This window comes from Paenibacillus rhizophilus (assembly GCF_003854965.1).
Classification (GTDB): domain Bacteria; phylum Bacillota; class Bacilli; order Paenibacillales; family Paenibacillaceae; genus Paenibacillus_AQ; species Paenibacillus_AQ rhizophilus.
Window position 1 is genome coordinate 345,786 of sequence record NZ_RQPI01000002.1, and the last position, 57,671, is coordinate 403,456.

At 54.1% G+C, this 57,671-nt stretch carries 48 protein-coding genes (2 of these 48 cut by a window edge); 14 read left to right on the forward strand and 34 right to left on the reverse strand.

The genetic code is table 11. The features are described 5' to 3' along the window. Window positions 1-301, forward strand: partial view of a sulfatase family protein gene (locus EH198_RS06885; RefSeq protein WP_124694805.1) — the 3' portion only. It extends 1,160 nt beyond the left edge of the window; 301 of the gene's 1,461 nt are visible here — the last part of the coding sequence; its start codon lies beyond the left edge, outside the window; its stop codon occupies window positions 299-301. A 270-nt stretch (window positions 302-571) separates the two neighbouring features. Here EH198_RS06885 and EH198_RS06890 read toward each other — a convergent pair whose 3' ends face one another. The 8 genes from EH198_RS06890 to EH198_RS06925 form a co-directional block, all read right to left on the reverse strand. Next, window positions 572-1,750, reverse strand: coding sequence for a trans-sulfuration enzyme family protein (locus tag EH198_RS06890; RefSeq protein ID WP_124694806.1), 1,179 nt, complete (start codon window positions 1,748-1,750; stop codon window positions 572-574). Window positions 1,751-1,786: 36 nt separating this feature from the next. After that, complete coding sequence (locus tag EH198_RS06895; RefSeq protein WP_124694807.1) at window positions 1,787-2,626, reverse strand: carbohydrate ABC transporter permease; 840 nt, start codon at window positions 2,624-2,626, stop codon at window positions 1,787-1,789. After that, window positions 2,627-3,538 (reverse strand): carbohydrate ABC transporter permease, encoded by a 912-nt coding sequence (locus EH198_RS06900; protein WP_124694808.1) that lies wholly within the window; start codon window positions 3,536-3,538, stop codon window positions 2,627-2,629. A gap of 70 nt (window positions 3,539-3,608) precedes the next feature. After that, window positions 3,609-4,931, reverse strand: coding sequence for an ABC transporter substrate-binding protein (locus EH198_RS06905; protein ID WP_246014128.1), 1,323 nt, complete (start codon window positions 4,929-4,931; stop codon window positions 3,609-3,611). A gap of 374 nt (window positions 4,932-5,305) precedes the next feature. After that, on the reverse strand, window positions 5,306-5,980 hold the full coding sequence (locus tag EH198_RS06910) for a FadR/GntR family transcriptional regulator (RefSeq protein ID WP_124694809.1): 675 nt from the start codon (window positions 5,978-5,980) through the stop codon (window positions 5,306-5,308). A 206-nt stretch (window positions 5,981-6,186) separates the two neighbouring features. After that, window positions 6,187-7,200 carry a Gfo/Idh/MocA family protein gene (locus tag EH198_RS06915; protein WP_124694810.1) on the reverse strand — a complete coding sequence of 338 codons (1,014 nt, stop codon included), beginning with the start codon at window positions 7,198-7,200 and terminating at the stop codon, window positions 6,187-6,189. A 30-nt stretch (window positions 7,201-7,230) separates the two neighbouring features. Further along, on the reverse strand, window positions 7,231-8,244 hold the full coding sequence (locus EH198_RS06920) for a Gfo/Idh/MocA family protein (protein ID WP_124694811.1): 1,014 nt from the start codon (window positions 8,242-8,244) through the stop codon (window positions 7,231-7,233). A gap of 21 nt (window positions 8,245-8,265) precedes the next feature. Beyond that, the gene (locus tag EH198_RS06925; RefSeq protein ID WP_124694812.1) at window positions 8,266-9,114 is read right to left on the reverse strand and encodes a sugar phosphate isomerase/epimerase family protein; all 849 of its coding nucleotides are present in this window, start codon (window positions 9,112-9,114) and stop codon (window positions 8,266-8,268) included. A gap of 187 nt (window positions 9,115-9,301) precedes the next feature. Here EH198_RS06925 and EH198_RS06930 point away from each other — a divergent pair, with 187 nt between their 5' ends. Beyond that, entirely contained in the window at window positions 9,302-10,198 is an 897-nt protein-coding gene (locus EH198_RS06930; RefSeq protein WP_124694813.1) for a helix-turn-helix transcriptional regulator, read from the forward strand. 74 nt (window positions 10,199-10,272) lie between these two features. After that, on the forward strand, window positions 10,273-10,905 hold the full coding sequence (locus EH198_RS06935) for a carbohydrate-binding family 9-like protein (RefSeq protein ID WP_185702782.1): 633 nt from the start codon (window positions 10,273-10,275) through the stop codon (window positions 10,903-10,905). Window positions 10,906-11,087: 182 nt separating this feature from the next. On the opposite strand, the gene EH198_RS06940 is transcribed toward EH198_RS06935, so the two are convergent. The 10 genes from EH198_RS06940 to EH198_RS06985 all read right to left on the reverse strand — a co-directional run bounded on the left by EH198_RS06940 (window position 11,088) and on the right by EH198_RS06985 (window position 23,230). Continuing rightward, entirely contained in the window at window positions 11,088-12,347 is a 1,260-nt protein-coding gene (locus tag EH198_RS06940; RefSeq protein WP_124694815.1) for an anaerobic sulfatase maturase, read from the reverse strand. 423 nt (window positions 12,348-12,770) lie between these two features. Next, entirely contained in the window at window positions 12,771-13,958 is a 1,188-nt protein-coding gene (locus EH198_RS06945) for an anhydro-N-acetylmuramic acid kinase (RefSeq protein WP_124694816.1), read from the reverse strand. Then, entirely contained in the window at window positions 13,955-15,787 is a 1,833-nt protein-coding gene (gene nagZ, locus EH198_RS06950) for a beta-N-acetylhexosaminidase (protein ID WP_342772026.1), read from the reverse strand. Before nagZ ends, EH198_RS06945 begins: the two co-directional genes overlap by 4 nt. Window positions 15,788-15,833: 46 nt before the next feature. Next, the gene (locus EH198_RS06955; protein WP_246014129.1) at window positions 15,834-17,141 is read right to left on the reverse strand and encodes a DUF1343 domain-containing protein; all 1,308 of its coding nucleotides are present in this window, start codon (window positions 17,139-17,141) and stop codon (window positions 15,834-15,836) included. Continuing rightward, window positions 17,138-17,842 carry a hypothetical protein gene (locus EH198_RS06960; protein ID WP_124694817.1) on the reverse strand — a complete coding sequence of 235 codons (705 nt, stop codon included), beginning with the start codon at window positions 17,840-17,842 and terminating at the stop codon, window positions 17,138-17,140. Before EH198_RS06960 ends, EH198_RS06955 begins: the two co-directional genes overlap by 4 nt. A 44-nt stretch (window positions 17,843-17,886) precedes the next feature. Next, on the reverse strand, window positions 17,887-18,996 hold the full coding sequence (locus EH198_RS06965) for an ABC transporter ATP-binding protein (protein ID WP_124694818.1): 1,110 nt from the start codon (window positions 18,994-18,996) through the stop codon (window positions 17,887-17,889). A gap of 124 nt (window positions 18,997-19,120) precedes the next feature. Continuing rightward, window positions 19,121-19,951 (reverse strand): carbohydrate ABC transporter permease, encoded by an 831-nt coding sequence (locus EH198_RS06970; protein ID WP_124694819.1) that lies wholly within the window; start codon window positions 19,949-19,951, stop codon window positions 19,121-19,123. 21 nt (window positions 19,952-19,972) lie between these two features. Further along, window positions 19,973-20,884: a carbohydrate ABC transporter permease gene (locus EH198_RS06975; protein WP_124694820.1), complete on the reverse strand. Its 912-nt coding sequence runs from the start codon at window positions 20,882-20,884 to the stop codon at window positions 19,973-19,975. A gap of 64 nt (window positions 20,885-20,948) precedes the next feature. Beyond that, window positions 20,949-22,304, reverse strand: coding sequence for an ABC transporter substrate-binding protein (locus EH198_RS06980; protein ID WP_124694821.1), 1,356 nt, complete (start codon window positions 22,302-22,304; stop codon window positions 20,949-20,951). 83 nt (window positions 22,305-22,387) lie between these two features. Continuing rightward, window positions 22,388-23,230 carry a MurR/RpiR family transcriptional regulator gene (locus tag EH198_RS06985; RefSeq protein ID WP_124694885.1) on the reverse strand — a complete coding sequence of 281 codons (843 nt, stop codon included), beginning with the start codon at window positions 23,228-23,230 and terminating at the stop codon, window positions 22,388-22,390. Between the two features lie 235 nt (window positions 23,231-23,465). Here EH198_RS06985 and EH198_RS06990 point away from each other — a divergent pair, with 235 nt between their 5' ends. Both EH198_RS06990 and murQ read left to right on the forward strand, forming a co-directional pair. Further along, window positions 23,466-24,437, forward strand: coding sequence for an N-acetylglucosamine kinase (locus tag EH198_RS06990; protein WP_124694822.1), 972 nt, complete (start codon window positions 23,466-23,468; stop codon window positions 24,435-24,437). A gap of 5 nt (window positions 24,438-24,442) precedes the next feature. Continuing rightward, window positions 24,443-25,354 (forward strand): N-acetylmuramic acid 6-phosphate etherase, encoded by a 912-nt coding sequence (gene murQ / locus EH198_RS06995; protein WP_124694823.1) that lies wholly within the window; start codon window positions 24,443-24,445, stop codon window positions 25,352-25,354. Window positions 25,355-25,452: 98 nt separating this feature from the next. Here murQ and EH198_RS07000 read toward each other — a convergent pair whose 3' ends face one another. The 10 genes from EH198_RS07000 to EH198_RS07040 all read right to left on the reverse strand — a co-directional run bounded on the left by EH198_RS07000 (window position 25,453) and on the right by EH198_RS07040 (window position 41,400). Then, window positions 25,453-26,445, reverse strand: coding sequence for an MBL fold metallo-hydrolase (locus EH198_RS07000; RefSeq protein WP_124694824.1), 993 nt, complete (start codon window positions 26,443-26,445; stop codon window positions 25,453-25,455). A 210-nt stretch (window positions 26,446-26,655) separates the two neighbouring features. Beyond that, window positions 26,656-30,957, reverse strand: coding sequence for a bifunctional 2',3'-cyclic-nucleotide 2'-phosphodiesterase/3'-nucleotidase (locus EH198_RS07005; protein WP_124694825.1), 4,302 nt, complete (start codon window positions 30,955-30,957; stop codon window positions 26,656-26,658). A 173-nt stretch (window positions 30,958-31,130) separates the two neighbouring features. After that, window positions 31,131-31,472: a hypothetical protein gene (locus EH198_RS24870; RefSeq protein WP_148091488.1), complete on the reverse strand. Its 342-nt coding sequence runs from the start codon at window positions 31,470-31,472 to the stop codon at window positions 31,131-31,133. Between the two features lie 395 nt (window positions 31,473-31,867). Next, window positions 31,868-34,204, reverse strand: coding sequence for an alpha-galactosidase (locus EH198_RS07010; protein ID WP_124694826.1), 2,337 nt, complete (start codon window positions 34,202-34,204; stop codon window positions 31,868-31,870). 240 nt (window positions 34,205-34,444) lie between these two features. Beyond that, on the reverse strand, window positions 34,445-35,260 hold the full coding sequence (locus EH198_RS07015) for a carbohydrate ABC transporter permease (protein WP_124694827.1): 816 nt from the start codon (window positions 35,258-35,260) through the stop codon (window positions 34,445-34,447). Then, a complete protein-coding gene (locus tag EH198_RS07020; RefSeq protein WP_124694886.1) occupies window positions 35,257-36,135 on the reverse strand; it encodes a carbohydrate ABC transporter permease in 879 nt (292 codons plus the stop codon). The genes EH198_RS07015 and EH198_RS07020 overlap by 4 nt, the downstream gene beginning before the upstream one ends. Window positions 36,136-36,331: 196 nt before the next feature. Further along, window positions 36,332-37,618 carry an ABC transporter substrate-binding protein gene (locus EH198_RS07025; RefSeq protein ID WP_124694828.1) on the reverse strand — a complete coding sequence of 429 codons (1,287 nt, stop codon included), beginning with the start codon at window positions 37,616-37,618 and terminating at the stop codon, window positions 36,332-36,334. Window positions 37,619-37,886: 268 nt separating this feature from the next. Then, window positions 37,887-38,930, reverse strand: a complete 1,044-nt coding sequence (locus tag EH198_RS07030) for a LacI family DNA-binding transcriptional regulator (protein WP_124694829.1) — start codon at window positions 38,928-38,930, stop codon at window positions 37,887-37,889. 378 nt (window positions 38,931-39,308) lie between these two features. Then, entirely contained in the window at window positions 39,309-40,685 is a 1,377-nt protein-coding gene (gene fumC / locus EH198_RS07035; protein WP_124694830.1) for a class II fumarate hydratase, read from the reverse strand. A 109-nt stretch (window positions 40,686-40,794) separates the two neighbouring features. Next, window positions 40,795-41,400: a TetR/AcrR family transcriptional regulator gene (locus EH198_RS07040; RefSeq protein WP_246014130.1), complete on the reverse strand. Its 606-nt coding sequence runs from the start codon at window positions 41,398-41,400 to the stop codon at window positions 40,795-40,797. A 167-nt stretch (window positions 41,401-41,567) separates the two neighbouring features. Here EH198_RS07040 and EH198_RS07045 point away from each other — a divergent pair, with 167 nt between their 5' ends. Then, window positions 41,568-42,455, forward strand: a complete 888-nt coding sequence (locus EH198_RS07045) for an ABC transporter ATP-binding protein (protein ID WP_124694831.1) — start codon at window positions 41,568-41,570, stop codon at window positions 42,453-42,455. After that, window positions 42,452-43,264 (forward strand): ABC transporter permease subunit, encoded by an 813-nt coding sequence (locus tag EH198_RS07050; RefSeq protein ID WP_124694832.1) that lies wholly within the window; start codon window positions 42,452-42,454, stop codon window positions 43,262-43,264. The genes EH198_RS07045 and EH198_RS07050 overlap by 4 nt, the downstream gene beginning before the upstream one ends. A gap of 872 nt (window positions 43,265-44,136) precedes the next feature. Here the strand turns inward: EH198_RS07050 and EH198_RS07055 are convergent. The 3 genes from EH198_RS07055 to EH198_RS07065 all read right to left on the reverse strand — a co-directional run bounded on the left by EH198_RS07055 (window position 44,137) and on the right by EH198_RS07065 (window position 47,506). After that, window positions 44,137-45,360 carry an aminotransferase class I/II-fold pyridoxal phosphate-dependent enzyme gene (locus tag EH198_RS07055; protein WP_185702783.1) on the reverse strand — a complete coding sequence of 408 codons (1,224 nt, stop codon included), beginning with the start codon at window positions 45,358-45,360 and terminating at the stop codon, window positions 44,137-44,139. A gap of 356 nt (window positions 45,361-45,716) precedes the next feature. Continuing rightward, the gene (locus tag EH198_RS07060) at window positions 45,717-46,448 is read right to left on the reverse strand and encodes a ThuA domain-containing protein (RefSeq protein WP_124694834.1); all 732 of its coding nucleotides are present in this window, start codon (window positions 46,446-46,448) and stop codon (window positions 45,717-45,719) included. Between the two features lie 167 nt (window positions 46,449-46,615). Beyond that, a complete protein-coding gene (locus EH198_RS07065) occupies window positions 46,616-47,506 on the reverse strand; it encodes an AraC family transcriptional regulator (RefSeq protein WP_124694835.1) in 891 nt (296 codons plus the stop codon). A 482-nt stretch (window positions 47,507-47,988) separates the two neighbouring features. On the opposite strand from EH198_RS07065, the gene EH198_RS07070 reads away from it, so the two are divergent. The 7 genes from EH198_RS07070 to EH198_RS07100 all read left to right on the forward strand — a co-directional run bounded on the left by EH198_RS07070 (window position 47,989) and on the right by EH198_RS07100 (window position 55,595). After that, a complete protein-coding gene (locus EH198_RS07070) occupies window positions 47,989-48,513 on the forward strand; it encodes a hypothetical protein (protein WP_124694836.1) in 525 nt (174 codons plus the stop codon). Window positions 48,514-48,704: 191 nt separating this feature from the next. Next, window positions 48,705-49,700 carry a sugar-binding protein gene (locus EH198_RS07075; RefSeq protein ID WP_124694837.1) on the forward strand — a complete coding sequence of 332 codons (996 nt, stop codon included), beginning with the start codon at window positions 48,705-48,707 and terminating at the stop codon, window positions 49,698-49,700. Continuing rightward, entirely contained in the window at window positions 49,697-51,187 is a 1,491-nt protein-coding gene (locus tag EH198_RS07080; RefSeq protein ID WP_124694838.1) for a sensor histidine kinase, read from the forward strand. The genes EH198_RS07075 and EH198_RS07080 overlap by 4 nt, the downstream gene beginning before the upstream one ends. Next, window positions 51,162-52,493, forward strand: coding sequence for an AraC family transcriptional regulator (locus EH198_RS07085; protein ID WP_185702784.1), 1,332 nt, complete (start codon window positions 51,162-51,164; stop codon window positions 52,491-52,493). Before EH198_RS07080 ends, EH198_RS07085 begins: the two co-directional genes overlap by 26 nt. A gap of 302 nt (window positions 52,494-52,795) precedes the next feature. Continuing rightward, window positions 52,796-54,232, forward strand: coding sequence for a sugar porter family MFS transporter (locus EH198_RS07090; protein WP_124694839.1), 1,437 nt, complete (start codon window positions 52,796-52,798; stop codon window positions 54,230-54,232). Between the two features lie 163 nt (window positions 54,233-54,395). After that, on the forward strand, window positions 54,396-55,352 hold the full coding sequence (locus EH198_RS07095) for an ArsR/SmtB family transcription factor (RefSeq protein ID WP_124694840.1): 957 nt from the start codon (window positions 54,396-54,398) through the stop codon (window positions 55,350-55,352). Between the two features lie 84 nt (window positions 55,353-55,436). Beyond that, complete coding sequence (locus EH198_RS07100; RefSeq protein ID WP_124694841.1) at window positions 55,437-55,595, forward strand: asparagine synthase; 159 nt, start codon at window positions 55,437-55,439, stop codon at window positions 55,593-55,595. 200 nt (window positions 55,596-55,795) lie between these two features. Here the strand turns inward: EH198_RS07100 and EH198_RS07105 are convergent, their stop codons facing one another. The 3 genes in view from EH198_RS07105 to rsfS are tightly spaced (at most 28 nt apart) and all read right to left on the reverse strand, a layout consistent with a single transcriptional unit that may run on beyond the window. Further along, complete coding sequence (locus EH198_RS07105) at window positions 55,796-56,566, reverse strand: class I SAM-dependent DNA methyltransferase (protein WP_124694842.1); 771 nt, start codon at window positions 56,564-56,566, stop codon at window positions 55,796-55,798. Between the two features lie 28 nt (window positions 56,567-56,594). Further along, window positions 56,595-57,533 (reverse strand): CvfB family protein, encoded by a 939-nt coding sequence (locus EH198_RS07110; RefSeq protein WP_124694843.1) that lies wholly within the window; start codon window positions 57,531-57,533, stop codon window positions 56,595-56,597. Then, window positions 57,530-57,671: the 3' portion of a ribosome silencing factor gene (rsfS, locus tag EH198_RS07115; RefSeq protein WP_124694844.1), read on the reverse strand. Its footprint extends 206 nt past the window's final position; only the last 142 of its 348 coding nucleotides appear in the window; the start codon falls outside the window, past its right edge; it ends in the stop codon at window positions 57,530-57,532. The genes EH198_RS07110 and rsfS overlap by 4 nt, the downstream gene beginning before the upstream one ends.

The following is a 57,671-nucleotide window of genomic DNA, read 5'->3' on the forward strand; positions in this document are numbered from 1 at the left end:
CTATCATTTGTTCGACCGCGAAATGTTGTTCAATCTCGATCAAGATCCGCATGAGCTCCGCAATCTGGCCGGGGCCCGTCCCGACCTCTGCCGGGAGGGAACATATCTATTGCATGATTGGCACGAGAACATGATGCGGTCCATGCCGTTCGACACCGATCCTCTCTGGACGGTGATGAAAGAAGGCGGCCCGTATCATGCAAAAGGACATCTGAAGAGCTATGCCGAGCGGCTGGTGCAAACCGGACGGGGACATGCCGTTGCGGAGCTGCGCAACCGGCATCCGCAGGAGTTCAGGTAAGCCGCTGAATGTAGCTTGTTAATGTTCAAACATCTGCTCCGCGGACTCAAAGGAAGGACGGCTGATGGCAGGAGAAAGATTGTTTCCGAGCAGGTCGGGGAGCCGACGCTGCCTCGAGGAGTATAAAAGGACCGAACTGCCAATTTCGGCCGATACAATCCGTGCATATATTTGAAGGCACCTCGCCCGTAATGCGAGGTGCCTTTCTTTATTCGGATTAATTATCGTTGCGGCGAAGGACGTGGGATTCTCTGCTGAAGGCTATGTAGATCAATTCACCTTCTCAAAAGCCTGCTTAATATCCTCGATCAGCAGCTCGGGATCTTCCAAACCGACATATAACCGGACAACCGGTCCGGATACCGATTCATAGCCTTCCGGCAGGGTTGGAACGGTCACCAGACTTTCGTATCCGCCCCAGCTTACGCCGATCCGGAAGTATTCAAGGTGGTCCGCCCATCTCTTGATCATATCGACCGACAGGTCCGTCTCAAAGGCGAACAGGCTGCTGTACCCGCACATCTGCTCCTTACCCAGCTCATATTGCGGATGCGAGGGCAGTCCCGGATGATGGACCTTGAGAACATGCGGTAGCTGTTCCATAGCTTCGGCGACGAGCAGACCGTTCTTCTCGAACCGTTCCATGCGAAGCGGCAGCGTACGCAGTCCGCGCATGGTCAGTGAAGCGGTATGGGGAGTCATGACTCCGCCGAGCAGCAAATACTCGCTCTCGTTGATCCGCCCTATCAGCTCCGCTGAGCCGATGGCGACCCCGCCGATTGCATCGCTATGCCCTCCGATAAACTTGCTTGTGGAATGAAGGACAAGATCGATGCCCAGCGAGAACGGATTTTGAAAACAAGGCGTCGCCCATGTATTGTCGATGTAGGTCAACGCGCCGATGCTTTTCGCCAGCTCCGCACAAGCCTTCAAGTCCTGAAGCTGAAACAGCAGGCTGGTCGGGCTTTCCAGGTAAAACAATTTGGTGTTTCCGCGCACGGCCGACCAAAGAGCTTCCCGGGAAGCTCCGTCTACGAAAGTGAATTCCACTCCGAATTTGGTCAGAAAATTCTCCAGCAGCTTGCGGGTCGGACCGTAAACCTGGCTGACGCATACGATATGATCCCCCGTGCGAACAGCAGCCAAGATGGCTGTCGAAATGGCCGCCATGCCTGAGGCGAAGCAGCGGGCTTTCTCGCCGCCTTGAAGCTGCGCGAGCCGCTGCTCCAGCTGTTGAACGGTCGGATTATTGCCCCTCGAATACATCGGCCGGTCCGGCTCCTCCGCCGCCGCATGGTCAAATTCCGCATGAGTGGCAAAGCTGAACAGACTGGTCTGGTATTGCGGTACCGTTACGGAACCTTGATGGCGCTCGTCATGTTTGTCATGAACGACAAGGGTTTGCGGATCGTGTTTCGGGCTGGCAGTTATTTTTTCTATTTCCGTCATCACTCGTCATATCCTTTCTCATGTAGTGTCCTATTCCTAACCTTTCACAGCGCCGTCCGTCAGGCCTTGCACAATTAAACGCTGGCAAAGGGCAAACAGGATCATGGTAGGAATGACGGACAGAACGGTCGCCGCCGACATGGCTCCCCAATCGATATCAAACTTGGTGATAAAGGAATTCATCGCAACGGGGATCGTCTTCGCCTCTTCCCTGTCGATGAACATAATGGCCAGGAACAGCTCGTTCCAGTTCTGAACGAAGGCAAAAATAAACGTCGCCGATATCCCCGGCTTCATCACCGGAAGGATAATGCGGATCAATCCGCCCAGACGGGAGCATCCGTCAATCATCGCCGCTTCCTCCAGGCTGGAGGGAATCCGCTGAAAGAACCCTTTTAGCATGAGGGTACAGAACGGGATGAGAAGCACGGAATACATCAGGACAAGCGAGCCCTGCTTGTTAAGCAGGTTCAACTGGGACATGATGCTATAGAGAGGACCAAATCCGATGAACATCGGAATCATTTGCGTAAGGAAGAAACCGCTCATAATCTGCCGGCTGCCCCGGAACGTAAAACGCGCCAGCACATAGCTGCTCAATATGGAAATAATAATGACGATAAACGCCGACAATAGCGAAACCAGCAGGCTGTTGCCGATATACACATGAAACTTAGAAATCGCGAAGATGTTGGCGTAGTTCTCAAACGAAATCCTCTCCGGCAAGTACTCCAGCGGAAACTTGAAAATATCGTTCTTGGGCTTCAGCGAAGTAAGAATCATCCAATATAAAGGAAAGACCATAAATAACAGCCAGATCCCGAGAATGATCACTTTGGAACTTAATTTAACTCTGCTTATAACCTTCCGTTTCATTTAAAAATCACCCGCCTTACTCGCTTTCGTAGCAAAAAGATAGAATAGGGTGTACAGCAGCAGCAGTACGATCGAGATAACCCCGATGGCGCCGGCCAGGCCGTAATCCCCGCCGAATACGATTTTATCCAGCATGAACGTGGACAGAATATGCGTCGAATTGGCCGGTCCGCCGTTCGTCATCGCATAGATAATATCCGGGAAATTGAATATCCAGATGACCCGCAAAGCCGTGGTCGTAATGATCGTCGGCAGGATGTAGGGAATAATGACATGCAGCATCTTTTGAAGTCCGTTCGCGCCGTCCATATCGGCAGCCTCAAACAGCTCTTCGGGAATGGACTGCATGGCGGCTGTAAGCATGATGGCGAAAAAAGCAACCCCGTACCAAATATTCGCTACAATAACTGAGAACATGGCCCATTTCGGGTCGGACAAAAATCCGATGCGCTCCGAGATCAGCCCCATTTTGAGCAGGAGATCATTGATGACGCCGATTTGGCCGTTGAACATCCAGCGCCAGATAATCCCGATCAGAAATCCGGACATCGCCCACGAATAATAAATCAGACCTTGATAAACGCCTCTGCCCGGGAATTTCTGATACAGCAGGAGCGACAGAACGAATCCGATGGCGAACTGCAGGATCAGGGATATAAACACCCACAGCACCGTATTTTGCATAATGGTCGGCAGGTTCGGGTCCTGCAAAACCGTTTTGAAATTGTCAAAGCCGATAAACCGGATGTCGTTCAAATTAAAAAGCGAGTAATTTTGAAACGCCATAATGATGCCCTTGAAAATCGGAAAATACGTAAGCACAACCACCGGAATAAGCGCGGGCAGCAGACAGAACAGGATAAAGGCGGCGGTGCGGCTTAGGCGAGGTTTACGGACGCCAGTGTTGTTCATCAGGACAGGAACCTCCTCTGAAAACAAACATATGGGCGGCAGCACCGTACCCATATGTTTGAATTAATATTTACTTGCCTTGTTTCTTCTGGTCGATCCAGTATGCGTCCCATTTCTTCAGCGCGTCGTCCACGGACAGTTTGCCGAAAATGATCGCCTGCGTATCCTGCTGGATGATCGAGCGCCATTCTCCGAAGCCTTTATAATCCGTTTCAGGCTTGACCGGAATATAATGGGCGGTATCTGCGTTCATGTCCATGTACGGCTTGTAATAGCCGGTCTTGTAAAATTCGTTCTCAGAGGCGGTTGTATGGACCGGAATCAGACCGATCTTTTGGGTGAAGAACTCATTCTCTTCCGGGCTGGACAGGAACTCGATCAATTTCCAAGCTTCGTCCTTATGCTCGGAATGGGCTGCCATTCCCCATCCGGCTGCGCCGACTTTAAAGTGGGTAACGCCGGCTGGGCCTGCTGGAATCGCCGCCGTGCTCCAGGTGCCTTCGCCCATTTTTTGCTTGACGACGTCGATGACATCCGGGTCTTGAATCAGCATGCCGGTAATCCCGGCTTCAAAGCCTTCAACCATTTCCGCGAATCCCCAGTTCACCGAATCTTTCGGGGAGCCGTCTTTATAAATATTCAGGTGGTTCTCCAGAGCCTGCTTGGCTTCCGGCGTACTGAATATCGTGTTGCCATTCTTCAGGAACATGGCGTCTTCGGGATTGGTGTTCGTTCCGTTGTAGTCGCGGACCATATCGACTATGTAGCTGTCGGCGCCTTTTCCGCCCCGGAAGGAGTAGCCATAACGGTTCTTGGACGGATCGGTGATCGCTTTAGCCGCCTGGTACAAATCTTCCCATGTCTTGGGCGCTTCCAGTCCTTTTTCCTTGAACCAGTCGGTTCGGTAGAACAATATTTTTTCATACAGGCCATAAGGAATGTAATAAGGCTTGTTCTCTATATAATTGGCGGACATCTGTGCGCTGGTGTTCAGCGTGCCGTAACCGGACCACTTGGACGTGTAGGCCGACAAGTCGGCAATCCAGTTGTTCGTTACGAATTGCTTGACGGTGGAATCTCTGACTTCCAGTACATCGACATCCGCTTTGGAAGACAGCATTTGCGCAATTTTCGTATCGGCGCTGTCCAGCGGCGGCGAAATCAGCTCGACATCAATCCCCGGATTGGCCTCTTCAAACTTGGTCAGCATTTGATTGAGGACTTCCGTCCGGGCCGGGCTGGTCAAGCTTTCGATCATTCTGATTTTCACCTGTTCCGATGAGCCGCTTCCGGCAGAGCCTTCGCTGCTTGTCCCGCTCCCACAAGCTGTTAACGAGCTGAGTGCCGTTACGATCAATAAAGCTGATGCGAACAATTTTTTACCGGTTCTCACAAAAATCCCCCTCATAAAAAAATAATTATTATTATAAAAGGTCCAGGGTCCCTTCATAATTTCGTTGATGCCACACACAAGCAACCATACTATCATGCTGTCATACAGGTTGAGGCATAGGCTCCTGTTACCATTCTCCTTAGAGACTAAGCGGAGGAAATATCTAGCTGCCAGTAATGCTGTGAACCTGTCTGACAGGTAAGATCCTAAAAAACCTAATTCTGCTTTCCAAGACCTTCCCGTCATGTAAAGTTACGTGCCATCAACATTCAATCCATTACTGATTTTGCATCGAAAGAACAATAATTTAGTTAAATTCTTAATGAATCTTAACATCCCTCATCCGCCCATGTCAATCCTTATGTCAGGTAAGTTTACTCAACTTCCGTGATTGCTCTCACCATGACATCCATCATTTTATTGAATTCTTCTCTCGCCTTCTGCGCATCCTTCTCCTCGATCGCTTCAACGACGGATTTGTGAAAAGGATAGCTGTCATAGAAAAAGTCCTTGTTGCCAAACGGCGCCCGCCAAAACTCGACAAACGTATTCCAGATCGATCCGATGATTTCCTGCAAAATCACGTTGCCCGAAGCCCGGTAAATCGCCTGGTGGAACTTCATATCCGCGATAGAGCTTTCCGCTCCGGTCGTCTTGCCGATCAGCTCGTAATAATACCACATTTCGTCCACATGCTCCTGAGTAGCCCGTACCGCTGCCAGCTCCACCGCAATACCCTCGAGGCCTCTGCGGACATCGCACAGCTGAAGAAGCGCGGATTTCTCATCCTCTACCGTAAATTTGGTCGATAATTGATACAAGGACGGCTCTTTGACGAAAATCCCTTTGCCGTTAAGGACTTCAATGATATCCAAAGCCTCCAAATAGCGGATCGCCTCGCGGATGGAAGAACGGCCGACGCCAAGATTCTCCATAATTTGCTCTACGGAAGGCAGCTTATCTCCTTTCTTCAAATTGTTTTGCTGAATATAATCTTTAATTTCTTTCGAAACCATTTCGTGTGTCTGAACTTTTTTAATCTTCTTCATATGGCCTTCCCCTTCAAACCAATATTTGCACTTATTCTACCTGAAAATGATAGCATGATGAATAATAAGTTACAAACATAGGTTTAATGGAAAGAACCTGTAAGCAATTTCTCTCTGCGCCGTTTTGCAAAAAAACCGAGCTTTGCGCACAGCAAGACTCGGTTCTTCTTGTACAATAGCGGTAATCGGCCCAGCCCTCGTCTTACTTAGGCGAGCTTCACCCATTCTCCTTGGGCATCCGCCGATTTGATCTCCGCTTCCACGAGCTCAAGGGATTCCGCCGCGCTTTCGGGAGTACACACGGCAACGGGCCTGTCATGGATGACCGCATCCAGGAAATAGTCAAGTTCCCGGTAATAACCGGCTTCCGGGGAAATCTCCGGGGTAAAGCCCGGTCCGTTATTCGGATTCACCTTGACCTGGCTTCCGTCAAACACCACACTGCCCCCTTCGAAATTGACCCGATAACCCATATAAAAACCGAAATCGCCCTCCAGCGTCCAGTCCACCTGGGCGTTGATGACTTTCCCGTCTTTATAATAATAATGGGTGGAGGCGATATCGTATCCGCTTCCCGGGAGCACATTGCGCCCAAGAGTCGATACTTTCTCCGGCTTGCCGAACAAATAGTTGATCATATCCGTATCGTGAATATGCATGTCCATAATACAGCCGCCGCTGAGCTTCTCATCGAGGAACCAGTCCTTCGGAGCCCCTGAGCCGCGATAGAAATAGCCTTCCGTCGCCTGGCCAAACCTGCCGCTGTCCACAACTTCCTTCAAATATTCATAGCCCGGCCAGAACCGGAGGCACTGCCCGATCATGAGCTTCTTACCTCTGCGCGCAGCCGTCTCCACCATCTTCCGAGCCTCTGACGAAGTTCTGGCCATCGGTTTCTCGCAGAATACATGGTGGCCGCGTTCCAGCAGCGAGCAGGCCATTTCGGCATGCAGATACGTAGGAGCCGCAATATCGATGACATCCAATTGCTCGCGCGCCAGCATTTCCTCAAGATCGGTGTAGAGATTGTACGCGGACAAATCGTAAACTTCACGGGCCGTGCTCATATTTCCGCCCGATTTTCCGTCTTTCAGCTCTTCGATCCGCGGATCGCAAATCGCGGTGAGCGTAACAGGGCAGCCTTCCTCCATTAACCGGACATAATTGTCAAAGTGCATCCGGCCCATAAATCCGAAACCGACCAATCCTATTTTCAACATGCCAGAAACCGCCTCCTTTAATTGATGACGTTAAAACAGTGTAACCCATGCCCCTTCATGCCTGGCGGATTCCATTTCAGCCTCAATGATTTCAATGGACTGAGCCGTGCTTTCGGGCGCGCAAACGCTGACGGGCTTATCCTGAAGAACCGCATCCAAAAAATAAACCAGCTCCCGGTAATAGCCCGTATGCGGAGAGAGATATGCCCTAAAGCCGGGCTGACTGTTCGGATTCACTCTGACCGTACTGCCGTCAAATACTATATTGCCCCGTTCGAAATTGACCCTGTAGCCCATATAAAAGCCAAAATCCCCTTCCAGCGTCCAATCCGCCTGCGCGTTGATTACCTTTCCATCCTTGTAGTGATAATGAGAGGAAACGATATCGTACCCGCTCCCCGGCAGGACATTCCTCCCGAGCGCCGAAACCTTGTCCGGCTTCCCGAACAGATGTTGAATCATATCGGTGTCGTGGACATGCATATCCATCATGCAGCCGCCGCTCAGCTCATCATTCACCAGCCAGCCCTTCGGCGCGCCGGAGCCCCGGTAGAAATAGCCCGCTGTAACTTGGCCGAATTCTCCGCTCTCTATCTTTTCCTTCAAATATTCGTAAGCCGGCCAGAACCGGAGACAATGGCCCACCATCAGCTTCTTCCCGGTCCGCACCGCCGTTTCCGCCATCTTCAGCGCCTCCGCAGAATGCCGGGCCATCGGCTTCTCACAGAATACATGATAGCCCCGTTCCATCAGCGAACAAGCCATTTCGGCATGCAGATACGTAGGGACCGCCAGACTGACGGCATCCAGTTCCTCGTTTGCCAGCATGTCTTCCAAATCTCGATATAGATGATAGGCGGACAAATCATATACTTCACGGGCCGTGGTCATATTTCCGTTTGCCTTTTGGCCCTTCAATTCTTCAATCCGCGGGTCGCAGACCGCCGTCAGAGTGATCGGATAGCCGTCTTCATTCAGCTTGACGTAATGATCAAAGTTCATCCGGCCCATGAAACCGAATCCTACCAGTCCTACTTTAAGCATTTCTCACACTCCCGCTTAGATTTAATAATTCGAACGCCCCAAAATAGCATCCATGGACGCGGAAGTATTGAAGATAATTTGCTCCGTATAATGCTTGTAAGAAGGAATCATCTCGCCTGTGACATAATCGTCGTATCCGATCTCCCGAAGGGCGTTCACGACAGCGGGATAATCCACATCCCCGGCGAGCAGGTCCACAAACCCGTGCAGGCCTCCCGCTTCCCGGCGGTAATCTTTGAAATGCACCTTCTTGATCCGATCGCCCAGAATCCGCACCCACTGCTCCGGATAGCCGGAATGAACGATATTCCCCACATCCAGGTACGAGCCTACGAAGCGGGAGCCGACGGCGTCAATAAAACCGCGCATTTCAAGCGGGGACAGCAGGAATTTATTCCACACATTCTCGATGCCGATGGAAACGCCCAATTGCTCGGCTTCCGGCGCCAGCTTGCCGATCGCCTCCAGCGCTCTGTCGTAAGCTTTGTCATAGTCGACAACCTCGCAGCCCGGGATGAAATCCACGCCGACCGCACCCGGAATGACCAGGATCGTATCGGCTCCAAGAATGGCCGCGAGTTCCAGCTGCTTCTTGCACACATCCATCGCCTTGGTCCGGTTGGATTCCGATTCACTGGTCATCGCGTAGGACCAATACAGTCCCGTTGCCAATCCCGCAATTTCCAGACCCGCCTCGCCGATCGACTCCCGAAGTGCGCGCGCTTCCTTCTCGCTCGTTTGCAGCCCCATTTCACCGGATTCGTTCAGAGACAGCTCAATTCCGTCAAATCCCGCCGCTTTAGCCAAACGAACACATTCCGCGATAGGCGTTCCTTCACGGAACGACCAAATGTTAATCCCTTTTTTCACTATGATCACCCTCAGCTTTTTTTGTTATTTTCCGTTTTATAGAAACCAGACTTTTTTCAGCTTTTTCCCTTATCTGATTTATAGTATATTAGATTTAAAATTTAATTTATTTAGGGGAAAAAGATACTTTTTGCATTATTCCGGTCTAAATATTTTGTTTTCCCCATTTGCTTTGGGAGGTCTAACAATGCATGGAAGAGAGCATTTCCTGAAAAGAGAAACGCCATACCGTGAGTGGTCGCCCGGCATCCATTATGCTCAGTTTCAAAACCTCCAGCCTTGCAGCTTTCCCGAAAGAAGGCTATATGATTTCGAACTGCTGTATGTCCGCCAAGGGGAACTGACGACAAGGATGAATGGAACGCTTCATTCCCTGACGCCCGGCCGGCTTATTTTCCTTGCTCCCGGCGTCTATCATCAGAATTCGATCTTAACGTCACCCGCAAAGCTGCTCGGCATCCATTTTGATTTTTTCGGCGAATCCCGGATCTTGAGGGAAGAAGATATGGTGGTCAATGAAGAGGAAGTCATTCCCGGAAAATACGCCGTGGAAGCGGTAGCCGCGCCCTTTTTACCGTTATCCGAAGATCCGATCTATACGCCGCCTCCCGAGTGCGTCCATGCCATGGAACAGCTCGTGCAGGAGTTTACGATGCGCCCGCCCGGTTATGAACTGGTCTGCCGGGGATTGATGCTTGGCATTCTGACTTCCCTGCTGCGCACGCAAAGCTCGCGCCGTCTGGCTAAAGCATCCGTGCATGGCGAACGTATTCGGGCGCTGATGGAAGATATCGAAGCCGCGCCCGCCACAGGCTGGACCAACCGGTCGATGGCCGCATTGATGAACCTGCACGAGGACCATTTTTCCAAATTGTTCCGTCAGATTGCCGGCATGCCTCCGGGCGAGTATCTCCGTTCCATCCGGCAACGGGAAGCGCGCAAGCTTCTCAGGGAAACAGACTGGTCCATAGAGACGGTCGGGGAGCGAGTCGGTTATCCGGATATCCATTATTTCAGCAGAACCTTTTCGGCTCAGGAGGGCATTTCCCCCCGAGCGTACCGCAAGCTTTCCCGGATTTTGTGAGGCTGGCTGTATGAGGCTATATGAGGCCCGTTTTCGCACTTCACTCTGTTATCCGCCAAAAGGAGGCGCCTGCCATGAACGAAACACGATTGTATACAATTTCCAGGAATTCAGGTTCAACAGATTGGAAGGATATTTCCCCGCTTGCCGTGGATCGGTATCTTTGGCTTGACAACGGGTATACCCCCAAGGTCGAGGTCCGGCTGTATTACACAACCGAGCGGCTGCACGTCCAGTTCAAGGTTTTTGAAAAAGACCCGCTCATTCGGTATAAGGAGCAGAATGATCCGGTCTACACGGACAGCTGCGCCGAATTTTTCATGCAGCCTCTTCTGGGTTCCGACCCCCGTTATCTTAACTTCGAGTTTAATGCTGCCGGGACTATTCTCTTGCAGATAGGTGAAGGACGGGAGAATCGGATTACCCTTTTGGATTCTCCGGAGATTTTTCAAATCGAAACAGCGGTTAACCAAGTTGATGAACACATCGGGGATACGAATTGGGAGCTGGCGTTCTCCATTCCTTTTGAGTGGCTGCAAACCCGGTTTCCCGGTTTCAGAGCAGAGTCCGGCCGGGCCTTCCGAGGCAACTTCTATAAATGTGGAGACGAAACGCCAATTCCTCATTACGGGTGCTGGAACCGGGTCGGTTCGGCTTCGCCGGATTACCATCAAAGCCGGTTTTTCGGGGAATTGGTGTTTCAATAACGAAGCGGGATGCGGGTGCTCGGCCGGACTTTCACCGTTTAAGAGAAGCAGTGCTTTTCTAAGCAAGCCGCAACGTAAAAAAGCAGCCTCCGAAGAGACTGCTCTGAAAGAAAGATTATTAGAAACATTATTGCAACAGAATGGCTTGCAAGTAGATTGGCGAGTCTTCCGCTCCTTGCAGATCAGGTCGTGACCATTCCCAAGCAGCACTGCTTGTATTTCTTGCCGCTGCCGCAGGCGCAAGGATCGTTGCGGCCCGGGAGCTTTCCTTTTAAGTGAACCTGCACGTTCTGGCGGAACAGGTTACTTCTGACGCTGTCTCCAAGCTGCTTCATCCGCTCGTCCGCATACGCATAAATCTCCTTATAGCTGGCGCAAAAATAATCTCTGCCCTTGGCTTCAAGCTCCGCTCCCCATTCCCGGTTGCGCGGGCAACCGCCATGACAGAGACTTTTCCATTCACAGCTTCGGCAGCCCTCGGGGAGCGCAGGCTTCATCCCTAGAAAACGGGCGTACAGCGGATGCGCCAGAAGCTCTTCGATCGAATGGGTCGCCACATTGCCGATTTTCCATTCCGGAGAAATAAAAAAGTCGCACGGATAGGCGTCCCCGTTCTGCTCCAGAATGATCGTGGTCGGGCACTCGGCCCGATGAATGCACAGCTCTGCCTCCCGGTTCGTATAACCGGCCAGCATGTTGTCAAAAAAACGCACGGAAATCCGCGGATTTCCTCCGTTATACCAATAATCAAAGGCTTCGCGCAGAAATCGGCCGTATTCCGCAGGCGTAATATCGTAGACGCCCGGCTTGTCCGGCTCCTGCGACCGGAAATCCATGCAAGGAATGAACTGGACGTAGCTGAATCCTTCCTGTTCAAAGAAAGCCATGATCTCTGCGGCATGTCCTACATTGCCTTTGTGAATGACGGACAATATATTGAAATCCACTTGATGCCGCCGTAAATGCTCGATCCCCTTCATTACCCTGTGGAAACTGCCCTGCCCGCGCGAGTCCACCCGCCGCGCGTCATGAATAGCTTCAGGACCGTCCAGGCTGACGCCGACCAGAAAATTGTATTTTTTAAAAAATGCCGCCCAGCGGTCGTTAATCAGCGTACCGTTCGTCTGAATGGAATTGCCGATGCTTGTCCCCTTCGGCGCGTAGCGGGCCTGAAGCGACACGACCTCCTCGAAGAACTCCATACCCGCCAGCAGCGGCTCGCCTCCCTGCCAGGCAAAGGAAGCCGCTCCCCGTGAGCGGGCCATATATTCCTTAATGAATTTCTCCAGAATGGCGGAATTAATCCGGTTGATCTTCGGTCCCGGCTTGCCGCCGCATGTACTGTAATAGCAGTAATCGCAGGCCAGGTTGCAATCCTCCGAAACCGTCTTCCACATCACGCCTACCTGCCGATGTTCCAGTGTTAAGCCACCGCAGCCCATGTGATCTCACCCTCCTCGTCACCTAAATCTCTCTTGTACATAACTTTATCTCATCGCAGTGATATCAGCCAGCTAAAAAACGAAATGCCGGTTATTTAAAAAACATAATGAACCTCTCCCCAAATGAGATTTGGAATTGGATAAAGCCACCGAAGCGACGGTGTCAACCGAAGATGAAACACGCATCTTGTATTCTAATCACTATAAGAAACTAATTAGTCAAGGCGAGCTTCCGGAAGAACTGCAACCGGCTTTCGAAACTTATATGAACTGCTTGAACTCGCCCAAAGTTTCGTTTCCGGAGCAAATTGAGAGTTTGCGTTTCCGTTGCCGTTTGCTCTGTTCATGCAAAAAACCGCTCTTTGGTGACGGAGGCGCTGCGCCTCCATCGAAAAGAGCGGTTTTTATGCGTTATCTATCTCTTCAAGGCAAAGCCAGCTTTCCCAGCACCGTTGAGCGGTCCGCGCCTGTGGCCGAAGGAAGATGATTGCTGATGCCGTGCATGAAATCATTGCCCAGAAGCGCGAAAATGACCGCTTCCTTCGCATCGTCACTGACGCCCAGTTCGCCCGAGGTCCGAACGGCCTGCCCCGGCAGCTGCTGCTGGATCATATTAAGCAGCGTGCGGTTGTGCGCGCCGCCGCCGCTGACGATCACCTCGTCGATAGCGCAGCGTGGAAAGACAAAGCGCTTGCACCCTTCCGTAATCGTCCGGGCTGTGAAGGCGGTCGCCGTAGCGACGATATCGCTTTCGCTTAAGCCCCGCGCAGTGGTCCGGGAGACGAATTCGGCGGCGTACGCCTTGCCGAACAGCTCGCGGCCCGTCGATTTCGGCGGCTCCGCAGCGAAATACGGATGGTCCAGCATCTCTGCAACCAGCGCTTCGTCGGCATGGCCCTGCGCGGCCCAGGAGCCGCCTTCGTCATAGGTCAATTTGCCGTCCGACAGCAGATACACGGCCTGGTCAATCACCATATTGCCGGGACCCGTGTCGAAGGCGAATACGTCTTCGGGTCCGGCGAAGGCCGGCAGGGCGGTGCAGTTACCGATGCCGCCGATATTTTGCAGCAGCCGCCCTTTTGAAGGATGGCGGAACAGAATCAGGTCCCCGTACGGGGCGAGCGGCGCGCCCTGGCCGCCTACCGCCATGTCCGCCGGGCGGAAATCGCCGACGACAGGGCGGCCGGTCCGCTTGGCGAGCACGGATAAGTCGCCCAATTGCAGTGTGGAGCGGACCTTATAAGGATCAACGCTGTCTCCTTCGGGTATATGCCAGACCGTCTGGCCGTGCGAGCTGATCAGATCGATGTCTTCCATGTCCATCCCCGCACTGCGAACAGCCGCTATGGATGCCTCGGCGAATTTCTCGGCAAGGTAGACGTTCATGCCGCATACGAGGTCCACCGAGGAGCGCTCGGTTGTGCACAGCTCCTTCAGCCGCTCGCGCAGCGCTTCGTCATATGGGACGCTGTAGTAATGCAGCAGCTTCGCTTTGGCCTCCAGCCCGGCGCCTTCGATGGACACAATGGCCGCGTCGATGCCGTCAAGCGAAGTGCCGGACATCAGTCCGAGGACGGTCGACCTCCGCTTGTTCCACAGAGGCCCGATCATAGCCCAAGCCCCCAGCCGGCCGGATGCAGCTCTCCAAGCGATACGGGCAGGCGTCCCCGGAACGGAATGAGGCCCAGCAGCGCCTTCGCCATGCTGTCCAGCGCAAGCGGACGGGACTCATAGGCTGCCGCGTACACCTGCACTTCCGGAAATGCCAGCAAATCATAGGGATTGCGCAGCGCGGCCACCGCCAGCGGTTTCCCCAGCGCGAGCAGGGATTTCACCAGCGAGATTTGAGCGGCGTCGAACTGCGCGTTATACGTGCCGACAACGAGATGCCCATATCCCCCGGACACCGCTTCGCGGACAAGCGAATCGAGGCGCCCGGCGATTTCGGCCGGCGGAACGACAATCTCGCGGCAGTCCAGGCCGTGCCGCTTCAGCGCGGAGCCCAGTCCGGGGCCTGCCGCCATTGATTCATCGGCCAGGGTTGCCACCGCCGGAGCGACGGTGACTACCAGCGTCCGTTCCCTGCCCAGCGGAAGCATCGGAATGCCGTTTCGCACGAGCGTCACACTCGCTTCGCTGATTCGCCGGGCAATCTCCCGGTGCTCGGCATTGCCGAGGAGTGACAAATCCGGCGCGTCAGGGACACCTTTTGCTGCATTATCTGCAGCCGAACCGACCATGCCGGGAAGGACCGCGCCGGTCTCATTCTTAACCGGCGGCAAGGCGACGGAGCTGTCCGGTCCGTCCTGTGGCGCAAGTCCGCCCAGGAGACCCTCGGGCGGCTTCCCAACGCCCAGCACACCGCGCCGCAGCTTCATAGCAAGCAGACGGCGCACCGATTCGTCGATGCGCTCCGCGCTCAATCTCCCTTCGTTCACCGCCAGCTCGATGGCTCCAATGGCGCCGAGTTGGCGGTCGAGGCGATGGCTGACCAGAACAAGGTCCGCGCCGGCCTCGACCGCCATGACGGAAGCCTCAACCGTGCCGAAATGCTCGGCAATGGCGTTCATTTCCATGCAGTCGGTCGTAATGATACCTTCGAACCCAAGCTCCTCGCGCAGCAGCCCGGTAAGCGCCGCCCGCGAGAGAGTGACGGGCAGCTTCCCGCTCTCCAGCGCGGGAAAATAAATATGCGCAGACATAATAGCGTCCACGCCCGCCTGTACCGCTTCCCTGAATGGCTTCAGCTCCACTGCTTCCATGCGCTTCCGGTCATGCGGCACGGTGGGCAGGTCGAGATGGGAATCCACATCGGTGTCGCCGTGCCCGGGAAAATGCTTGGCTGTCGCCGCTACGCCGGCATCCTGAAAGCCGCGGAGCGTCTGCTCGCCGAACCGCGCGACTTTCTCCGGCGATTCGCCGAAGGATCGCACGCCGATTACCGGATTGCCCGGATTGTTGTTCACGTCCAGCACCGGGGCGTAATTCAAGTTAATCCCCATCGCGGCAAGCTCTTGGCCGCTGGCGTAAGCGGCCAAATAGGCGTCCTCCTCCGACCCGGCGGCGGCAATGGCCATTCCGCCCGGCATCAGCGCGACGCCTTCGGTAATCCTCGCGACCATTCCGCCTTCCTGGTCGATGGAAATCCAGAGCGACGGCGTGCCGCTCTTCGCAGCGGCGTCCTGCAATTCTTCGGTAAGCCGGGCGATCTGGGCCGGCGATTCCACATTTCGGGCGAAATAAATGACGCCGCCGATTTTATAATCGGCGATCAGACGCCGAAGATCTCCATCCATGGAGGTCCCGTAGAAGCCGCAGATTAACATCTGGCCGATTTTATCTCTGAGGCTCATTCCGGCGAGCATGTCTTCCACCATTCCGGAAATTCGGTCGTCCGAGGCCTCCGCTGTTATGAGCATTTCCTCATTCTGCCGCTCCATGCTGTCACTTCTCCTTTCGTAACTGAAACTTGCGGGGGTCGCCCTTTTACGAATATAAAAGATAGGGCCGACGCATCTCCTTCCATTCCTCGCTTTCTTTAAGCCAGGCATCCGTAATCCGGACAAGGCCGTCCCTTCGCCCGATGGCGCTCCGGACTTCGTCCCCGCCGGTCAATAAATCGATAAAATGCCGCGAGCCCGCCTTCGGCGGCGCCAGCCATTCAAAATGCTCCGGATATAGCGATTTCGCTTCATGCAGCAGAAGAAGTCCGGTCAGAGCGGATTGAAAGCGGTCCGGGTCCGTCACGAACAGGCGCACGCCGCCGCACAGATTTCCTTGATGCTTGGAAAAAGACGGTGTCATATATACCGGATGGGCATAAACGCCCGGCAGTTCATGGCGGTTCACCGCTTCGGCGAACGCTTCGCCGTCCAGCCAAGGCGCCCCAATCCACTCGAACGGCCGCGTCGTTCCCCGCCCTTCGGACAGATTCGTCCCTTCGAAAAAGCAGGTTCCCCCGTATACCCGGACGGTATCGATGAAGGGTATATTCGGCGACGGAAGCATCCACGGCAGGCCGGTGCCGCCATATTCCATGCGGCGTTCCCAGCGCTCCATAGGAATAACGCCAAGGTCGCAGCCAAGCCCTTTCATTTCATTTGCCATCAGCGCCAGTTCGCCAATTGTCATGCCCGTGCGAATCGGCAGGGTCCAGGCGCCCACCATCGACTCATATCCCTGCTTGAGCAGACCGCCTTCGCAGACGAGACCGCCGAGCGGGTTTGGCCGGTCCAGCACGAGCAGACTTTTGCCGTTCTCTGCGCAGGCTTCCATAACATACAGCAGGGTGGACAGGTACGTGTAGAACCGTATCCCAACATCCTGAACGTCGAACACCACCGTATCGACATTGTTCAGCATGTAGCGCTGCGGCCGGGTGTGCCTGCCGTACAGACTGTACACCGGAACGCCGAACCTTTCGTCCCATTCGTCCTCAAACCGTACGCCCGCCTGATGCTGGCCGCGTATGCCATGCTCACAGGCGAACAGCGCCGTCAACCGGGACGACGGCAGCTCCGCGCAGACGCTGGCGGTTGACCGGAACTCCGCCGTGATTCCCGTCGGATTCGTGACAAGGCCCAGGCGCCGTCCATCCAGCAGCGAATGGCCGAGACCGGCGGCAAGCCGGTCGGCGCCGGTGCGAACGCCATGGTATGCCTCATCCTTTCGGCCCCCGGTTCTCTCATGAGAAACGGGCTCCAACGGATGAGGAACACCCTCTTCGGAGCCCGGCTCCATAACTGCCCTTACGCCGGCAAAGTTCACGACCTTTTCCCCTCGTACCATGTTCATATACGTTCCCTTCCGGCATAAACGGCGCCTCCAGTCCCTTGTCCCTCCGCAGTTTCCTCTGCCTCTTCCGGGTTAAGAACATTGTGGACGGCCTTATGGGAATAGACCGCCAGCATGCCGTTGAAGAGAGCGAAAAAGCCTACGACGGTTACGGCCAGCATTACGCCGACGCACACCGCTTGAATGAACGCCCCGATCGTATATGCAGGATGCCGGAAGAACAGCTTCACGCTCTCGCCCATCGCCTTGAAGATACCCATCTCCCGCTGAATAACCAATTGCAGCGTATAGAACTGGGAAATGAGCGCCATCGCCACGAAATAAGTCTGAAAAATGGCAACCGCCCGGCCCGCCAGACTGCCGCGCCCGCCGTAATACCACCAGGTCGACCACAAAATCAGGCCCAGCAGGGCAAGCAGCAGGCCGAGCAGGAAAGAAGGCGCGAAGCCCTTCGCCGCGCCGCCCAGCATCGAGCGGACAGATAGCTTTTTCCCTTCCGTTTTGCGGTGATAGGCATAAAACGAGCCGAATATCAAAGGCATGTAGATGAGAGGAAGCAGCAGAAGCGTCAGCGTTGCCGGAAGAAACAGAATCGCCGGAACCAGTGCGGCCGATCCCGTCAGACCAAGCAGCATAAGCGGGATGATCTCTCTGTAGATTTCAGTTCCGGTGCCGATCAGCACCTCGTTCAGTTTCTTCATTGCGCGTGCACCCCTTTGCTTAAGACAGAATTGACACCTGCCGCTTATTTGCCGGTTATCCGTTCCTGTGTCGCCGGATCGAAATAATGGCATTTTCTCAGATCAAGAATAAATTCTTTGCTAAGTCCGTTATAGCCCTGGGTTTCGGGATGCACCTTCGCCGTCACAAGCCGGTTGCCCACATGAAAATAGACGAGGTTCTCCGAGCCCAGATGCTCGACGACCTGAATACGGGCCTGAAGCCGATGCTCCGTGGAAACCCCCGGCGCGAAATCATCCCCGTAAATATCCTCCGGACGGATGCCAAGCACAATCTCTTTGCCCGAATAAGCCGACAAGCGCGCCGCGACATCTTCCGGCAGTCCAAATGATCCGCCGTCCACGATTATGCGGTCCCGCTCGACGCGGGCATCGATAAAGTTCATGGCCGGAGAGCCGATAAAGCCGGCGACGAACATATTCTTCGGATTGGCATACAATTCCGCCGGCGAAGCGATCTGCTGAATGACTCCCTGGTTCATGACGACGATGCGCTCACCCAGCGTCATGGCTTCAACCTGGTCATGGGTGACGTACACAATTGTCGCTCCAAGACGCTTGTGCAGCTCGCTAAGCTCCACCCGCATTTGTACGCGCAGCTTCGCGTCCAGATTGGACAGCGGCTCGTCGAACAGAAACACCTGCGGATCGCGTACGATGGCGCGGCCCACGGCCACGCGCTGGCGCTGCCCGCCGGAAAGCTCCCGCGGCTTGCGGTCCAGCATATGATCCAGCCCGAGTATGTTTGAAGCTTCACGCACCTTTTGTTCAATATACTCTTTCGGCTTCTTGAGATTGCGCAGCCCGAAGGACAGATTTTCGCGGATCGTCATATGCGGATACAGCGCATAATCCTGAAACACCATCGCGATGTCGCGGTCCTTAGGATGCAGGTCGTTGACGATGCGGTCGCCGATGATGATATCGCCGCTTGTCTGCTTCTCAAGACCCGCGATCATCCGCAGCGAAGTCGTTTTACCGCAGCCCGAAGGACCGACGAAGACGACAAACTCCTTATCCTGAATTACAAAATCCGATCCCTCCACCGCGGTGAAGGGCTTCTTGTTCTGGTCGATAAACTGCTTGCGCACCTGGCGAAATTCGACGAGTGCCATGGTTCTTCCCCCTTTTATAGCCTCATTGAGCAAAGTTTGTGCCGCGATGCCAAGACGCCTCCCTGGCGTTCATCGGCTCTTTCAGGCACACTGTTGTCAGTCGCTTATGGCTTTCTTGGCTGCCTCAGCCTTTCACGGCGCCGATCGTAATGCCCTGCAGGAAATACCGCTGCAGCGAGAAGAACAGAATCAGCATCGGCAGCGCGCCGACCGTCGCCCCGGCCATTATAGCGCCGAAGTCGGTCGATTCCGCAAATACAAAGGACGCCAGCCCCACCTGAATCGTCCGCATCTCGGCCGAGTTGGTGATCAGGAACGGCCAGAAGAACTCGTTCCAGGAAGCGACAAAGGTAAAGATCGCCAGCACCGCAAGTCCCGGCTTCGCGAGAGGAAGAATAACCTTCCAGAAAATCCCGAATTCGGAGCAGGCGTCGATCCGCGCCGCGTGAATGAGCGAGGTCGGAAGCGACGACATGTACTGCTTCATCAGAAAGATGTTGCCTGCGGTAACTGCGGTCGGCAGTATGATCGCCGTATAGCTGTCGCCGAGATTGAAGACATTGACCACCAGGACATACAGCGGAATCAGCGTCACCTGCGCCGGTATCATCATCGTGCTGAGCAAAAGCCAGAAGACCGCCTTGCTGCCCGGAAATTTCAATTTCGAGAATGCGTATCCCGCCAATGAAGCGAAGAACACATTCGTTATGGTCAAGACGGTGGAGATAAGGAGCGAGTTCGCCAGCCAGCGCCAGGCGGCCGTTTTGGCAAAGAAGCGCTCGTAAGGCGCAATCGATAAGGCTCCGGGAATCATTTCCGGCCGAAAGCTGGCCGACGATGCCGAATCCTGCACCGAACCGACAATCATCCAATACAGAGGAATAATGGTGACAAACGCCCAGGCTGCCAAACAGGCGGCGGCCACGGCCAGAAACAATTTTGATTTCGATTTCAATTCTCTTCCGCTCCTTTCATCCTAATACTCGACGTCACTCGAGAAATATTTGAACTGAATGACAGAGACCAGGATAATCAGAAACGCCAGCACGAACGATTGCGCCGAAGCCAGTCCGAATTCGTAGAATTTGAACGCTGTCTGGTAGATCAGATAAGCGATGGTCGTCGTCGCAAAGTTGGGGCCGCCCTGCGTCATCATGTAGACCGAGATAAATACCTGAAAGGAAGTGATCACTCCCGTTACGAGCAGATACAGGGTTGTCGGCTTGAGCAGCGGCCAGGTGATCGCCTTGAACTGGGTCCATCCGCTGGCATGATCGATATCCGCCGCCTCGTACAGCGATTTCGGAATCCCGCCCATCGAGGCGAGGTAGAGAATAATGCCCGCGCCGTGAGAGCCGAGCCAGTTCATCAGAATCAGCGAGAACAAGGCTGTCTTCGATTGGCCGAGCCAAATGACCGGGTCTAGTCCGAACAAACCGAGAAATCGGTTCAGCAGCCCCACATCCGTCGGATCGAAAATGGCGAGCCACACAATGGAAATGGTCACGCCGGAGGCAACGGCAGGCAAATACATGGTGGCCTTAAAAAACGTCTGCCATTTCGTCTTCATCTGATAAATGAAATGAGCAAGCACGAACGTGATGACGATGTTGACCGGAACCGTGCAGACCGTAAACACCACCGTATTCCATATGGACTTCCAGAACGTATCATCCTTGAACAGACGCTCGTAGTTATCCAGGCCAACCCAGGTCGATTGCATAATATTGTATTGCTGAAAGCTCATGACCAGAGCTGAAATGACCGGATAGAGCGTAAAAATGAGAAATAGCAGCACCGGTGCAAGAATGAATAGGTAAGCCCATCCGTATTCCCGCCAAAACCTCCCGGCGGTGCTCCGCCGTTTGGGAGCGATTGTCGTCTGCATGAAATGTCCTCCTAACGCTTAAGCTGAACGCAAAGGGGACGATGCCGTCCCCTTTGCACATAATTTACTGCCCTAGCATTTGGCCCGCTTTGCCTTTAAAGTCTTCCGTGATCGCCTCCGGAGTCTTTTCTCCCGAGTACAGAGCTTGAATATTCGGCGTCACGACCTGCTCCTTGAATTGCTTCATTTTAGCCGCTTTAGCGGTGTCGAGGCTGAGGGTAACGGGAATCTGAATGTTCTCCGCCATTTTTTTCGAAGCCGCAATCGTGTCAGCCGTTCCCAGTTCCTTGCCCGCGTACATATCCGCCTGGGATTTGCGTACGAAAGGAAGCACCAATTCGTTGGAGGCATTGCCGGCCTTGGCGTTGCTGAGGTATTCCATCACCGTAAATATGTTCTTGGCGTGCTGCTCGCCCTTGTCATTCTTCTGTTTGAAGGCGATGTAGCCTTCGGCGCCCATGGTCGTTTTGGCTGGCGCATTGTCACCATGCGGTACGGGCAGCAGAACAAAATCGATTTTTTCACCGGTCACTTTGCCTGCGTCAATATCTTTGTTGCGGTTCTTGATCATCACATCATAGTAAGGAATCGCCTTGGAAATAATGGCGGCCTGGCCGGCATAGAACATGTCCGAGCGCTTCGCCGGGGCAATCGCAGCGGTTTCCTTCGGCATGTATCCCTTGTCGATCAGATTTTTGATAAAGCTAAGCGTATCCTTGATCCGGTCGTCGCCCCACTGGAATTCGCCCTTCTCATTCAGAACGTCCGGCATGCCGTTGTTTCGGGTCAGCATTTCAATGAAATCAAGGGATGTGCCGTCCGTCACCAGTCCGTACTGTGTGGAGCCGTTAGCCAGCTTCTTGGTCAGCTTTGCGGCCGTTTCGGTAAACTGGGACCAGGTCCAGCCGTTTTGCTGGATGCTCTTCCAGTCTACCCCCGCTTCTTCGAGAATGCGCTTGTTGCCGCCCCAGCCCCACTGGAACTGATACAGCGGAAGCCCGTACTGTTTGCCGCCAATTTGGGCAAGCTCCAGCGTGCCCGGCAAATAATCATTCTTGATGTCATCCGTCATGTAGGGATCGAGATCAAGCGCCAGGCCTGTATTCACATAGGTGCCGTCGACGCTGTGGAAGTACAAGTCCGGCGGGCTGCCCGCGTTCAGCGCCACGTCGAACTTCTGCGGGCCTTCGGCCCAGGACAGCATTTCGGTCTTGACCGTAATGTTCGGATGCTCCGTTTCAAAAGCCGACACCAAGCCCTTCAGTTCATCTTCATAGGTGCCGTGAACCGGATACGTCCAGACTGTTACGGTATCCTTGGCTTCCGGAGAATTGGCGGAAGTGGCTCCCTTGTCCGAATTTCCGCAGGCGGTCATTAGAACAAGGACCAAAATCATACACAGCATGAGACTCTTTTTCATCAATCTCCATCTCCTTTTTATAAAACATTTATAATAGAACATTTTTTTGTGGACCTGCAATCTCGCATAGCTCTTGATTCGGTTTAAAGCCGCTTGATGCTCTGACGGCTCTTCTCCAAATAAATAACGGACTGCTCATAATTACGGCTGGCGACCGCGAGATACAGGATGTCGATCAGATTAAGCTGCGTAATCCGGGAAGCCATCGCGCCGCTGCGGATTTCATTTTCCGTGGAAGAGGTGCAGAGCGGGATGTCGGCTTGGCGGCTCAACGTGGAATTGCCGTATTTGGCGATGCTGATCACCGTCCCTCCCTGTTCCTTGAACAGGGACGCGGCCCGGATGACCTCCTTCGTCTCTCCCGAGTACGAAATGCATACCGCCGTATCGCCGGAATCAGCCGTTATCGCGCTTGTCAGCTGGACGTGGGGATCGGCGAAGGAAAGGCTCGTCTTGTTAATCCGCAAAAATTTCTGCTGGGCGTCCATGGCGATCAAATTCGACGCTCCCACGCCAAAAAAGTAAATCCGCCTCGCCCTGTCCAGCGCCTCAACCGCAAGCTCCACCATGGCGGGGTCCAGAATCGTCAGCGTATCCCGTATCGACTGAATATTGTTATTCGATACGTTCTGCATAATAGCGGACACCGTGTCATTGGGACGGATCTCCTGATAGCCGGCAATGACGGGGTCCCGTGTATGGAGATCGCCGGCGACTTTGATCTTGAGCTCCTGGTAGCCTTTGAAGCCGATGCTCTTGCACAGCCGGACGATCGCCGCCTGACTGGAACCGCTCTTCAGCGCCAGCTCGGCAACCGAAAGATGAATGATTTCATCGGGATGCTGAAGGATGTAAGAAGCAATTTTGCTTTCCGACGGATTAAGCGACTCCAGCATTTCCCGTAAACGAATCAGACCGCCATTCATCACTCATAAACACCTCCCTTTCGCACTGAATTTCTTTTAAGATGTGATGACCCCTCAGCGATACATGTCACATTACATGACGAATCGAGTTAACATATCTCCGTGATTCTGGATTGAGACTATTATATGTGCAGTAAAATAAAATTTCAATATATTTTTTATTTGTGAAATTTTATTTTACATCCTGTTCAAGTTCACCTATAATAATGACAAAAATCAAAGTGGTGATCTGGCGATGAAGGTATACCTCGGTCTTGATGGAGGGGGAACCAAAACCGATGCCGCCGCAGTCGATTCCCAAGGCTCCGTCCTCGCGCGTTTTGCCGGCGGTCCCTCCAATCCGCATGGCGCAACCTTTGACAAAGCGGTGATGGAATTGGACAAGACCATTCGCGGACTGCTGTCTTCTCTGCCGCATATGGATATTCAGCTCGAAGGCATCTGCCTCGGAATGTCAGGTATCGATACATCTGAGGAACGTTTCCTCATAAGCTCGGCTGTTAGCCGGACCTTAGCCGAAGAGTCCGGCGATATTCCAGTCGCGGTCGCTTCCGAGGGGCAAATTTCGCTCATGTCGGCACTGGGACATGAATTCGGGGTTCAAATCATATCCGGCACCGGCTCCATCTGCTACGCCTTCGCCCCGGACGGCTCACACTGGCGTACGGGCGGCTGGGGACATTATTTGGGCGATGAAGGCAGCGGCTACAGCATTGGCTTAAGCGCGCTTAAAGCGGTAATGCGCAGCTACGACGGCGTTCAGCCGCCGACCGGGATAACCGGCATCATCCTTGAAGAATACGGCTTTGCCCGCATTACCGATTTGAAGAGCTACATTTATCAACCTGAGCGGGTTAAAGCGGATATCGCTGCCTTTGCAAAAGCATGTCTGAAGGCCGCTTCCGGCGGGGATGCATGCGCCATTCAGATCGTCACAGAGGAAGCCGAAGCGCTGGCGGATACAGCCGCCGCGCTGCTGAAGCGGCTTCCAGCGAAGCTCGGGAGCCGGGTCGTACTGACCGGCTCCATCTTCGGCCATTCGCCCTTGTTTGGGCGAACGCTCCGCGACAAGCTTCTGGACCGATTTCCATCGCTTGATTTTGTGGACGGAACTTCGGCGCCGCCGCCCTCGGTCGGCGCGGCGCTTCTCGCCCGCAAATGGTTCGGCGGTCCGGATACAGAGAACAACAATGACAGGAGGAAATAACCCTGATGGATTCCATTCTTGATGGCTTAATTACAGAACAGCCCAACGACAAGACAAACACCATCGATCAGTTGAATTCAGCTGAAATTATGGCATTGATTAATGATGAAGACCGGCTGGTCGCCGGAGTGATTACGGAGCTGATCCCGCAAATCGCCGCAGCGGCTGACCGAATCGTAGAAGCCTTCCGCTCCGGCGGACGCTTGTTCTACGTCGGCGCGGGAACCAGCGGGCGAATCGGCATTCTCGACGCCTCCGAATGTCCGCCGACCTACGGGACGGACCCGGATATGGTTCAGGGGTTGATTGCCGGCGGCTTCCAAGCCGTCAAAGACCCCGTCGAAGGCGCGGAGGACAGCGAGGAGCTTGGCGCCGCCGATCTGGAAGCCGCCGGCGTCAACGCCGGGGACGTTGTCATCGGCATTGCAGCCAGCGGCCGAACGCCTTACGTTCTCGGAGCAATGAATCGGGCCGGGGAACTTGGCGCCGCCGTGTTCGGCATTTGCAACAACCACGGAACGCCCATGTCGCAAACGGGCTTCCCGGTGATCGAAGCCGTCGTCGGACCCGAGGTCGTCATGGGCTCTACCCGGATGAAATCCGGGACTGCGCAGAAGCTGATCCTCAATATGCTGACCACCACCGCCATGATTCGTATCGGGAAGGTGTACCGCAATCTGATGGTTGATTTGAATCCTTCCAATAAGAAGCTTGTCCATCGCGCCAAACGGATAATCGCCCTTGCCACGGAAGCGTCCGCCGCCGAAATCGAAGAAGCCTACCGGGAATCGGAAGGCCAGGTCAAAACCGCCATCGTCATGCTTCTGGCCGGCGTAAGCGCCGCCGAAGCGCACCGCCGGCTGTCCGCCTCGGGCGGTTTCGTCCATGGCGCAACGACCGCGGCGAAGCCGTATTAACGTCCGAATGTACCGGATGCCAGCCTAATTCCTTCCTAATATATTAGAATGACAAAAACCTCCCGATTCCATGTTTGAATGGAACAGGAGGTTTTTTGTCATTCCTTTTCTCTATTGAAGGGAGTTGAACCTGGTGATTCGGTAATCCAATCGTACACTCTTTTTAAATTCGACTTAAAATAGGTAGTAAAATACCAGTCTTGATAAGCTTGCGGCACTACAAGATCATCTATGCTCTTCTTGCTGTGAACGGCTTCCGCCACCAATGCCACGATATCGTTTATGTAACCTTTAACCTCATGAAGCTCTTTCATGGAACACACTTCGCCATGCCCCGGTATGATCGTTTCCACACCAAGCGCTTCGACTCGCTCCAAAATATTTAGCCAAGCGTTAGGATTGGCGTACATCATTACAGGATGATGCTTCGAGAGCACCAGATCCCCCATGACGGCGATTTTTTCTTCAGGGAGGTACAGGAATGCGTCGCTTTGCGTGTGACCGCCGCCATAAGTGATGAGCTGCACTGTCCGGCTACTGCCATGAATTGTCATCTGCCCATCAAAAGTTATCGTCGGCAGGGTATATACGAGATTGGGGAGCATGTTCATGTACTCACTGTCGCTGGCGTTTTCCCATTGCATTTCCCTTTTTAGCTTTTCGTCCGTCTCTTGTTGTATTTTCTCGTCGAGTTCGTCCATAGCCCGATAAATCGGTTCCGGGTCTGCCAAATGCCGGGCCAGCCGGTCTTTTCCAAACGTCGCCATAATTTCGCGTGTAATCGATGTCGATATGATTTGCGCCCCGGGGATAAACACTTGATTTCCGCTCGTATGGTCACTGTGCCAATGAGTGTTGATTACATAAGAAACCGGCTTTCCCGTAAGCTCTATTGCGGCTGCCTGCAAATCCTCCGCGGCTTCTATGGTCGTGAAGGTATCCACCACAAGCGTGGAATCGCCCAGATCAATAATTGCCGCATTTCCTACAGAGCCGGTACCGGGAACCGAGATTGCCGCATATACCCCCTCAGCGACTTGATTGAGCCGAAAATGCTTGGAGTCTGTAAAAGTTTCCGTTCGATTTGTCATGTGCCGCCTCTCTTTCCAGCAGAAATTACTGGATTAATACTATCATAGTTGTTTTCTGACAACTAGCTGATTGCGCACTTCGCCCCGTTCGTTCAACGAATGGAAAGGATACTTCCGCGCCAGGCGATAAAGCCGATATAACCATAAAAAAAGGCGCTCCGCAGCCGTCCGAAGACGGCTGACGGAACGCCTTTTTTGGCTGCCGGAAGATTAGGAGGCTTTCTTCTCCAGCATACGATAGATGATAACCGCCGCCTGGGCACGGTTGGCTATGCCCTTCGGTGCGAATTTCTCGGCATCCACACCGTTCACAATTCCAAGCTCAGTCAGCTGCGCGACGGCTTCCTGCGCGTAAGGCGCAATTTTGGACTTGTCGGCAAACTTCTGCAGCGCCGCATTCTTGTCCACCGGCTGCAGCTGTCCTTTAAGGGCGTTTACGATCATAATCGCCATTTCTTCACGGGTAATTTCACGTCCAGGTTCGAATTTGCCGCTTCCGGAACCTTTGACTATTCCGGCCTGAACCGCTGCGGCGATGGAATCCGAATACCAGACGCCCTGCTTGACGTCCTTGAATGCACTGCTCGCTCCGGTATTATCCAGATTCAGAGCGCGCACAAGCATCGTGACGAATTCCGCGCGGGTAACATTTTTGGCCGGTGCAAAATTGCTGCCGTCCACGCCTTTAATGATGCCTTTGGCCGCCAGGAAGCTGATGGCTTCCTTCGCCCATGCCACTTTCTCCACATCCTTGAACACAGGTGCCGACGATGCGGCAGGAGCCGGTGTAGCGCTCGGTACCGGCGTAGCCGAAGGGCTTGGAGATGCAGACGGGCTTGGCGCCGGAGTTGGTAATGACCCTGGTAAAGAAACCACTGCCGGGCTCAGATTGTTGGTGATGCGTCCTTCAATTTTGGATGTGATCAATCCGCCATTGAACTTCTTCACGATGTAATCATAGAACACGTCGAGGTCGATCGGCCCGGCGACGGAAGCGCTGGCTTCGGTCAGAACCTTGTAGTTATCTCCGCCGGCCGCCATGAAGTTGTTTACAACGGCGGTGTATTTTTGGGTCATATTAATCGGTGTGCCGTCAGCCTTGGTGAGACTGGCAACGCGATCGGCCACCGGCAGATACATATTGGCCGTATATTTCAGGCCGGAAATTTGCAGCGTTTTGGTGTCTGCCGTTCCGTCGGCTTTCACGCCCCATTGCTGCTGCAGCAGAGTCTTGATTTGCGCACCGGTGAGCGTCAGCTTCACTAGCGTGTTGCCGAACGGCTGGATTTTGGCCAGATCACCGAACGAGACGTTGCCTTTCGGAAGATCCGCCCGGATACCGCCCGGATTCATGAAGGCGAAATCAGCTGGTCCTTTGCCATCGCCGAAATCTGCGCTAATCATAGCGTCGGCAATCAGGTTGCCAAGAGCAGACTCATTATTGTAAGCGTCGGTGCGGGTAATCGTGCCGTCCGTAGTGCCTACCGGCTTGGTCAGCTCCGGATGCAGATTAAGGTACTTGTTAACAAGAGCAACGGTTGCCGGATCAGGGGTTACACCATCTTGGAAGGTGGTGGTCACAACGGCCGACTTCGTCTTGACGTCGCCTGTGGTATGGTCGATTACCAGCTTGATGTCCTCAAATGCCGTACCGTAAGAATAAGCCTGGACAATCAGCTTGCCGTTGACAACGCCGTTAGCCAGTGCATGGTTGTCTCCGGCGACGATAACGTCAACCGGCGAGTTGGCTGGAAGTGCGTTAGCCAGATCGGCGGCTTCACCCGTTGTGACATCGCCCTTGGTGGAAGCCGGGTCATGCGCCAGCACAACGATCGTTTGGACGCCTTGGCTTTGAAGCTCGGCTGCGTACTTCCCGATAGCCTGGACTTCTTCTTCTGGAGACAGGAAGCGGACGCCCGCTGTGCCTTCAGGAGAAACCTTGCTTGGAGTTGCCTTGGTCACCACACCGATAAAGCCGATCTTTACGCCGCCGATTTCTTTGATGACGTAAGGATTGATAATCGGTGTGTTCGTCTTGCTGTCTACCGCATTGGCATTGATATAGTCGAAATCCGCACCGGCATGAACGACTTTATTATTCTTCGGATCAACGCCGCCAAAGATTTGCGACTTCAATGCCGCGACGCCTTGGTCAAACTCATGGTTGCCCAGGGTGCCGACATCGAATTTCATCAAATTCATCCATTCGTGGGTCGGTTCGTCACGCTCAAGCGAGGATACCGGAGCCGATGCGCCGACGGAGTCCCCGTTATGGAAGAGCAGGGAATTCACATATTTCGCTCGGGTTTGGTTTAGGTAAGCCGCGAGAACCGCTGCCGTCCCTACATTCTTACCGCTGACCACGGATGTAGTATCAAGCTGACCGTGGAAATCGTTGATGCCGATCAAGTGAACTTCAACGTCCTGGGTAGGAGCGGGAACCGTTTCTTTAAGGTTCAGGTTGTAGACCTCAAATCCCTTGGCATCGGATACCCCTGTATCCTTGATGTTTCCAGGAAGAACATTCTTCGCGTCAGGCGAGGAAGTGAAGGTCACATTAACATTGCCCTTGATCGGTGCCAGGGACCAGTTGTTATCGGCTGTCGGGTCAATCGTACCCGCATCTTTGATAGAATCCATCAGGACCTGACGGTTCTCGGTTTGAGTGTCCATGATCATCGTGGAACCTTTGACGCCCGGGAAGTTGCCTCCTCCGCTTGCGCGGTAGTTGTTCGTAACCACGATGAAATCCATATTCGGATCAAGCGGCGCATTGTTGTACGTCACTTCCGTTACGCGGCTCGAAGATATGTCGTTAATCGTGCCGTCGGGTTTGTATTTTGCATTCTTGGTTACGTCAATCTTGTACTTGATGCCGTCAACCACGTCGAAGTTGAATACGGCAAACCCCGGATTCAGCAAAGGCTGCGGCGTGGAAATACCCGGTTTGATGCGGTTGAACGCGCCCGCGCTCATTTCCAGCCATTCCTTGACGACGGAGCCTTTGACCTTGATCGCTTTCAGCGTGTTGTCGTACAGATACAGATCGCTCGCGCTGCGGATCGTCAGCGGACCGGCGTCGATGCTCGTATATTCGCCAGGGCCGTTGCGTCCCGCCTTGAAAGGAGCGCCCACGCTGAGAATCGGCAGGTCTTTATATTGGGCCAGGTCCGGATTGGTGGCAATTTCTTTTTCCACATACTGTTTTTGGGCATAGGTCACGATTTGAACGGTCGGATCATCCTGTACCAGGGCAAAATAGCTGTTCATCGGAGCCGTTGTCGTGCCGAGCGGTGTGTCGGTGTAAGCGATAGTAGCCTGATGATCGGCCCCAACCGTAGCCAAAATGGCAGGATCCTCGGCAATTTTATCTGCCGAACGGGTCAAAGCTTTGGAAGCCGCCTTGTCCACCACCCACTTCCCGTTCTCTTGAGTGATTGAGAGATCGATAATGCCGAGGAAGCCGCCACCGTAACCGGCCTGCACAGCCGGAACGTCGTGAATATGGCCGTTCACATTGTCAATATAGCTGTAAGGCTGCTTGGTTGCCGGATCTTTGAAGGAAGCGTCCAGCGAAGTGTTATTACCGTTTGTCGGGAATACTTTATGGGTATGTGAGAAGGTGATGGCATCAATGCCTTTAACCTGACTCAGCTCGTTGATGGCATTTTCTGCGTTTGCTCCAGTCGCTGTAGCGTCGAAGCCGGTATGTGCCATGACCACAATGACGTCTGCCCCGGCCGTTCTCATTTCAGGGACAAACTTTTCTGCGGTTTCGACAATGCCTTTGGTCACGACTTTGCCTTCCAGATTAGCCTTGTCCCACTCCATAATCTGAGGGGTTACCAGACCGAGAAGGCCGACTTTAATCGTTTGGCTTTGACCATTGGTGTCCTTTACTGTCTTGGTGATCATTTCATAAGGTTTAAAATAGTTCGTTACGCCGTCCGGCTTATAAATATTCGCATTGATATAAGGAAAATTAGCTTTTGTGTTTAGACTATCGGTGGAACTGCCGTTTATCGTCCGATCCAGGAATTCCAGACCATAGTTGAACTCATGGTTTCCGAAGGTCGCCGCATCGTATTGCAGAGCGTTCAGCGCCGCAATCATCGGGTGGGGCTTGGAATCGTAGACCGCCTGAGTCACCGGCTCAATCTTCGCCTCATATGTACCGAGCGGCGTTCCCTGAATCAGGTCCCCGTTGTCTAGCAGCAGGTTGTTCGGTTGCTCAACTTTCGCCGCCTTGATCAAGGTAGCCGTCCGCGCGAGTCCGACCGAAGTAGATGGGGCATTCTTGAAATAATCCCAGCCGTATACATTTGTGTGTACGTCCGTCGTGCTCATTAACCGCAGGTCAATTTTAGGCAGCAAAGAGCCCCCGGAAGCAGCTGCCTCTGCCTTGTTAGCACCCCACAGCGAGCCCGTGAATATTCCACCCAGCACCTGCGCAGAAAGTACGGCAGTGGCCAGTACGGAAGCGAGAGGCTTGTTCCATCGTTTATTCCCCATAATCTATTAATCCTCCTATCAATTCGTCTACTTCCGGCGATATTGTATCATACAAAATTAGCCAAATCCAGATTAGAAATATAAAGCCTATGTTTAATTTATGTAAAATTTCTCACACAAAAGGGTAAAATCTCTCTGTTTTCGAGTAAATTTAATAAAAAATTCATAATTATTTATTCCAGTTCGCCATAAAAAACTATAAAACTACCGGCAATTGGCTTTATTCTAGCTTCCACAGCAGCCTCTATGACAGATTCTCTATCATCTTCCGTTAATGTAAAATAGAACCACCGCGCGGTGCAGCTCTTTTTACATTTCAAGGCAGAAAAACAGCTGAAAAGCCAGCCCGTCTCCAGGTTAATGAAGACGGGCTGGCTTTTGCATTTGCTCCCTATTGCCTGCTTCAGCAGGCAATAGGGAATACTCCAGACCGCAGAACGGATAACAAGGAATTTCTCCTCCTTATTCCTTACAAAGCGGCGATACGGAGTTTTGAGAGGGAATTTCTCCCCCATAAATTTGAGTTATAGCCGAAAATCATCGCGAAGCGGCTAATAAGCCGGAGCTTTTCCCGCTTATTGGCCGCGAATGTCCCTTTTCTCGAAAATAAAAGGGACATTTTCCGGTTCAGGCATGTGCCGCTTGAGATTGGCAGGCTCAATTAGGGATAGGAGCGCTTACCGGGACTACTCTAACCGCTGCCCACATGAACAATCTTGCAAAAGCGCTCATTTTCTTGAACTGCCGCCAAGCATATTTAATGCCCAGATTTAATCGCCGTTTGCCACAGCGTCTATGGGACTCACCCACATTTGCCGCGGCGGTACACACCGCATACGCTCCTCCACTCTTTCCACATGCTAGATATGGAGCCTGGGCCCATAAACAGTCCGCAGATGAATACTCAGGCTTATTCCACTCTCTCCAGCCGCCAAATATGGCTCTGGAAATCGCCCTTCAGCAGCTTTGCGGGAACCCGGAGCCCAATGTTCATCAGCTCGTCGCCTCCAAATATTCTCGCCGCGTCTTTTCCAGCAGCCGCCGCACCGCCATGCCGTGCAGGCTCGGTCCCTTCACTGCCGCTTGCCTCTACTGACCCGCCGCCGTCCGCCGTTCCGCAGGTCCAATCCGCCATGGCTCCGGCAGCCGCCGGCTCCGCGCCGTACACCCGGTAGCGGGCGGAAGGGTCCAATCCGCGAAGCCGCAGCGTGCGAAGACCGGAATTCGGCCGGGCCAGAACTTTGTAGTAGAAGGCCGCCGCTTCCGCCCCGTCTTCGGAGACGAAGATCCATGCGGCTTCGTTTCCCTCAAACGGACTAAGCAGGCGGTGAAACTCTCCGAACTGAACGGTCCGCCGAATCTGCTTGTACAGCGCGACCTGTTCTTTCATGAGCGCCTCCTCTTCCGGCGAAAGAGCCGTCAGGTCCAGCTCATATCCGAAGACGCCGGAGAGCGCGGCATGTCCTCTAATTTCAAGCGGCGTGATCCGTGCCGTCTGATGATTGGGCACGGAGGAGACATGCGCTCCCATGCTGCTTGCCGGATAGACGAGGCTCGTGCCGTACTGGATTTTAAGCCGGCTGACGGCGTCGGTATTGTCGCTGGTCCAGGTCTGCGGCATGTAATGGAGCATGCCGGGATCGAAGCGGCCGCCTCCGCTCGAGCAGCTCTCGAACAGCACATCCGGGAACGCCTTCGTCAGCTCCTCCAGCACCCGGTACAGGCCTAGCATGTAGCGGTGCGCCGTTTCCCGCTGGCGCTCCGGCGGCAGCGCGGCGGAGCCGATCTCGGTCATGTTGCGGTTCATATCCCATTTCACATAGGAAATGGGGGCGCTGCGCAGCACGCTTGACAGCATTTCCACAATTGCGGAGCAGACTTCCTCGCGCGAGAAATCCAGTACGAGCTGGTTACGGCTTGTGGAGGAAGGGCGTCCGGCGCTGTGGATCGCCCAATCGGGATGGTTCCGGTACAGTTCGCTGTCGGGATTGACCATTTCAGGCTCGAACCAGAGGCCGAACTCCAGCCCTTGCGCCTTAACCCTTTCAGCCAAATCCCCAAGACCCTTCGGCAGCTTTTCTTCGTGAATGAACCAGTCTCCGAGCGAGCTTGTATCATTGTCCCGGCGGCCGAACCAGCCGTCGTCCAGCACGAGCAGCTCTATCCCTAATTCAGCCGCCTTGACGGCGATCTGTTCAATTTTATCCGCGTCGAAATCGAAATAAGTCGCTTCCCAGTTGTTGATCAGCACCGGCCGTTCCTTGTCTCTGAATTTGCCTCTGGCAAGGCGCGTCCGGTACAGCCGGTGGTAGGCGCCGGACATTCCGTCAAGGCCGGTGTTCGAATAGACCAGAACCGCTTCCGGAGTCTGGAAGCTCGCCCCCGGCTCCAGCAGCCAGGAGAACTCGAACGGGTTGAGCCCGATCACGACCCGGGTCGTGTCGTACTGATCGACCTCCGCTCCTGCGAAAAAATTGCCGCTGTATACAAGGCTGAATCCGTACACTTCGCCGGAATGCTCTCCCGCTCCGTCCCGAAGGAGCGCCAGGAACGGATTATGCTGAGCGCTGCTGGCCCCCCGTTTGCTTTCAACGGACTGCAAGCCTTTGCACAGCGGTCTTACAAGCACATTTCGCTCATTGGACCAGCCGCCCGACAGCTGAAGCATGCGGAAGTCCGCGTCGCCAAAATCCACGCTCGCGCTTATGGCCCGCAGCAGCTTCAGCCTGCCGCCGCCCTCGTTGATGAACCGGACCGAGCGCGCGATGGCGTCATGCTGCCTGAAGACCGTATAGTAGAGCAGCGCCCGCAGGCCGGTAAGACCATCCCGCAGCTCCAGTTCCAGCGTCTCCGCTTCGTCATCACTCTCGACATAAGTCGCCGGCAGTCCTTCGAGCACTGGCTTGCCCGGAAATATCCGGTGACCATAATATCTCAAATCAACGACGGTTGAACCGTCCTCGCATTCGAATTGAAAGGCCGGCTCCCGGAAATCCGAGGTGCCGTAGCCCGGATATTCCCGGGGCTGCGTATCCAGGGAGAATCCGCTTGCTTTGTCGTGCGGATACGGATTGGCCGACAGCGGACGGTCCATATAGACCGCCGGATTGCTGTCGCCAAACGCTTCCACCCTCGCACCCCAGTATCTGTGCGACAGATGGCCGTCCTGAATAATTTGCAGCACATAGCTCGACCCAGGGGTCTGCAAATGAAAGACTCTCAACGTTTCATCATAATATATGGACACTGTACAGCCTCCCTCTAAATATTTACCGTTTAATTTTCGGGGTCCCCGCAAAGTATCTGAGTACGCTTCAAAGCCTATGCTCCACTTTGTGGGGAGATTTTCGGGGTCCCCGCAAAGTACCTGAGTACGCTTCGAAGCTTACGCTCCACTTTGTGGGGGTTCTTCGGGGTCCCCGCAAAGTACCTGAGTTAACTCCGGAGTCAAAGCCTCACTTTGTGGGGTTAATTCCGGGTTATGTCTCTATCCCTTCACCGCTCCAGAAGCAAGACCGGAAATGAACCAGCGCTGCATGAACAGATACAGAAGCGTCGCGGGCAGTGCGGCCAGAAGCGAGCCTGCGGCAACCCAATTGATGCGGTTGGTGTTCGGGCCAAAGAACGAAGCCAGCGCGACGGTGATGGTGCGCATATCCACTTTTTGCAGGAAAAACACTGAGAACTGATAGTCGTTCCACACATGTATGCCCGTCATGATCAGCACAGTGGCCGTAATCGGCTTAAGCAGCGGCAGAATAATGGTGAAAAAGAGTCTGAACCGGCTGAGCCCGTCGATCATCGCCGCTTCATCCAGCTCTCTCGGGATGGTCCCGATAAAGCCGGAGTACAGAAAGATCGCCATCGGCAGACTGAACGTCACATGCAGCAGAATAACGCCCCAATACGTGTTCATGCCGTTAATATCGATATAGAACTGGTACAGCGGCACCAAAATGGTCAGCGGAGGCACGATCAGCGTCGCGATAATGACCGTATAAACCGATTTGTTCAGCTTCGTCTGAAAGCGGGACAGCGGATAGGCCGCGCAGGACCCCAGCAGGATGACGATCAGCAGCGAGAAAGCGGTGATAACGAAGTTGTTGATAAAAGCCCTTCCCAGATCGGCCCCTTCCCACGCATTGGTGAAGTTGCTCCAGTCGATCTTCGTCGGCAGGCGCCATTTGGAGCTGAGGTCGGTAATCGGCTTTAACGAGGTGGTCAGCAGCAGATAGAATGGCAGAATGTGCAGCAACGTAATGGCGATGGATACCGCATAGGTAATTCCTTTTTTGGTCTTCATGACTGAATCTCCTTTCGGCGAAGGAACAGCAGGGCCGCAACGCTGATGATGGCGATCATCAAGAACATCAGGTTGCCCAGCGCCGCCGCGTATCCCGCATCCTGCGCGCCAAAGTACGTTTTGTACATGAGAGTCGACAGTGATTGGGACGCATATCCAGGTCCGCCCTTCGTCAGCGCGATAATGACGTCGAACAGCTTCAACCCGCCGATTAGATTGAGCACGATGTTGATGGTGATGGACGGGGCGAGCAGCGGAAGCGTCACATTGAGGAACTTGCTGACGGGTCCCGCTCCGTCGATGGAGGAAGCTTCATAGTAATCTTTGGAGATGGATTGAAGGCCCGCCAGAAAAATAATCATCGCCACGCCGACGAACTGGAACGTATTGACCGCCATGATGATCCAGACATTGGCATCCGGGTTGGCCAGCAGGTTGATCGGCTTCTCAGCGAACAGCAGAACGATGTCGTTCAGGGCTCCGCCGCGGAACTGGAAGAAGAAGTACCAGATATAGCCCATGATCAGGGGGCTGACAATCGCGGGAAGATAAACGATCGTCCGGGTAAGTCCCCGGGTACGGATGCTCTGGTTCAGCAGAAGCGCGTACATCAGACCGATGGCATTCTGGAAAAAGGTACTGCCGACGCCGTAGATCAGCGTATTGCGGATGACCGTTCCGATATTTTTGTCATGAAGCATCCGGACGTAATTGTCCAGCCCGATCCAGCTGTAGTTGGCGTTGAAGCCGTCCCAGTTCGTGAAGGATACGCGGATGCCTTGGATAAACGGATAATAGATAAACAAAGAGAACAGCAGCAGCACGGGGACATACATGAGATTCAGCAATCCGGGAGAATTTCGGCTCATGCGCATAAACCCTGCTCCCTTCCGGTAGAGATTGCGGGAAGCCTCGGTCTGTCCCTGCGCCGTCGCGGCCGAATTCGGCCCGTCCAGAGACTTGCGGCTCATACCCATCATTCATCACCCTTTCCCTATCGATTGAAGGGCGCCTCGCGGCGCCCAAATGTGCCGAAGTTAATAAAAGGGATTAACGTTTAAGCATTAACGCCTACTTTTGCTGGCTCTTGAGACGCTCCACTTCTTGCTTGTAGAACTGGGAGGATTCTTCCGGCGTCATCGTTTCGCTGAGAATTTCGGCGGAAGTCGTCTGCATGACGTCCCACATGCCACTCGGCAGATATACGCGGTCGAAATACGGGAATACCCGGATATCTTTGTACTTTTCGTAGTATTCGGTGTAGATGCCAAGATCCGGGGTAATATTGCTCATCGCCGACGGGGTGCCGGTCACTTCCGCAATTTTCTTCAAGTTCTCTGGCTTGCCGAAGAAATTGATGACATCCTTGGCGATATCCAGATTCTTGCCGTCCTTCCAGGCGGCCATCGTATACCGTTCGCCGCCGGAAAAGGTCGGCGTGTCACCCGGTACGATGGATGGTAGCGGCATAATACCAACCTTCAGTTCAGGATTGATCGCCAGCGCATCGGGAACAAAGGTAGGCGCGCTGAAGCTGAACGCGACTTTGCCTTCGGCGAACAGCTGCGGACGGTCGCTCGTGCGGGCGGTGAATACATCCTCGTTCATCAGGCCCTTGTCGTACATTTCCTTGAACTTGGCCGGCAGTGGCGTCCAGTTGTTCCAGTCAAAGGTTCCATCCAGCAGTTCCTGCGCATGGTTCTTCTCCGCGCTGACCAGCAGCGGCGTTGCCATCATATCGAAGTATTGGGCGAGCGAGGCGGGGTCCGTAGATGAGAAGAAGAATGGAGTGACTTCGCCGTTGCTCTCTTTTTTGATTTTTTCGCCGGCCGCAATCAGTTCATCCAGCGTCTGCGGCACCTCAATGCCGTATTGATCGAGAATTCCTTTGTTATACGTAATGCCGTCTTTCGCCGCGTTCAGCGGGAGCGCGTAGACCTTGCCTTGGTCGTCTGTAACGATCGGCTTCATCGATTCAGACAGATTGGGAACCCATTCCTGATCCCTTAGGTCTGCCACAAAGTTGTTGTAGCGCACCTTCGACCAGCCGTGGGTATCAAAAATGTCCGGCATGTCATTGCCCGCCATTTTCATTTTGAGAATATTCTCGTAATCGTTGGCGGGGAACTGCCACTCGAACTTCACGTTCGGATGCTCGGCGGTATAGGCGTCCGTAATGGACTTCATCGTGTCCTGCGCCGCCGTGTCGTTGGTTGTCGTGTAGATCGTTAGTGTCACATCGCCTGAAGAGCCGCCGGAATTGCCGGATGCATTTCCGCCGTTTCCGCTGGATGAGCAGCCGGCTAAAATCATCAACATCAGCACCAAGGATATTGAAATCGCTCTCATTTTCTTCATAATGAATGTAAGCCTCCTTGTTCTAATGAATGTAAGGGCTTTGCGACAGTTTGACGGGTGATTCGCCGTCCAGTATACTTGATTGTGACTTTTTTTCTTTTGGGCTCCTTTATCGGAGTCTCTTTTTGTGTTTTTCTCTTTTTGTGCTTTTCTTTTTTTGCATTTTCTGTTTTTACGTGATTTATCTTTCTGTTATCCTGCCCCGCTTGCACTAATACCGCGTATTACGAGTCTGTTTCGGCATCACCCCTTTCAAGTTCCGGACTGTTCAAGTCTGGCTCGCTTCAGGTCCTCCGCAGCTCTGCCTTACGACAAACCGCGCCGGGAGCACCGCCTTGACCGGAATGCTTCTTCCGGCCAGTCTTTCCATCAGCAGATTGACTCCCGTCCGCCCCATCTGCTCGGTGTGGATCTTGACCGTAGTCAGCGGGACATTGACGTAAGAAGCCATTTCAATATCGTCAAAGCCGATCAGCGCCACCTCACCGGGGATGGAGACTCCGGATTCTAACAGCGCTTTCATGGCGCCGATGGCAAGCGGATCGCTGGCGATGAAGAACGCACGGGGCAAGTCACCCTTGGCAATGGCGGTCTGCATCATCCGGTAGCCTTCGGCCATCGTCCAATCTCCCAGGTAGATGTCGTCCGGATTGTATATCCCGTGCTCCCTGCATATCCGCTCATAGTTCAGAAGCCGCAGCTCGGGTATGTTGAATTTCTCATTGTTGAAACCGTGAACAAAATCCTTGGCGCCGATAAAGCCGGTCCGTGCATAGCCCTTTCGCAAAAAATGCTGCATCGCCTTCTCCGTCGCCCGCTGATAATCGAATACGACTGAGTCGTACTGTTCTTCATCCGGCGAATAGTTGATATAGACGGTCCGCTCCTTGCGGGGGTACATGCGCTCGATAACCTCCGGCAGGATGTTGCCGATGACAATCATTCCGTCCAGATCGTCCATCGCCTGCTTCGGAGACAGCCCGTTTAATCGGAAGCTCCGAATCACTTTAATACCAAGCTCTGTCAGCTGCTTCTCCGCTCCTTGCCGGATATACAGGAAATAAGGGTCTTCGTTCTCAAGCTCCGGCGGATACCAAACGAGAAGCCCGACTTTGGCTTGCTGCGGTTCCAGTACATCTGAAGCCGGTTTTTTTCTGCGCTTGGAAAAATCGTAGTTCATCTGCCGGGCTGTGCAGAAGACTCTCCGCCGCGTCTCTTCCGTAACGGATAGCGACAAATCGTCGTTCAGTACTCTGGATACCGTCGCAATGGATACATTGGCGCTGCGCGCAATATCGCGAATCGTCGTCATTGTTCATCCTCCCATAGCGAACCGTTTGTTTAGTTAATGTTTACTAATATCAGCACTTCATCTTAACAAGATAACGCTTTCATTGCAACAGTTTTTTCGGATATTCCAACAAAAATATAAAACATGCGCTGAAATGCCTAAATTAGAGATTGAATATAACTAAAGACTCATGTTTTGTTTAGTAAACAAGAGCAACTATTTATAACGTGCGGCCAACAACCTAATTCAGAATACAGCCAAGCCACGCCGGATTTCAGCTTGCCTCGCATAGCATTTCGAAGCGCAATGGAAAAGCCGGCCCCCTTTTACCTCAAAGTGGACCGGCTTTGTGTTCATGAACGTTTTTCGCATGATTTACGCATTGATTTCCGCATTGATTTACACCATGTTCTCGGGTTTCACCATCCGGTCAAATTCCTCTTCCGTCAGCAGCTTCAGCTTCAGCGCGGCTTCCTTCAACGTGAGGCCTTCCTTGTGCGCCAGCTTGGCGATTTCAGCCGCCTTTTCGTAGCCGATATGCGGATTCAGGGCGGTCACCAGCATCAGGGAGTTATGCAGATTGCGGTGAATGACCGGCTCGTTCGCCTGAATGCCCTTGGCGCAATTCTCCTCAAACGACAGCATGGCATCCGCCAGCAGGCGGCAGGACTGCAAAAAGCTGTGAATAATGACCGGCTTGAATACATTAAGCTGAAAATTGCCCTGGCTGGCCGCCATCCCGATCGTCACGTCATTGCCCAGCACCTGGCAGACGACCATCGTCATCGCCTCGCTCTGCGTCGGGTTCACCTTGCCCGGCATAATCGAGCTGCCCGGCTCGTTCTCCGGGATAAGCAGCTCGCCGATGCCGCTGCGGGGACCGCTGGCGAGAAAGCGGACATCATTGGCGATCTTCATGAGATCGGCGGCCAGCGCCTTCAGCGCTCCATGAACATGAACAATCTGGTCATGGCTCGTCAGGGCGTGAAATTTATTATCGGCCGAAACAAAGGGGAAGGAAAGCTCCTCGGCGATTTCCCGGGCGACTCCGGCCCCAAATTCAGGGTGGGCGTTAAGGCCGGTTCCGACAGCCGTCCCTCCGATCGCCAGCTCGAGCAGAGACCGGGCGCTGTCCGAAATAAATCGCTCGCCTTTTTCCAGCATCGCGGCCCAGGCGCCTATTTCCTGCCCAAGCGTAAGCGGCGTCGCATCCTGCAGATGCGTGCGGCCGATTTTGATCAACGAATGGTATTCGTCCGCTTTCTGTTCCAGCGTGATCTTGAGCCGGTTCAGCGCCGGAAGCACCTGCTGCCGGACCGCCAGATATGCCGCGATATGCATCGCTGAAGGAAAGGTGTCGTTGGAGCTCTGTCCTTTGTTCACATCATCATTCGGATGGATGACCGCTTCCGATCCATCTGGCCGCAGAAGCTCGCTGCCTCTGTAAGATATCACTTCATTCACATTCATATTGGTCTGCGTTCCGCTTCCCGTCTGCCAAACGACCAGCGGAAAATGCTCATCATACGCCCCCTGCATGATTTCATCGGCCGCGCGGATAATGGCGTCCGCCTTGGCTTCCGGCAGCAGGCTGAGTCCTGCGTTCACCTTCGCCGCCGCCTTTTTAATGAGCGCCAGAGCGTAAATCACTTCAAGGGGCATTTTCTCGCCGCCGATTTTGAAATTTTGCAGACTGCGCTGAGTCTGGGCGCCCCAATACTTGTCCGCAGGCACCCGCAGTTCGCCGAACGTGTCTTTTTCTATGCGAAATTCCATCCTTCATCCCGTCCTTTTTGCCGGATTTAGTCTGAAGCCGTTTGCATAGTGCTGTGCTTATTTTACAATGGGCCGCAGCTGTTGGACAAACCATGCCCCGTCTCCGGGTTCACTCCTCCCGGCCGCAGAGACCGTAAAAGAACAAATGCGTCATTTCCTCAATAAAAACATCCATATTATCCTGCTTGCGCGCGACTTCCAGCAAATCTCCGACGCTCTGCATATACATATTCATGAAAATCAGCACGGAATTTGACGAAATCTTGGGCGATATTTCATTCCTCGATTTCCCCTCCTCCACCAGTCTGACGATCAGCGGCAGCACCGTCTTCTCGTAACGCTCCTGAATGTAGCCGAACATTTCCTGATCGTCGACCATCAGTTCTTTGATCTGTGACGGTGACAAAACGGAATACTGCGCCTTCTCCTGGTCAATCGAATATTTCACGAAATCCTTGATCGACGGATTCCCCCGCATAAATTTTTCGAAACCGTCGATGGACTGATCGATATAATCCTTAAAGGATTGTTCCAGCAATTTCTCCTTGCTGCCAAAATAATTATAGATCGTGACCTGCGAGACGCCCGCCGCTTTGGCGATATCCGCGATCCGCATCCGCTTGGGCTCCCACGTTTTCAGCATTTCCATCGTCGTCTTCATGATTTTCCGCCTGATCTTGGCCGCTCTTTTCTCAAAACCGTTAATTTTAGTCATCTGTCTTTCACCCTAACCTGGCAATATCGGATATAGAAATGTAATTAATGAAATATATTATATAAATAATTTCATGAATCTATTGACGTCAGCGTCTGTCGGGACTATTATAACACATGAAATATATCACTAAAAATATTTCATTATTTTACGTCGGAGGTGGCAGTATGCTTACTGTCCAAGGGTTGACCAAAACATTTTCAAACGGAAAAGGGATACGCGATATTACTTTTACGGTAAACAAAGGAGAGGTGTTCGGCTTTCTCGGACCGAACGGAGCCGGCAAGTCAACGACCATCCGGCATCTTATGGGCTTTATGAAGCCCGACCGGGGACATGCGGCCATATGCGGGCTTGATGTGTGGAAAGCGCAGGGAACGGTGCAAAAGCATGTTGGCTACCTGCCGGGGGAAATCGCCTTCGTCGACGGGATGACGGGAATCGCCTTCCTTGATTTTATGGCGGATATGCAGGGCTTGAAGGACAAGGGAAAGCGCGGTGAGCTGATCCGGCGCCTTCAGTTTGACGCGCACACGCCGATCCGCAAAATGTCAAAGGGGATGAAGCAGAAGGTCGGCATTGTCGCCGCGTTCATGCACAGCCCGGAGGTGATTATTCTCGATGAGCCCACATCCGGTCTGGACCCGCTGATGCAAAAGGTATTCATTGAATTGGTGCTGGAAGAAAAGCAGCGGGGCACAACCTTCCTGATGTCGTCGCACAGCTTTCCCGAAATCGAGCGGACCTGCGACCGGGCCGCCATCATCAAGGACGGCAATCTCGTCGCCGTGAAAAATATTCACGAATTGCAGTCGATGCAGCGGAAGCTGTTCGACGTCGTCTTCGAGAACAAGAAGGATGCGCTCCGGTTCCGCACCTCCGGTCTGCCCGTCGAGAACTATGACGATTTCCGCGTTCGGGTCGCCATCCGGGGCAATTATAATTCATTCATTGAGGAAGCGGCGAAATACCGGATCCGCAGCATGGATGTATTCACGCAGAACCTGGAGGATATTTTTATGGATTATTATGACCGGGAGGAACAACAGCCATGAATTTCCCATTATTTAAACAAATGATTAAAGTGAATGCCAAAGGCATGATGAACTACGCCTTCGGCTCCGCTTTTTATATCCTGTTGATCATCTGGCTGTACCCGGGCATCGCGAAAAACACACAGGCGCTGAACGATATTGTAAAGTCCATGCCGGAGGGCGTGAACAACGCGTTCGGCCTGAACAGCGGCTTCGCCAGTGCGGAAGCGTTCATCTCGGGCGAATATTACGGCCTCATACTGGTGCTGATCCTGTCCATTGTCTGCGTGCAGATGTCGACCCGGCTGATGGCCGGCATGGTAGATCAAGGCTCGATGGCCTATCTGCTGTCCACGCCGACCACCCGCGCCAAAGTGTCGACGACGCAGGCACTTGTATTGATTACGTCACTGATCGTCATTGTGGGCGTAACGACCCTGGCGGGCTTTTTGGGAGAAGCCTGGTTTCTTGGCGACTCCTACCCTTTTAACGGCGAACGGTTTCTGCATCTGAACCTCGTCGCCTTTATGCTGTTTTTTGCGATCGGCGGCTTGACCTTTTTGGTGTCCTGCCTGTCCAATGACGAGAAAAAGGCGCTCGGCATTTCCGGCCTTGTCGCTTTCGGCTTCTTCACCATCGACCTGGTCGCCAAAATCAGCGACAAGCTGAGCTGGATGAAGTCCCTGACGCTCTTCACCCTGTACCGCCCCAGCGAGATCGTCGCGGGTCAAGCGGAATGGGGCCGAATCTCCCTTGTGCTGCTGGCCGTCGGCCTGCTCTCATTCGGCCTGGGCATTGTTCTGTTCAAGCGGCGCGATCTGCCGCTGTAGGAGCGGCCTCGCCGGTGCGAGAGCAGCGGCAGGGAGCGGGAAGGCGCGCTGCCGCTGCTCCCCGCGCTGCGCCGGGCCCCGTGGACGCGTGATGTCCACGCGCGGTTGCGCCGAGGGCGGTCATCGGCCGGATGCTGCGCCTCGCAGGCTGCTGCGCCGGGGGCGCGGGCGGTTCCGCAGCGGCCGGATGCTGTGCCGAGATGCTGCATCTCGCAGGCTGCTGCGCCGGGGGCGCGGGCGGGCTCGCAGGGGCGCGGGCTCGCATCGGCGACTGCTGCACCGGGCCGCAGGCGATCCCGCATCGGCAGGATGCTATGCCGGGACGAGGCGGTCCCGCATCGGCCGGATGCTGCGGCGAGGCGCGGGCGATCCCGATCAGCAATGCATATTGGTTTCTCGCCATTGTTTGAATGGCCTGTTAGCTGGATTTCCTCCCGCTAATTCCTTCTATATCGGACGTTGCCTCTAAACTACCTGGAAATTCTCCCGCTAATTTTGCCTATTTTAGCTGATATTGCTGAAAACAGGCAAATTAGACGGAGGAATTCCATCTAATTACGAAAAACGCCCTTAGATACAAAAAAAAAGCGGGAGTAATTCCCGCTATTTTTGCATTTACCGCCAGCTGAAATGAAATCGGGATTCGCCGATTGAATTCAGTCAACATATGCTGCGAACGCTCACCTGTCGACCTGCGCGCTCAAACTTTCCGCCCACTCGCTGTCACTACACGCTTCAAAAACGCTCTATTCACTCACGTAATCGGTCGCCTATCTCCCGCTGTAGGAGCGTTCGGGTCGTCGCAAGCAGCTGCGCCGGGCGGACGGCCCCGCATCGGTTGGCTGCTGCGCCGGAACCGGCCGGTTCGGCCCCTACTCCGCCAGCCCTTTGGCGCGGAGAAACCGCCCGATCCGCCGGGCCGCCTCGGCGAGGCGATCCGCCTCCTGTACAAGCGCGATGCGGACGAAGCCCCGCCCTTCCGCGCCGAATGCGTCGCCAGGGATGACGGCGACGCCCGTCTCCAGCAGCAGCTCGCGGGCGAAGCGGCGCGAGTCGAAGCCCGCCGCAGCCGCCCTACCGGGCAGCGGCGCCCAGACGAACATCGTCGCCGCAGGCTTCGGCACGTCCCAGCCTTCATCGCGCAGCGCGCCGATGAAGGCATCGCGCCGCCGCTCGTACAGCGGCCCGACGCCCTCGCCGGCGTCTGAGCCCATCGCCTGTTCCAGCGCGGCGATGGCCGCCTCCTGTACAGGCTCGAAGACGCCGTAGTCGATGTTGCCCTTTAGGCTCCGCAAAGCGCCTACGGCTTCGGAGTTCCCGGCCAGAAAGCCGATGCGGCAGCCGGCCATGTTGAAGCTTTTGGAAAAGGAATGAAATTCGACTGCCGTCTCCCGCGCGCCGGGCACCTGCAGAATGCTGATCGGCCGATATCCGTCAAAGCCCATTTCGGAATAGGCGAGATCGTGCACGACAAGCAGGTTCCATTTCCGGGCCAGTGCGACCAGCTTCTCGAAAAAAGCCTCATCCGCCCGAACCGAAACCGGATTGCCGGGAAAGTTAAGCAGAATAAAAGAAGCGCGCTCAAGCACGTCTTCCGGGATTGCTCCGAGATCGGGCAGGAAGCCGTTCGCCGCCTTCAGCGGTAGTGGCCACGGCGTTACTCCGGCGATGGCCAGCGCTCCGGAATAAATGGGGTAGCCCGGGTCCGGCACAATCGCCAAATCGCCGGGATCGCATACTGCCAGCGCCAGATGCGCCAGCCCGTCCTGGGAGCCCATAAGCATCAGCATCTCGGTCTCGGGGTCGACTTCGACTCCGAACCGGTAACGCATCCAGTCCGAGGCTTTCCGGCGGAAGGCAAGCCCGCCCTCCGAGGAAGGGTACGAGTAGCCGTCCTCCTTCAAGACGGCTTCGCTGAGCGCCCGCCGGATTTCAATCGTCGGTCCGCGGTCCGGGCTGCCGATGCCGAGATCCATTATATCAATGCCCGCTGCGGCCGCTTCGTTTTTCCAGCCTGCGACTTCCTGAAAGATCGAGGAGCCGAGACTAGACAGCTTGTCCGCACGCCATTTGGAGTTGGAAACTTTAAGAGTCAATGAAACACACCTGCCTGTTTTCTTCAAAATAGTAGATTCAATTCAATGCTTAAGTAAGTATACCATCTTCCGCCTTATTCCTGCACCGCCCTAAAGCGGTTCATGCGCCATAATTGCAAGGAGGGGACGGGGGACACGGAGCGCATGGAGGGCACGACTCCAAGGAGCGCACAGGGATACGAAGCACACGGGAGCACTCAGGCCGACGTCGCACTCAGACCACACGGAGCCCACGGAGTGGATGGAGCGCACAGCGCACACAGCCCTCGGCGCACAGTCCCCACGCTGCCCACGCAGCGCACAAAAAAGCCGGTCCAGGGGAATATCCCCGGCCGGCTCCTTCCATTCCTCTAGCTCTACAGCAGCACTTCCCGTTTAATTGTCTCCAATTCCTTGGAATTGCCGTAGACCGGATAAGCTCGCTTTGTCGGCTCGGCCCACCGCACGCCATTGACGATGACCCTCTGAATTTCCGGATGATAATAGGTCGGATAAGCTTCATGGCCCGGCTGGAAGTAGAAGATTTTGCCGTTCCCGCGCCGATAGGTGCAGCCGCTAGGAAATACGTTTCCGCCTTCAAACCAGCCGACAAAGATCAATTCCTCGGGCGCAGGCACATCGAAGTGCGTCCCGTACATTTCCTCTTGGTCAAGCTCGATATATTCACCGATGCCTTCCGCGATCGGATGGCTCGGGTTCATGACCCACAGGCGTTCCTTCTCCCCGACATCCCGCCATTTCAGATCGCAGCTGGTACCCATCAGCTTCATGAAAATTTTCGACATATGTCCGGAGTGCAGCACGACAAGCCCCATGCCCTGAAGAACCCGCCGATGGACGCGGTTCACGATCTCGTCGCTTACTTCTTTATGGGCGATATGGCCCCACCAGACGAGAACATCGGTATTATTCAGCACTTCCTCCGTAAGCCCGTGCTCCGGTTCATCGAGGGTTGCCGTTGCAACGTCCATGCCTTCTTCTTTCAGAAAGCCTGCGATCTGGTTGTGTATGCCCTCCGGGTATACAGCGGCGATTTTGCTATCGTTCCGCTCATGGCGGTATTCATTCCATACGGTTACTTTGACCATGCCTTTTCTCTCTCCTGTCCCCAAGTACGCCTGCAACTCTTTAACTATGTATTAACAGCGGTGTTTTTATCGGCAGCGAGTGCTGTGAATCATACTTTCAACGTTGAACGCGTACGAGTTAATCGTTTACATCACTTATCATACATCTTGGGGAAGGCGCTTTCTTCCTAGATTCTAGCCGAATTATTCCCGTATATTGTCCTGCGGAATTTCAGGGGAGAAATGCCTGTCGCTTCCTTGAAAAAATGGTGGAACGTCTTCACGCCCCCAAAGCCCGAAGCCTCGGCAACCTCCGTGATCGGCGCGTCTCCGTTCAGCAGCAGCCATTTGGCCTTGTTCAGCCGGTATTCATTAAGAAAGGACACAAAGGTCATGCCCGTATTTCGTTTAAACAGCTTGGTAAAATAATAAGGACTGAAGCCCATATACTGCGCGACCTCCTTCAAACTGATGGATTCGCGGTAATGATTCTCGACATAGGTAAAAATCCGCTCCAGCTTCTCCAGCGTTTCCCTGGATTTAGTGGCCGATTCCTCCGAAATTTTCGGTTGGCGGTGCGTGCCGCTCCTTGGAACCTCGCGGAAGATCAAGGTCAGCATCTCAAACAGCCGGGCTTTGATCAGGTATGCGTACCCGTCCGCCCTTCCCTTGTTCTCCTCGTGAATGCTCTCGATAAGTACCCGCATTTTGTCCGCCACCTCACCTGGCCACTTCCGCGCTGAATGCTCCATGGTAGCAAAGGCGTCGCGCAGCGAATGTTCCTTGGCGTCATGAACCGAAACTTCCTGAAAAAAGCTTAAATCAAACTGGATGACCACCCGCTCGCTGTCCGGGGAAGCCAGAAAATAATGCACGTCCCCGCTGTCCACGAACTGGATTTCCCCCTGCCGCATATGGATCGGAACATCGTTGATGCCAAGATCCACACTCCCTTTAACCACATAAATGATTTCGATTTCTTTATGCCAATGCGGGTAGCACAGCCGGTCCCCCTTGGTCACAAAGCTGCGGAAAGGAAAATGCTTGTCGAGCTCCGGAATTTCCAGATATAGTTTCATGCCGTCTCCCGTACCTTTACGTTTAATTTGCTCCGATATTGATGATAAGGCAGCGCAACCCCAAAGGGCAAAGATTTTTTTCGGAAAAACGGCCGGTGATTCGGCGCTGCTCGCGGGTGAAGTTTGAGTGACTGGTGCCGGACATCGCAGCCGGGGCGTAGCCTGATTATTAGGCGCACAAAAAAAACGGCTTCAGGCCGGTTTCGGTGCGGATTTTTGACGGAGAATACCAACGATAAGGAGAATCAGCGGCACAAAAACTCCGTTCGTAAGGTCCCAATACAGATAATAATCCTCCACGGTAAAGGTGTAATAAATAATATTGTGAGAAATCAGATAGGACAGGCCGAACAGCAGCCGCAGGGTTTCTGCAACCTTTTTTCGTCTAATCCGTTAATTGTTATAAAAGAATCGTTTGAGAATGAACACAGTGGGTATATAGCCTTATACTGTGCTTTATAGAGTCAAGGGGGAGATTTATCATGTTGTTGAAAAAGACTGCCGTAGTACCTTTTATCGTGCTGCTGTTCTTTTCCCTCATCCATACGTCAAGCACAGTCGGAACCCGGGCAGTTGCCGAAAGCAGCGGACCGGCGCAGCAATTGACCGTATATATTCATTCGCTTGAACAGGATGGAACTCAGGTGACCCTGACGGCGGATGAAATTAACTGGTACGAAGGAGCCGACGCCGACCGCCTCTTTGCGGAGCGGGAACCGGAAGCCGCCGCGGAACTGGGCGGAGCGCCGGACGGTTATTATATTGTGAATGACAGCGATACACTGACCAGGTATCCGCTGGCGGACAATGTTAGCATTAAGATGCAAATTTTCGACCATACCGGAAATCCCGAAGATTTGGATATCAACTGGAATGAAACCGTCGACCGGGATACATTTCTGAAGAAATTCGGCAACGCGGATGTGGTCGACTTGAGCCAGTTCCCTTACCACATCACGGTTGAGGACGGCAAAGTGACCTCTATCGTTCAGCAATATATTCCTTAATCCAAAGGTCTTCTTGAAATCAAAATAACGGCCCGCAGCGGGACTCTTAGACGTAAGAGTTCTCTCTGCGGGCCGTTCTGCGTTTAAATTCGGATCGCCTACGCAATTTTCATTTGGGGGCCGGCACAGTCTTCGGTATAATAAGGGTTAACCTGAGTGGGGATGACAACTTGTGTATAAGGAGATCTTGGATGTTCAAACGGAAGTGGAGTATTGCGCTGTTGATTTTACTATGCGGATTTTTATATACGCTGGCCCAATTCGTTCTCTCGACGAACCGGCTCCAGCGGCAGGTAGACTCGCTGCTGCCCGGGCAGGCCCAGTCGGCCTCTTCACGGCGGGTCATCTTTATTTCCCAGGAGCTCGATAATCCTTTCTGGCGATCCATCGAGCAGGGGGCGCTCCAGGCGGCCGGAAAATTCGATATGAATCTCGAATACACCGGACCCCTCCGGATTAATCCGGAGGAGCAGCTGTCGCAGCTGGAGCGTGCGATTGCCACGCGGCCCGATGCCATTATCGTGCAGGGCAGCGGAGAGAGCGCTTCACGGAATCTGATCGACCGGGCGGAGTCCTTCGGCATTCCCGTCGTTACTGTCGACGCCGATGAGCCGGGAAGCCACAGGCTGTTCTACGTCGGTACGGATAACTTGGCGGCCGGTAAAGAGATGGGCCAGCTGGTGGCCGAAGCCACAGGCGGCAAAGGAACGATCGGCGTACTGGTCGGAACGCCCCGGGCCGACAGCCAGCGTCTCCGCTTGGAGGGTCTGCGCAGTGTTGTTCAAGAATATCCGGAGCTTAAGATTGCGGACATCCGGTCTTCCGATATTTCGCGGCTTCAGGCCTCGGAGCAGACCCGAAGCCTCCTTGCGGCTCATCCGGAGCTGAAGGCTGTCGTGGGATTCAGCTCCCTGGACGGGCTCGGCGCCATGGACGCGGCGCAGCGGCTGGGAAAAAAAGGGCTGCTGCTGTTCGCTTTTGATGACCTGGCGGAAACCAAGGAAGCCGTGCACAAAGGAATGATCAAGGTGACCCTTGTCCAGCAGCCGCTGGAAATGGGCGCCGAGGCCGTGACCCTGCTGAATGATTATTTTCACGAGAAAGCCGTACCGGACGTCAACTTTACATCCATATCTCCGCTGGGCGGCAGCGGCATAACTGAATCCTCGGGGGAGAGTGGGCCATGAGTATACGCAGCAAGCTGCTGATCTTTATCCCCCTGCTCGTTCTGCTGATGAACCTGGTGACTTATTTCTTGTTTCAGAGCGGAACGATCGTTCAGGAAAGCTACGATCTGATCATGGGCAGGGTTCTTAATTACAAAGAGACCGCCGCGGCATCCGAGGACAGCCTCAAAGCGGTGTATGCGTATCTGCTTCACCCGGCGGAGGACACGAAAACGGCTGCGGCCGGGAAGCTCACCCTCATATCGGAGCTTCATTCCACCCTGATGGATACGGGTTCCGCCCCTCCCTTGGCCTCTTCTTTGACCGGGTACGGGAACATGATTCAAACTTTGCTGTCGCTTGAGCAGCAGTCACTCGCGGCAGCCGAGAACGGCAAGGCGTCGGAAGCGTTCGGGCACTATCTAGAAGCTGAAAAGACCGCCTCCTTTATCCGGAGCGAAGGCCAGCGGCTGGTTGAAGACGAGCTGGATTATTATCGGCCGGTGTATCGGAGCATTCAGGCGGACAATGCGCATCTTTACAAGCTTGGAGCCGCCGTATTCGCTCTGATCACGTCGCTCAGCATCGTGGTTGCGCTCTGGATTTCCCGAAGCATTACAGTTCCGGTCAGCGCGCTGGTCCGATCGGCGGAATCGGTATCCAAGGGGAACCTGGACACGGTTCTTCCTTCAGGAAGCAAGGATGAGCTTGCGGCCCTTTCCACCGCTTTCGTCAAAATGCTGGCAGGTCTCAAGGAGTCGATCGAAAAGGACAGGCAGATTGCCGAGAAGGAGCAGCTGGTGAAGACCCTGGAGCTGCGGGCTCTGCAGAGTCAGATCAATCCTCATTTTTTATACAATACGCTTAACGCGCTTTCGAAGCTTGCTCTGCTGGAGGAGGCTGAACAGACCAGTGATCTGATTGTCTCGATGTCGAGCTTTCTGCGCTACAATCTGCAAAATCTGGATCGTCAGGTGCCGCTGCGCAGCGAGCTGGAGCATGTGAAGGAATATATCAGGCTGCAGCAGGCCCGGTTCCGCGACCGGGTGGAATTCCGTCTCGATATCGAAGACAAAGCGCTCGATGTCCGGGTGCCCTCCCTGACTCTACAGCCTATAATCGAGAATGCGTTCGTCCACGGTATCGCCCATATGGAGAGCGGAGCCGTCATCTCTCTTATCGTACGCGACGAACCCTCGGAAACGAAGATCGTTATATCCGATAACGGCAAGGGAATGACCGAGGATATACGGACAGCCCTGCTAAGCCGTTCGCCTGTAACGCCTGCGCCCGGGACAACCGGAGCGCAGACCGCGGCACAGGCGAAACCGGGGGGGCGCTCCACCGGTCTTGGCATCCGAAATGTATACAGAAGGCTGGAGCTCGTCTATGAGCGGGAAGATTTGGTGCAAATCTCCAGTGAGCCGGGGAAAGGAACTACCGTAATGCTAACAATTCCGGCGAGAAGGAGCGGGATAAACAGTGTATCGGCTGATGATAACAGATGACGAGGCGCTTGAGCGCGAGGGGCTGGAGTGGATTATCCGGCGGGCGATGCCGGGAACCTTCCGGATCATTCACGCAGAGAACGGAAGGACGGCCATCGGACTTGCCGAGGAGCAGCGGCCGCATATTATTTTTATGGATGTCAATATGCCCGGCATTCAGGGTCTGGAGGCCCTCAGGGAGATCAAGACGCGGATGCCGGACGCCAAGCTGGTGCTGGTGACCGCCTATGATTATTTTGCCTATGCCAAGGAAGCCATATCACTGGGGGTCAAGGAGTATATCGTAAAGCCGGCCAAACGGGAGGAACTGGTAGCCCTGCTGCGAAGACTGGTGGAAGAACTGGACCAGGAAAAAGCCAAACGCGAGGAAGAGCTGGAAATACGCGACCGGATGTCGCAGCTTATGCCGCTTGCCGAGAATGAGCTCGCTCTTCTCCTGATGATGAACAAAGCCGCTGATGAAGACAGCCTGCAGCTCTCCGAATGGCTGGAATTCCCGCTTGACCGGGGACTCGGGCTTGTCGTCGCTTTCAACGACGATGCGAATATCGGCAGGCAGCGGGCGTACAGCGTCATCCACAGTCTCGTCAGAACCTTCGGCAGCTCGATTTCGAGTTCCCTCATCGACAGCCATATCGCGGTATTCCTGCGAATACCGCCGGGCATGCAGGAAGCGGAATTCGGTGAGGAGGCGCTTGGGTACGGAGAGAAGCTGCGCTCCCACGCAGAGCAGCATCTCGGACTTTCCGCAGCGGTCGGGATCGGCACGATCCGTGAAGGCGCAGAAGGCCTTCATGAATCCTATTTTGAAGCCGTGTTCGCTTCCACTCTCGTCGAGCGCAGCGGCGGGGTATGCCGCTTCGGCGATTTGAAGAAAGAGCAGCTCGATCATAACGGCGGGAACCCGGCGGCAATTGACCGGGCAGGCCAGCGCTCCTATGTCGTTGCGGCTCTCCAGCGTATAAGGGAGGAGCGGGAGCAGCAGACGATGAGCGTGCTGGACAAGGCGAAAGGCTACATCGGCGCAAGGTTCACGGAGGAACTCTCGCTGGAAGAGGTTGCCGATCACGTCCATCTGAATTCTTTTTATTTCAGCAAAATCTTTAAGCAGCTCACGGGCGAGACCTTTATCGATTATTTAACCGGCCTCAGGATCGGCAAAGCCAAGGAACTGATTGCGGCCGGAGATTTCAGCCTTAAAGAAATCTGCTTTCTCGTAGGCTACAAAGACCCCAACTACTTCAGCCGGGTATTCAAAAAGGTAACCGGAATCACTCCAAGCGAATACCGCGACCAGAACCATTAAGCTCAAGTCCATGCCGGCAGGCGTGGACTTTTTTGTGTGCAGATGACAACATAATGCTAGGTTCGACATTCTCTTCGGCCTTTCCCGCTCCACCTTAAAGAAATGCGCAAAAGAGGACAAAATCGTGCAGGGGATTGCTCCGCCGCGCACTCAGTGGCGATGCTATAATTCAAGTAGAAACGGAATTGCCCTCTTATTAGAGCGGCATCCATTCTCATAACACTATAAGACGGATGTTAAGCGTTTCCGGTAAATAGGTCTTGTAATCAAGAAAAACGAATGGCTTGGAGAGGGGTAAATATATGAGTACTCTATTGAACAATCCGGCAAAAGAAGCGGAGAGCAGCATTAAATTTGTTCTGCTTGTATCCATGGTAGCAGCTCTTGGCGGTTTTTTGTTCGGATTCGATACGGCGGTAATGTCGGGAGCAAACGGGTTCCTGCGTGCCCGTTTTGGGCTGGGCAACTTCATGCTCGGCTGGACGGTATCCTGCCTGATTATCGGCTGTATGGCCGGAGCGGCAGTCTCCGGTATGTTGGGTGAACGGTTCGGCCGAAAAAAGGTGCTGCTTGCGGCTGCGGTATTGTATACCGCCGGAATTTTCGTTTCCGCTATTTCGCCGAACCTGGAGATTTTCATCCTGGCCCGCATGATCGAGGGCGTTGGCATCGGGATTACATCAACGCTCTGCCCGCTCTATAATGCGGAAATCGCGCCCGCTAAATACCGCGGACGGCTGGTCGCTATGACCCAGATGGCGGTGGTATCGGGCATCCTCATCGGTTCTTTCCTGGCTTTTGGCGTATCTAGCCTCGGCAACGATGCATGGGACGTTTCCACCGGCTGGCGCATTATGTTCGGAGCCGGCATTGTGCCGGGACTGCTGTTCCTGGTTCTGCTGTTTCTTGTTCCGGAAAGCCCAAGATGGCTGATCAAGAAAGGCCGAGCCGCAGAGGCTCTGCCCATTCTGCTGAAGATTCACGGGGAAGAGCTGGCCAAGAAAGAAGTTCTGGACATCAAGCAGACCTTTAAACAGGACGAGGAAGCGTCGATCGCCTCGTCTGGACGGAGATTCACTCCGGCTTTGCGCACAGTTCTTATTGTAGGCATTGTCGTCGCTATGCTCCAGCAGGTTACGGGAATCAACGCGGTTATGTATTACGCGCCGGAAATATTCCGCCAGACCGGAGCTGGAACGAGCGGCTCCCTCACCCAGACCATTATGGTCGGGCTTGTCAATCTGATCTTTACCGCACTGTCCCTGTGGCTTGTAGATAAGCTCGGACGCAAGGTGCTGCTGCTGGCCGGTTCGTTCTTTATGACACTCAGTTTAACGATCATTGGCTTCGCCTTCCATACCGGCCAAACGGATGGCCCGATCGTACTGATCTGCATTCTCGTTTATGTCGCAGCCTTCGCCATTTCGCTTGGAGCGGTGGTCTGGGTGATTCTGTCCGAAATATTTCCAAGCCGGATACGCGGCCTGGCCACAGCGGTCGCCACGATGGCACTATGGGGAGCCGACTTCGCGGTATCCCAGTCCTTTCCGCCGCTGCTCGCTTCCGCGGGACCGGCTGTAACCTTCTGGATTTTCGGCGCGACCTCCCTGTTCACCTTCCTCTTCACTATGGGAGTCATTCCGGAGACGAAAGGCAAATCGCTGGAAGAAATCGAAGCGATGTGGGAGAACAAGCATAGCGAGAAACAGGAGAGCCTGCATCCCTCCCTTCAGGATTAATTGATCCATTTGGCGGCGGAAGCCGAATCTTAGAATAACCACGAGGCTGTCCCCGGTCATCCATGATGACACTCGGGACAGCCTCGTTATATTATTTTGCCGAAATTAGTTATAATGATTTAAAATATTGATTTCACAAAGCCACTGGGAGAAGGAAGCTAACATGATCTACATTAAAGATTTAATGAGCGGCCTTGATATCTTCAAAGCGCTGAGCTCCGAAATTCGGATCCAAATTCTGGAGATGCTGGCCTCCAACCAGGTACTGAATCTTAATGAAATCGCCAAACGGCTGAATCTGAGCAACGGCGCAATCACCATGCATATTAAAAAGTTGGAAGAAAGCGGTTTAATTAAAATCAATACCTCGGTTGGCAAGCATGGCATCCAAAAGGTATGTTATTTGAACAAGGACCGGCTGATGGTCGATCTCCGCAGCAAGGAAGCCGACTATATGTATGAGGTCGAGATACAGGCGGGTCACTATAGCAATTATGCTGCCGCTCCAACCTGCGGTCTGGCGACCAAGGACAGTATTATCGGAGATTTTGATGAGCCCCGTTATTTTGCCGATCCGCAGCGGATACATGCAGAGATCGTCTGGATGGCCGACGGCTTTCTGGAGTACCGGATTCCAAATTATTTGAAAGCCAACCAGACTTTCCGCGAGATTCAATTCTCGCTCGAGCTGGGATCGGAAGCCCCCGGGTACTCCAATAATTATCCTTCGGACATTTATTTTTATCTGAACGGCGTCGAACTCGGCTTCTGGACCAGTCCGGGCGATTTCGGCGATGTACGGGGCACGTTCAACCCCGATTGGTGGCCGCCTCATTTGAATCAATACGGAATGCTGAAGCTGATCCGCATCAACCATGAAGGAAGCTTTATCGACGGCTGCCGCAGTTCGAATGTCACTCTGGGCGATATCAAGCTCGATTACAAAAGCGAGCTGACCTTCCGCATCGCCGTTACCGACAAGCCGGTCAACAAGCGCGGGCTTACGATATACGGCAAGCATTTCGGCAATTACAGCCAGGATCTTCTCGCCCGTGTGCTGTATGATGTCCACGAGGTCAAAGAGATTAAACTCGGTATTAGCCGAGCTGAAACGGAATAACGATTTGGATTTGTCGCATATTTATGCCGCTCCGCGCGCATACTAACATTCGTCTGCCAAACCCAACGAGAAGGAGTGTTTCAAATGCGCGAAGGTTTGATTCCCACCGTTCTTGGAACCGTAGTATCCGCTTCTGGGGCCGCTTTTCTTGGAACCAAGTATAAGCTGGTTGCCACAGGCGTACTTGGCTTTGGTCTCGCGCATGTTGTTCTTGGCGCCATCGACCTGATCGAGCACCGGTAAAAGGCTTTGGAAGACGGGATATTCCGCTGCGTTTCGGCGCTTCGCGGGATATCCCTTTTTTGATCCGCTATATCCTCGGCAGATTCGGATTCCTCTTCCAGGTCGGTTAGGTTGCTTCCTTAACCAACGACAACAAGCGGTTCCTCTCCCGACCGGGAAAAAAACCGCTAAAGAAAACATTGTCAAATTGTCCGTAACCGTTACTTCACAGCCACATAGAACAGCCGCTGCGCATTATTTCCGGCAGAAATCCATTTAAAATCGGCATACACCCGCACCTGGCTGAAGCCGGCTCTCCGCAGCTCTTCTGCCATCCACTCCGGATCATACGCCCGTTGAATATGCACTTCCTCAAACCGGCGATACCGGTCGCTCCCCGGCTCTTCGCTCACGAAGATGGATAAATGATGCTCAATCTCCCGTCTCGGCGCATCCAGCTCACAGGTCCAAATGTACGATACGGAAGACTCCTCCATCACAAAAGGCTGCTCCTCCGCATAGCTGATCAGCGTGTTCGGATGATGCACATCGAACAGAAAGCTGCCGCCCGGCTTCAATCCATCGTAAGTGCGTTTGAAGACCGACGCGATCCCGTTCTCTTCCAATACATAATTCAGACTATCGCAAAAGGAAATCACGGAATCCACCGGTTCCGGCAGCTCCCATTCCCTCATGTCCTGTCTGATCCACTGCACGCTTCCCTTCCGTATAAACCGGCGGCCGCGGGGGTGTTCCTCCATCTTCTGCCGCGCCACGGCAAGCATATCGGATGAAAGGTCAACTCCCGTCATATGATATCCCGCCTCGGCCAGCGGAATCGTGAGGCTGCCGGTGCCGCAGCCCAGCTCGGCCACGGTCTTCGGCTTCCCCAGTCGCTCCCAGGCGGTCTCGGCAAAGGCTAGCCACTGCGGATACGGCATATCGGCCATCAATTCATCGTAGACATAAGCAAATTTTCCATAGGAGGACACTCACCACACCGCTCTTTCCATTGCTGTCTTATTCGGCAGAGTTTCCGCGGCTTTCGCCGCTCTGTTTACCGGAAGCCGGATCGGTCTTCTCTGCCTGTACCAGATACGTCCAGCTCTCCTTCTGGGTGATGAGGCCTTCCTTCATCAGCTTGCCCAGCGCGCGCTTGAACGCTGCCTTGCTGATTCCGAAACGCTGCTTGATGATATCCGGAGGCGTCGAATCCGAATAGGGCATTCCTCCGCCCGGGCGGTTCTTCAGGAACTCCAGAATTTTCTCGGAGTCGATATCCATTCCCACTTCTTTGCGCTGGGCCATGGACAGATTGATTCGCCCGTCCTCCCGGATGTGAGCTACCCGAGCTTCAAACTCCTCTCCCAAACGAAGCAGCCTCGGCCGCTCGGAGGAATGGATCATACCGATGGCCCCAAACCCCAGAATGCCTCCGTCCACAATGACGAAAGTGCCCATTTGAAGCGGCTTGTACACCCGGGCCTTCATCCACTGGCCCTTCCAGCTCGTAGGCGCCGGGAATGTCAGCGGAGCAAGCTCCTGTTCGCCCGCAAGCTTGGCCCGCAGCCGCCCCTGTTTGTCATGCTCCATAATGACGAATACACGGTCGCCTACCTGGGGATGCAGCTCCTTCAGTTCAGGAAGCTCGCGGATAGGCAGAAGCAGCTGGCGGCCAAGCCCCATTTCCAAGAAGCATCCCAGCCGGGGGTGAACGTCCGCCACTTCCAGCAGGGCCAGCTCGCCGAGCGTAAGATACGGTTTCTTCATCGTCGCCGCGAGGCGGTCTTCAGTATCGAAGAACAGGAATACTTCGATGTGGTCGCCCGGCTTAATTTTTTCCGTAAGCTCCGTGTAATGCAGCAACACATCCTGGTCGCCTGCGTTCAAAAAATAACCGTAAGGAGAAACTTCCCGCGCCACTTCCAGCGTCATGATCGTTCCGGCGATCAGGCTCATACGTGTTCCACTACCTTCGCGTCGGACCACAGACGCTCGATATTATAATATTCGCGCTCGTCCCGGTGGAAGATATGGACGACCACATCGCCCAAATCCATCAGCACCCAGCGCGCGGAATCCATTCCTTCGATTCCC

Bases quoted from the DNA above. Each gene is read 5' to 3' on its own strand.
- EH198_RS06890 (WP_124694806.1), bottom strand. From the start codon at position 1,750: ATGACGGAAATAGAAAAAATAACTGCCAGCCCGAAACACGATCCGCAA.
- EH198_RS06895 (WP_124694807.1), bottom strand. From the start codon at position 2,626: ATGAAACGGAAGGTTATAAGCAGAGTTAAATTAAGTTCCAAAGTGATC.
- EH198_RS06900 (WP_124694808.1), bottom strand. From the start codon at position 3,538: ATGAACAACACTGGCGTCCGTAAACCTCGCCTAAGCCGCACCGCCGCC.
- EH198_RS06910 (WP_124694809.1), bottom strand. From the start codon at position 5,980: ATGAAGAAGATTAAAAAAGTTCAGACACACGAAATGGTTTCGAAAGAA.
- EH198_RS06915 (WP_124694810.1), bottom strand. From the start codon at position 7,200: ATGTTGAAAATAGGATTGGTCGGTTTCGGATTTATGGGCCGGATGCAC.
- EH198_RS06920 (WP_124694811.1), bottom strand. From the start codon at position 8,244: ATGCTTAAAGTAGGACTGGTAGGATTCGGTTTCATGGGCCGGATGAAC.
- EH198_RS06930 (WP_124694813.1), top strand. From the start codon at position 9,302: ATGCATGGAAGAGAGCATTTCCTGAAAAGAGAAACGCCATACCGTGAG.
- EH198_RS06935 (WP_185702782.1), top strand. From the start codon at position 10,273: ATGAACGAAACACGATTGTATACAATTTCCAGGAATTCAGGTTCAACA.
- EH198_RS06940 (WP_124694815.1), bottom strand. From the start codon at position 12,347: ATGGGCTGCGGTGGCTTAACACTGGAACATCGGCAGGTAGGCGTGATG.
- EH198_RS06945 (WP_124694816.1), bottom strand. From the start codon at position 13,958: ATGATCGGGCCTCTGTGGAACAAGCGGAGGTCGACCGTCCTCGGACTG.
- nagZ (WP_342772026.1), bottom strand. From the start codon at position 15,787: ATGGAGCGGCAGAATGAGGAAATGCTCATAACAGCGGAGGCCTCGGAC.
- EH198_RS06955 (WP_246014129.1), bottom strand. From the start codon at position 17,141: ATGAACATGGTACGAGGGGAAAAGGTCGTGAACTTTGCCGGCGTAAGG.
- EH198_RS06960 (WP_124694817.1), bottom strand. From the start codon at position 17,842: ATGAAGAAACTGAACGAGGTGCTGATCGGCACCGGAACTGAAATCTAC.
- EH198_RS06965 (WP_124694818.1), bottom strand. From the start codon at position 18,996: ATGGCACTCGTCGAATTTCGCCAGGTGCGCAAGCAGTTTATCGACCAG.
- EH198_RS06975 (WP_124694820.1), bottom strand. From the start codon at position 20,884: ATGCAGACGACAATCGCTCCCAAACGGCGGAGCACCGCCGGGAGGTTT.
- EH198_RS06980 (WP_124694821.1), bottom strand. From the start codon at position 22,304: ATGAAAAAGAGTCTCATGCTGTGTATGATTTTGGTCCTTGTTCTAATG.
- EH198_RS06985 (WP_124694885.1), bottom strand. From the start codon at position 23,230: ATGAATGGCGGTCTGATTCGTTTACGGGAAATGCTGGAGTCGCTTAAT.
- EH198_RS06990 (WP_124694822.1), top strand. From the start codon at position 23,466: ATGAAGGTATACCTCGGTCTTGATGGAGGGGGAACCAAAACCGATGCC.
- murQ (WP_124694823.1), top strand. From the start codon at position 24,443: ATGGATTCCATTCTTGATGGCTTAATTACAGAACAGCCCAACGACAAG.
- EH198_RS07000 (WP_124694824.1), bottom strand. From the start codon at position 26,445: ATGACAAATCGAACGGAAACTTTTACAGACTCCAAGCATTTTCGGCTC.
- EH198_RS07005 (WP_124694825.1), bottom strand. From the start codon at position 30,957: ATGGGGAATAAACGATGGAACAAGCCTCTCGCTTCCGTACTGGCCACT.
- EH198_RS24870 (WP_148091488.1), bottom strand. From the start codon at position 31,472: ATGGGGGAGAAATTCCCTCTCAAAACTCCGTATCGCCGCTTTGTAAGG.
- EH198_RS07015 (WP_124694827.1), bottom strand. From the start codon at position 35,260: ATGAAGACCAAAAAAGGAATTACCTATGCGGTATCCATCGCCATTACG.
- EH198_RS07020 (WP_124694886.1), bottom strand. From the start codon at position 36,135: ATGCGCATGAGCCGAAATTCTCCCGGATTGCTGAATCTCATGTATGTC.
- EH198_RS07025 (WP_124694828.1), bottom strand. From the start codon at position 37,618: ATGAAGAAAATGAGAGCGATTTCAATATCCTTGGTGCTGATGTTGATG.
- EH198_RS07030 (WP_124694829.1), bottom strand. From the start codon at position 38,930: ATGACGACGATTCGCGATATTGCGCGCAGCGCCAATGTATCCATTGCG.
- fumC (WP_124694830.1), bottom strand. From the start codon at position 40,685: ATGGAATTTCGCATAGAAAAAGACACGTTCGGCGAACTGCGGGTGCCT.
- EH198_RS07040 (WP_246014130.1), bottom strand. From the start codon at position 41,400: ATGACTAAAATTAACGGTTTTGAGAAAAGAGCGGCCAAGATCAGGCGG.
- EH198_RS07045 (WP_124694831.1), top strand. From the start codon at position 41,568: ATGCTTACTGTCCAAGGGTTGACCAAAACATTTTCAAACGGAAAAGGG.
- EH198_RS07050 (WP_124694832.1), top strand. From the start codon at position 42,452: ATGAATTTCCCATTATTTAAACAAATGATTAAAGTGAATGCCAAAGGC.
- EH198_RS07060 (WP_124694834.1), bottom strand. From the start codon at position 46,448: ATGGTCAAAGTAACCGTATGGAATGAATACCGCCATGAGCGGAACGAT.
- EH198_RS07065 (WP_124694835.1), bottom strand. From the start codon at position 47,506: ATGAAACTATATCTGGAAATTCCGGAGCTCGACAAGCATTTTCCTTTC.
- EH198_RS07070 (WP_124694836.1), top strand. From the start codon at position 47,989: ATGTTGTTGAAAAAGACTGCCGTAGTACCTTTTATCGTGCTGCTGTTC.
- EH198_RS07075 (WP_124694837.1), top strand. From the start codon at position 48,705: ATGTTCAAACGGAAGTGGAGTATTGCGCTGTTGATTTTACTATGCGGA.
- EH198_RS07080 (WP_124694838.1), top strand. From the start codon at position 49,697: ATGAGTATACGCAGCAAGCTGCTGATCTTTATCCCCCTGCTCGTTCTG.
- EH198_RS07090 (WP_124694839.1), top strand. From the start codon at position 52,796: ATGAGTACTCTATTGAACAATCCGGCAAAAGAAGCGGAGAGCAGCATT.
- EH198_RS07095 (WP_124694840.1), top strand. From the start codon at position 54,396: ATGATCTACATTAAAGATTTAATGAGCGGCCTTGATATCTTCAAAGCG.
- EH198_RS07100 (WP_124694841.1), top strand. From the start codon at position 55,437: ATGCGCGAAGGTTTGATTCCCACCGTTCTTGGAACCGTAGTATCCGCT.
- EH198_RS07110 (WP_124694843.1), bottom strand. From the start codon at position 57,533: ATGAGCCTGATCGCCGGAACGATCATGACGCTGGAAGTGGCGCGGGAA.